Origin of the sequence: Methylocystis sp. WRRC1 (assembly GCF_020733155.1) — a bacterium.
GTDB lineage: Bacteria > Pseudomonadota > Alphaproteobacteria > Rhizobiales > Beijerinckiaceae > Methylocystis.
In genome coordinates this window covers 3258184-3315465 of the sequence record NZ_JAJFZJ010000001.1, presented here as the reverse complement: position 1 = coordinate 3315465, position 57282 = coordinate 3258184, and the positions used below count along the sequence as shown (strand labels likewise).

The following is a 57282-nucleotide window of genomic DNA, read 5'->3' as shown; positions in this document are numbered from 1 at the left end:
GCGCGCGAACTCCCGCTCGGCAAGGGCGAGATCGCGCACCTCCACCGCATGGCACCAGGCCCCCGTGTGAAGCTCCACGACCGGCGCCCTGATCGATACGGCGGCGTCGATCGCCTCCTCCGATGGCTCGATGAACAGCGAAACCCTTATGCCGCCGCGCGCGAGCTGATCGACATAGGGCGCGAGATAGTCATGCCCGCCCACGACGTCGAGCCCGCCCTCGGTCGTGCGCTCGGTGCGCTTTTCGGGGACGAGACAGACGGCGTGCGGCGCGGTGGCGAGCGCGATGTCGAGCATCTGCCCGGTCGCGGCCATTTCGAAATTGAGCGGCCGGGTGATGGCGGCCTTGAGCCGCGCCATGTCGGCGTCGTTGATGTGGCGGCGATCCTCGCGCAGATGCGCCGTAATGCCGTCGGCGCCAGCTTCGATAGCGAGCAGCGCCGCCCGCACGGGGTCGGGGCGCGGCCCGCCGCGGGCGTTGCGGATGGTGGCGACGTGATCGACGTTGACGCCGAGACGGAGGGATTTGGTGTTCATGCGGCTTTCTTAGCGCGCGCGGGGGGCGATTGCCATTGGGGCGGGCGGCGGACGCCAGGCTTTCCGCAGGAAGTCTTGCCCAAGAAAAGTCTACAGAAATCAGGAGCATGATCCTGGCGCAAATCTCGATTTACACAAATTTCCATGAATCAATGTGGGGATTGATCATAGAGCCGTATTCGCTGGTAAATAAATATGATGTATAAATCGGCCTTACTTGGGATAAACTTAATCTTTGCAATAAGGAGTTGGTAAATGAAAGCTCGAGGTCTCGCGGCTTCTTTAGCCGTGACTGTCATGCTTTTCGCAGGCGCAGCGTTTGCGAAAGTTCCCTACTTCGCCGCCAAATGCCCAACGGACATCTCAGTCGAAACCGACCGGGCCGGCCGCGCTTATCTGAACGGAAAAAGAGCGACGGTCCGCTCGAAGAACGCGAATTATTCCGAGATCGTGGGGGGCGGCGTCACCATCAGCGTTGCGCGGGATTCGGGTTCGCTGATCGTCTCCTATACCGGGCCGCACAGAGCCAATGGCGTGTGCCAGGTCGTTGAACAGGAGACTGTCGAGAGCGCCCCGTCGGAGCCAGCCAGGCCGGAGTCGGCCAAGGTTTACGACGACGTGCCGAAGCGCGACAAGCAAGCCTGCCTGAAGGCGGTGAAGAAGACGACGCACAATCCGAAAGTGGTGGTGATCAGCGCCGTCTCATCGGAGGCGAACAACACCGTGACGGTCGGCGTCGGCGCGGAGAAAGCGCCGTGGCGCTGTCTCGTCAAGCGCGGCAAGGTCGCCGACGTGATGTCCCAGACGGATGAAGGCGCCCTCTGATCGACAATGCGCGGCGGCTCGATCCGCCGCGCTCCTCACCCGATCACCCGCTCCACCTTGCTCACCAGCGGGCTCGCGCGCAGCCGGGCGATGACGTCTGTCAGGTGCTTCAGATCCGCAACTTCGAGATCGAAAGTCATCTCGCGGAAGTCTGGCGAATGGGCCCGGAAGCTGATGTTGTCGATATTGGCGCCCGTCTCGCCGATCAGCGTCGCGAGCGCCCCGAGAGAACCCGGCTCGTTCATCGCCGTTGCGACGATGCGCGCGGGGAAGAGTTCGCGCGTGTCGGCGTCGATGTCCCAGCGCACGTCGAGCCAGCGGTCGGGCTGGTCGTCGAAGGCGGTGAGGGATGGCGACTGGATCGGATAGATGGTGATGCCCTCGCCCGGCGTGAGAATGCCGACGATTCGGTCGCCCGGCACGGCGCCGCCCTCGGGCGCGAAGCGCACGGGCGCGTCACCGCGCAGCCCGCGGATCGGGATGGCGCCCGGCGCGCCGTCGACGGCGTCCGGGGCCTTGAACACGACATTGGCGTTGGCCTTGACGCCGAACCAGCCCGGCTCGCCCGGCCCCATCGGCGTCGGGCCGCCTTTGCGCTCCTCGCTGAAGTCTGGATAGACGGCCTTCACCACGTCGCCGGAATAGATTTCCCCGCGCCCCACCGCCGCCAGCACATCGTCGATCGACGGCCGCGCCAGCCGCGTCAGCACGGCCTTCAGCTTGTCGTCCGAATAGGCCCGGCCCGCGCGCTCGAAGGCCCGCTCGATGATCTGCCGGCCGAGCCCCGCATATTGCTGGCGCACGGCCTCGCGCGTGGCGCGGCGTATGGCGGCGCGCGCCTTGCCGGTGACCACCGCGGCCTCCCACGCCGCCGGCGGAACATGCCCGTCGGCGCGGATGATCTCGACCTCGTCGCCGTTCTGCAAAGGCGACAGGACTGGCGCGACGCGGCCGTTGATCTTGGCGCCCACCGCCGAATTGCCGAGCTTGGTGTGCACGGCGTAGGCGAAATCGATCGGCGTCGCGCCGCGCGGCAGGGCGATCAGCCCGCCCTTGGGCGTGAAGCAGAAGACCTGATCCTGGAACAATTCGAGCCGCGTGTGCTCCAGAAACTCCTCGGGATGGCTGTCGCCATGGGCGAGCAGCTCCAGCGTCTCCTGCAGCCAGCGGAAGGCGCGGCTTTCCTTCGCCAGCTCCTCGCGGCCTTCTTCGCCGGTCGCGTCCTTGTAGAGCGCATGGGCGGCGATGCCGAAGCGTGCGATCTCGTGCATCTCCGCCGTCCGGATCTGCAGTTCGACGCGCTGATGGCCGGGGCCGATGACAGTGGTGTGGATCGAGCGATAGTCGTTCTGCTTGGGCGTCGAGATGTAGTCCTTGAAGCGCCCCGGAACATTTGGCCATTTGGTGTGAATGACGCCGAGCGCGCGATAGCAGTCCTCCACCGCGCCGACGATGATGCGGAAACCGAAAATATCCGAGAGCTGCTCGAAGGAGACGGATTTGCGCTCCATCTTGCGCCACACGGAATAAGGCGTCTTCTGCCGCCCGGTGACCGCCGCCTCTATGCCGCGCCTCGAAAATTCCTTTGTCAGCTCGTCTTCGATGCGCTTGATGATGCGGCCGTTCTTCGTGCGCAGATCATGCAGCCGCTCTTCGATCGTCTGATAGGCCTCGGGCATCAGATGGCGAAAGGCGAGGCCTTCCAGCTCCTCGCGCAGGCGCTGCATGCCCATGCGGCCGGCGAGCGGCGCATAGATGTCGAGCGTTTCCTGCGAGATCCGGGCGCGCTTTTCCTGCGGCACGAAATGCAGCGTGCGCATGTTGTGCAGACGGTCGGCGAGCTTTACGAGCAGCACGCGCACGTCTTCCGCGACGGCGAGGAGAAGCTTGCGGAAATTCTCTCCCTGCCGCGCCTGCTTGGAGACGAGATCCAGCTTCTCGATCTTGGTGAGGCCGTCGACGAGCTTGCCGATCTGCTCGCCGAAAAGACGGTCTATCTCCTCGCGGGTCGTCTCAGTGTCTTCGATCGTGTCGTGCAGCACCGCCGCGACGATCGTCGCGTCGTCGAGCTTGAGATCGGTAAGGATCGCCGCGACTTCCAGCGGATGGGAGAAATAGGGGTCGCCCGAGGCGCGGGTCTGCTGCCCATGCGCCTTCATGGCGTAGACATAGGCCCGGTTGAGCAAATCTTCGTCGACGCGCGGATTATATTTCCGCACTCGCTCGACGAGTTCATATTGACGCATCATGCGCGACAGCCGCCGACCTGCAGCGCGGCCGGCGCCGCCGCCGCGTTCGACGCAAGCTACGCGCTACGCGACAAACGACGCCCGGCCGCTGGGAGTTTTCACCAGTGTAGACCAGCTTGGCGGCGGTCTCAAACAGGAGAAGCCGAAAACCGCGCCTCGTTGGCGAAGACGGGGCTTACTCGCCCTCGTCCTCGACCTCGGCCGGGGGCACGAGCCCTTCGAGGCCGCGCAGGAGGTCTTCCTCGGTCATGCGGTCGAACTGGGCTTCGCCCTCGAAGTCGCCTGCGCCCGACGCCGGCGTCAGCGCCGGAGCGGCCTCGGCCTCCGGCTCGTCCACTTCGACATGGCGCTGCAACGAGTGGATGAAGTCTTCCGACAGATCCTCGGGAGCAAGGGCCGACTCGGCGATCTCGCGCAAGGCGACGACCGGGTTTTTGTCGCGGTCGCGCTCGACGAGAATCTGCTGGCCAGAGGAAATCAGCCGCGCCCGATGCGCCGCGAGAAGAACGAGATCGAAGCGGTTCTCGATCTTGTCAATGCAATCTTCGACGGTGACGCGCGCCATCTGATGCAGAACTCCTGTAAGGAAGGGGAATGAAGGCTGATACGCCAGAATCCCCCGTTAATCAACAGCGACGACTCAATCCAGGCATCGGGGGCCGCCTCAGCCGCGCATGACGCTTCTTTCGTAGAGAGCTCCACATATCGTAGAAAGCTCCGTACTTTTCCGGAATTTTTGAATTGATTTTAAGCGCTGCAAGGATTTAGATAGGTTGATCTTGGAGAAACTTTGTTAAAATTATTGTCAACGGCAACTGCCGCGCTTGACCTGTCGCATCTTCGGGGCAATCTATCCGTTTAACAGGTTAGGCGACGATGCGCCTGCAAGCGTGTGGGATTTGGCTGAAATTGTCAACTCTCCTATAGATTGCAAGCGCGGGCCCATCAAAACGCAAGAATTGAAACGGGCGAGAGCCGAACGAAGGAAGAAGGCAAGACGACCCTCGTGAACGCCGCTGTGGGTTGACGGCGTTATTTAAAAGTCGTCATGTCATCTCAGCATAAACCCGACCGTGAGAACGAAATGGCTGATATCGAGCGAATTGCATTATTCATTGACGGCGCGAATCTCTATGCGACCGCGAAATCGCTGGGATTCGACATCGACTACAAGCGCCTGCTCCGCGAGTTCCAGGGCAAGGGCCGCCTCATCCGCGCCTTCTATTACACCGCACTGATCGAGGATCAGGAATATTCGTCGATTCGCCCGCTCATCGACTGGCTGGACTACAACGGCTACGCCGTCGTCACCAAGCCGACGAAGGAATTCGTGGATTCTCTCGGCCGCCGCAAGGTGAAGGGCAATATGGACATCGAGCTCGCTGTCGACGCGATGGAGATGGCCGAACATATCGACCACATGGTGCTCTTCTCCGGCGATGGCGATTTCCGCTCGCTGGTCGAGGCCGTGCAGCGCAAGGGCGTGCGCGTCTCCGTGATCTCCACGATCACCACGCAGCCGCCGATGATCGCCGACGAACTGCGCCGCCAGGCGGACGAATTCATCGACCTGATCCACCTCGTCAGCAAGATCGGCCGCGATCCGGGCGAGCGCGCCGAGCGCATGCAGCGCTATCAGGAGCGCCGGCCCATGCCGCAGACCGCTCCGGCTGGCCATGAGGAAGACGAGGAGTAATCCTCCTCGTCAAGCTTCCTTCTGCGAATTCCAAAGCCCGGCGCCTCCGCCGGGCTTATCCTTTGTCGCGCATCAGCCGGCCTTTTTCGCGGCTCCAGTCGCGCTTCTTCTCCACCTCGCGCTTGTCGTGCAGTTTCTTGCCGCGACCCATCGCAATCGTCAGTTTCGCGCGGCCCTTTGCATTGAAATAGAGCTTCAGCGGCACGATGGTCATGCCCTCGCGCTCCACGGCCTGCGCCAGCTTCGCCAGCTCGCGCTTCTTGAGCAGCAGCTTTCGCGGGCGCTTGGGCTCGTGGTTGAAGCGGTTCCCCGCGAGATATTCGGGAATATTTGCGTTGACCAGCCAGGCTTCGCCCTGCCGGTCGACGTGGCAATAGCTTTCGGCGATCGTCGCCTTGCCGGTGCGCAGCGACTTCACCTCCGTGCCGGTCAGCGAAATCCCGGCCTCGAAGGTTTCGCCGATCTCGTAATGGAAGCGCGCCTTGCGGTTGTCGGCGACGACCTTGAAATTCGGGTCCTGCTTCGGGGCCACGGAATTTCCTTAGGCCGGAAGCACGCCGGCGTGAACCATGGCGGCGCGGATGCGGTCCCTGGTCGCCTGCGTGGAGGGAACCAGCGGCAGGCGCACCTCCTCCTTCACCTTGCCGAGCAGCGACAGGCCATATTTCGCGCCCGTCACGCCCGCCTCCAGGAATGTGGCGACGTGCAGCGGCACGAGCCTGTCCTGAATCTCAAGCGCCTTTGCGAAATCGCCGGCGAGGCAGGCGTTCTGCAAATCCGCGCAGAGGCGCGGCGCAATATTCGCGACGACCGAAATGCACCCATGGGCGCCCGCCGCCATGCAGGCCAGCGCGGTGAGGTCGTCGCCCGAAAGCTGGATGAAGTCGGGCCCCATCGCCTCGCGCTGGAGCGAGATGCGGCCGATGTTGCCGGTCGCGTCCTTCACGCCGACGATGTTTTTCAGTTCGGACAGCCGCCGCATCGTGTCCACGCTCATGTCGATGACCGAGCGCGGCGGGATGTTGTAGATGATGATCGGGATCGAGACGGCGTCGTTGATCGCCTTGAAGTGCAGATAAAGCCCTTCCTGATTGGGCTTGTTGTAATAGGGCGTCACGATCAGCAGGGCGTCGGCCCCCGCCCGCTCGGCGTGGCCCGCGAGCGCGATCGCCTCGCGCGTGTTGTTCGAGCCGGCGCCGGCGATCACCGGGACGCGGCCGCGCGCGGCGCGGATGGTCTCGGTGATGACGCGGCCGTGCTCCTCATGGCTCAGCGTCGGGCTTTCGCCGGTCGTGCCGACCGGCACGAGGCCATGCGTGCCGCTCTCGATCTGCCAGTCGACAAGCGCCCGCAGCGCGTCGAAATCGACCTCTCCATTGGCAAAGGGGGTGACGAGAGCTGTGATCGACCCATGAAAAATCGGCTTTTTACTCATAGAATCAGAGCTTTCCCCGCGCCTCACAGCCGCCGTATTCGCGTCCGTATGATGGAAGACGTCTTTCATAGCCGCTGGGGGCGCCCGAGAAAAGCCCTTGCGAGCGCTCCGGTGTCGATAACCGCCGGCGGGGAGTTGGTTAACGCTCCGTAAACGAAATGAGGGCAGCCTTTGCGCAACAACGGAAGTGCAGTTCGATGATGTTGCCCTCTCGCGTCTCGACGCGCCTCAAGCTCCTTTCAACGGCGACCGCGATCGCGCTGATCACGCCCGCTTTCACGGGCTTCAGCGACATGGGCGACGGCGAGGCGAAACGCACGGAGAATCGCTGGATTCCCTCCGTCCCTTTCAGCCTCGGCGCGTGGCGTTCGCGCGTCGGCTCGCTCGAGGAGTCGCTGCGCGGATTCGTCACCGGCGTCCCCGCCGGCACGGAGGAGGCGCACCCGCCGCAGGCCGCGCTTTTCGGCGCCGATGACGGCCCGCTCTCGCCGCTTGCGGCCTATGCCCCCGCAGACGGATGGCTGAAGGGCGGAACGGGTCCGAGCCCTCTCGATCCTGCAAAACTGCTCGGCGACGACTCCGAAGTCTTCGCCCAGACGCTCGCTTTCTATAAGGCCGGCGATTTCGCCGCCGCCGAACAGGCCGCGGCGAATCTGCAGGCGAAGCTTCCCGACACCGCCGCGCGGTGGGCGGGCCTGCGGCTCCATCCCAGGGAGGCGGGCTTCAAGCGCATCGCGGGCTTCCTCGCCGACCATCCCGACTGGCCCGCCGCCGAATGGCTGCGCAAGCGCGCCGAGGAATCGCTCGTCGCCGAGCATCAGGCCGACAAGGTCGTGAGGGCGTGGTTCGCCGACTCGAAGCCCATTACCGCTTACGGCAAATATGCGCTGGCGAAGGCGCTGGCTCGCGACGGCGATTTCGAGGCGGCCGCGCGGCTCGCCCGCGACGCCTGGCGCGAGGACGACCTCGGCCAGAGCTTCGAGACCATGTTCCGCAAGGATCTCGGCGACCTTCTCACGGTCGAAGACCATAAATACCGCGCCGACCGGCTGCTCTATTCGGGCAAGAACGCCCTCGCCCTGCGCGCCGCCGAACTCGCCGGCAAGGACGTGACGCTGCTCGCCCGCGTCCGCGCCGCCGCCTGGGGCGGCGCCGGCGGCGACAGGCTCTACGCCTCCGTCCCGCAGTCGCTGCAGAATGATCCGGGACTGCTCTTCTCGCGCGTCCATTCGCTGACCAACGCCAAGAAATACGCCGAGGCGGCCGCCCTGCTGCGCAAGGCGCCTCAGGAGCCCGAGCGCGTCATCGACGGCGACGCCTGGTGGGCGGAGCGCCGTCAGGTCTCGCGCAAGGTTCTGGATATGGGCGACGCCGAGACCGCCTATGTCATCGCCGCGCAGCACCGCGCCAGGTCGACGAGCAACAAGGTCGAGGCGGAATTTCAGGCGGGCTGGATCGCGCTGCGCTTCCTCGACGATCCGGCCCGCGCCTCACGCCATTTCGCAACGCTCGAACAGGTCGCCGAGACGCCGCTCCAGAAGTCGCGCGCGCTCTACTGGCGCGGCCGCGCCTATGAGGCGATGCGGACGCCGGAGGACGACGCGCGGGCGCGCGGCTTCTATCAGATGGCCGCCGCCCATTCGACGACCTTCTATGGCCAGCTGGCCAATGCGAAGCTCGGCGCCGCCGACAAGCCGCTGCGCACGCCGCCCGAAGCGACGAAGGGCGACCAGCGCCATGAGGCTGTCCGCGTCGTGGAGCTTCTGCTCGCGACCGGCGACAAGGAAATCGCCGCGCCCCTCGCCCTCGAGGCGGCGAAGAATGTCGCCGATCCGAAACATGTCGCCGCGCTGGGCGAGGTGATCGCGGGCCAGCGCGACGCGAAACTCTCGCTCATCTTCGGCAAGAGCGCCTCATATCGCGGCGTGCCGCTCGACGACGTCGCCTTCCCCTCCTATGGCGTGCCGAATTTCGAGGCCCTGCCGAAATCCGCGTCGCGCTCGGTCGTCTACGCCATCGCGCGGCAGGAGAGCGCCTTCGATCCGAAGGCCGTTTCCTCCGCAGGGGCGATGGGGCTGATGCAGATGATCGCCTCCACCGCGCGCCATACGGCCTATCAGCACGGCGTCGGCTTCGACCTCTCGCGCATGCTGAGCGAGCCCGCCTTCAATGCGCAGCTCGGCGCCGCGCATCTGGGGATTCTGCTTGGCGAATACAGGGGCGCCTATCTCCTCACCTTCGCGGCCTACAACGCCGGCGGCGGACGCGTGAAGCAGTGGATCGACGCCTATGGCGATCCGCGCAAGCCGAACGTCGATCCGATCGACTGGGTCGAGCGCATCCCGATCACCGAGACGCGCAATTACGTGCAGCGCGTGATGGAGAATTTCGTCGTCTATCGCGCGAAATTCGGCGACACGGACACGCGCGCGCCGCAAATGGAGCTGGCGCGGGCCGGCGACGGATTATAAGGCGAGCGCTCCCGCCGCGATCATGGCTTTCCGCTCTTTCTCAGCGATCCGGGCGGATAGCCGAACTTGCGCCGAAAGGCGGCGTTGAAGTGGTTCACATGGGAATAGCCGAGGTTCGCGGAGATCACCTTCAGGGGCGTGTTGGTGTTTTCGATCGCCTCGTGGGCGCGTCTCATCCGATGCTCCATCATGAACGCATGGATCGGCATTCCATATTCGCGTGAAAAGTCCTCGTTCAAACTCCTCGACGAGCGATTGAACTCCTTCGCCAGCGTCTCCATAGTCGGGATCGGACCGTCGATCTGGATCAAATAGTCGTGCAACGCCTTCGCCCGGGAACTCGCTCGGTAGCCCGTCGGCCTCGTCACTTTCTCCGCGAGCGCAAAGTCGACCAGGCCGCTCAGATAGTCGAGAATGCGCGCCTGCATGTAGAGGTTTCCCACCGGTCCGGTTCTGTTGGGAAGGGGCCGCTTGAGATGGCACGATACAGCCAAGGGAATCCTGTGCACCTCGGCTGACTCGGGTCCATCGAGTCCGAGACAATCGATCAGCGATTTTCCCGCGTCGCTCCCTACGAGCGTAAAGAGAACATCGTGATCTATCGTCACGACACTCGACTTGTAATCGAGCGTGGCGTCGACGCTGAGCATTGTTCCATTGAAGCGCCCGATCTGAACAGGTCGAAGCCGCGAGAAATGCTGAAGATACGAGCCGAGCGCATATCCCTGTATTGGCTCGACCCGCTGTGAACGACCTCCGTCTGGAACACCAGACGATTGAACTCCGAGCTGAAACTAAGCAATGGTTTCAATCGCCGCTCATCTGCGCCGTCGGCCCTGAAGTGAAAATGGAAAACATCCATTCCGGCGGCTGGAGAAAAGAAGGAAATCTTGACGGGCTTGTCATTAGCGTCGGTCGGAACGAAGATGTTTACGATTTCCTCGCTTGGCTCCACAAATTCACATTCCTGATTTACACTTAAGGTCCAGCGTATCACTGTCGACTTTCGTATCTTCATTTGAAATAATTATTCCGCATTTTTTGCGATTGAAAGCAGCGCTTCCGTTTTTTGGATAAGGCAGGATTCGTATAATCCGCTTCCAGTAAGCGTCTACATTACAGTATCGGAAATTCGCATGAGTCATTCAGAAAATCGTTGGCATACCTTCGTTCACTACGCCTCTACTTCAATCACCTGTTTCGAGAACCGCAAGCCCGCGAGTGACGCGCGAGCAAACCCCGGTCATGAAGGCGGTATATAGCGGCCACGACTTTCAAAACCGAAGCCGCATCCACAAGCAAAAAGCCCGATTTCAAGTAAGGGAGCGGCGGAGAATTCGGGCTCATCAGCTCCATCCGAAATAGCTCGAAATGGATTACGGTTTTTCTGCTTGAATGCCGAAAGCCGGGAATCGAGGCTCTTCATATTTTCGACGTGCGATCCACCGATAACAAGCGGGAGGTTATGGCCGGCGAGGGGTTAGTAGACTTTCTTACCATGGCGACTTTGCGGAAGCGGGCATGGTGGAGTTTGGATTGAACCGCGCCGACGCGAAGTGGACACGCCGAGTGGACAACGATGAATTTGCATCAGTCGCGTTGGTGGGCTGGATCCATTTGGCGCCGCCGGCTCTGTGGAAGCGCGTGGCTGAGGCGATGTGCACCGTGGGATGGGGCAGGCTCAAACATATCGGAGCCGCGATTTGGAACTACGATCAAATGTGCGAGCAATTCCGGGACTCTTCCCTCAGACCCGCCACAGGTCTCCGGCGCAAATCCGGCTCCCCTCCGTGACGAGAGGGCAGAACTCCAAAAAATCGTTCAGAACATGAGCGCGCCCGCCGCCGCCGCGCCGAGCAGGCAGAAGTCGTGCAGCGCGAGAGCGGCGCACGGCGGACGCGCCGCTTCATGAAGCATCCGCAGCGTCGCGACATTGACGAGCGACCAGCCGACGCCGATGGCGATGAGCCCCGCCGCAACGCTCGCAATCGAGGCGCCCGCGTAAATTGCGCCCGCGCCGGCGAACATGATGAGGAGCCCGGCCGCCGCGGCGGGAATGGGCGGAAACAGCGATGGCCAGCGCGCGGCGAGCGCGGCCGGCCCATACATCGCGAAGAGATGCCAACCCATCGCGCCGCCGATGAGAGCCGGCCCGGCGGAGCAGACGGCGAGCGTCAGCGGCCCATGCAGCATGCCCGCCGCCATGACGAACCAGGCGACCGCGCCGGCGAGCGTGGCGAGCGCGAAGCGCCCGGACAGCCGCCCCTGCGCGTGCGAAGCGGCCTCGCCGCGCAGCGCGTGCGGCAATCGCACCGACAGGGCGAGCGCCACGATATGTAGCGCCGCAGCGGCAAGCAGCGTCGCCCCGGGGCTTCCCGTGACGGAGACGACAAGCGGCGCCGCCAGCGCCGCCCCCGCCCCGCCCGCGAGCACGACGAGCCCGCCGCGCGCGGAGCCCTGCGCGGCGATGTGCCGATAGAAGAGCGCAAAGCCCTGCGCGAGTCCGAGCCAGAAGGCGCCGAGGCAGAGAGCGAAGAAATTCCCCCGCGTCAGCGAGAAGGCGCAAAGCGCCCCGCCCGCCGCGCCGAGACTCGCACCGAGGCCGAAAGCCGCGCGACGGCCGAAAGCGTCCACGAGCATCGCCGCCGGAAAGGTCGCCAGCGCCGCGCCGACGAGCAGCAGCGCGAAAGGCCAGCCCATGCGCTCGGCCGTCGGCGCAAGAAGTCGGCTCTGCTCCGGCAGAACCGTCAGCGTCAGCGCCTGCGCCAGAACCGCGAGGCCGAAGCACGCAGCAAGGATCGCGCGATTGTCGGTGACGGCTTCGCGGTCGGCGCCGGGCGGACAGGCGCAGGCGAGGCGCCCGACGCGCATGGCGTCTTCATCGATTTGATCGACGCTCACTTCTCGTCCTCGATGTCGTCGTCCATCAGCACGCGATGCGCCGCGCCGTCGAGATCGTCGAATTGTCCGCTTCTCAGCGACCACATGAAGGCGACGAGAGCGACGAGGCCGAGCAGCACGGCGAGCGGAATGAGGAAGAGGAGAACGGTCATTCCGCCGGCGCCTCATATTGGGCGAAGGCGTCGCGGCGCGAGCTTATCCCCTCCGCCGGCTGGTTTCCTGCGGTCGAGGCCTTGCCCCCGCGCATCGCATTGAGCGTGACGAGGATCGACGAGCCCGACATGGCGGCGGCGGCGATGAGCGGCGTGAGAAGCCCCGCCATGGCGAGCGGCACGGCGAGCACATTGTAGAGAACCGAAAGCCCGAGGTTCTGCCGCATCAGCGCGCGGGCGCGGCGCGCGAGATCGATCGTCGTCAGCACGGGCGCGAGACGTTCGCCGAGAAACACGGCGTCCGCGGCGGCCTGGGTGATCTGCGTCGCGTCGATGGGCGAAATCGAGACGTAAGCGCTCGCCAAGGCCGGCGCGTCGTTCAGCCCGTCGCCGATCATGAGAACCTTGCGCCCTTCCGCGCGCAGCGCGTCGAGCCGCGCGACCTTGTCGGCGGGCCTCAGCGCGCCGCGCCAGTCGGCGACGTCGAGCGCGCGGGCGATCTTTTCGACAGCCTCAGCGCGGTCGCCGGAGAGGATTTCAATCGAGAAGCCGCGCGCTTTCAGATTGGCGATGGTCCCGACCGCGTCGCTGCGCAAGACCTGCCGCACCTGAAACAGCGCTCGCGTGTCGCCATGACGGAAAGCGACGAGCGAAATGTCGGCGTCGAGCGCGCCCAACCGCGCGACTTCTTCCGCCATCCCGCAATAATTCGGCGAACCCAGCCGCGCCTCGGTCCCATCGACCAGCGCCGCGACGCCAAGCCCATGCTCCTCGCGCGCCTCGAGCGCCGCGGCGGCGGGCCGCTCCTGCGCGACCGCGCGAGCGAGCGGATGGCTGCTCGCGCGGGCGAGACGCGCGGCGAGATCGAGCGTGGGCGCGTCGATTTCAGCCGCGTTGACGACGCGCGGCTCCGGCGCGGTCAACGTGCCGGTCTTGTCGAAAACGATGGCGTCGGCCTCGGCCAGACGCTCGATGGCGTCGGCGCTGTTGAGCAGCACGCCCGAGCGGAAGAGCGCCCCGCTCGCGACGACCTGCACGGCCGGCACGGCGAGCGCCAGCGCACAGGGACAGGTGATGATGAGCACGCAGATCGCCGTCACCAGCGCGTCGTGGAAAGTCGCGCCGCGCGCGAGCCAGAACAGCGCCGTCGCCAAAGCCGCGACATGCACCATCGGCGCATAGAGCCGCGACACGCGATCGGCGAGCCGCACATAGCGCGAGCGGGCGTTGGTGGCTTTCTCCAGCAGCCGCTCGATGTCGTCGAGCAAAGTGGCGCCGCCAGCGGCGGCGACGCGCAGTGTGAGCGCGCCGTCGTAATTCATGCTGCCGGCGTAGACCTGATCGCCCGAAGCGACCGCGCGGCGATCCGTCTCGCCGGTGATGAGGCTTTCGTCGAGCTGCGAGGCGCCCGAGGCTACGACGCCGTCCACCGGCAAACGCTCGCCGGGACGCACGAGCACGACGTCGCCGGGCCTGATCTGCGCGAGCGGCACGAGCGTCTCCGCGCCTTCCGCCGACAATCTGCAGGCGAGCGGCGCGCGCAGGGCCGCGAGATTGGCGGCGACGGCGCGCGTCTTGCAGCGCATGGCGTGATCGAGAAAGCGCCCCAGCAGCAGGAAGGTCAGCAGCATCGCCGCGCTGTCGAAATAGGCGTGCTCCGCGTGGGTCACCGTCTCATAGACCGACATGCCGAGCGCGAGCAGCACGCCGAGCGAAATCGGCACATCCATATTGAGGCGCCCGGCCCGAAGCGCGGCGAAGGCGCTTCTGAAAAACGGCTGACCCGCGAAAGCCGCCGCCGGCAGGGCGATCAGCGCCGAGACGCCATGGAAAAGATCGCGCGTCTCGGGATCGATGTCGCCGCCTACCCACACGCCGACGGAGAGCAGCATGATGTTCATCGACGCGAAGCCGGCGATGGCGAGGCATCTGAGCAGCCAGCGCGAGGTCTCCGTTTCCTCCCGCTCGCTTTCCGCAAGCTCGAAAGGATGCAGCGTGTAGCCCATGCGGCGCAGACGCTCGAAGACGCCCGCGAGGTCGAAGCCGTCATCGCGCCACTCGAGCGCAAGGCGGCGGTTGGTGTAATTGACGCGCGCCGACTCCAGTCCGGGAAGGTCGCGCAAGCCGCTTTCGATTTCGCCGATGCAGGCGGCGCAGGTCATGCCGTCGATGGCGGCCTCGAAGCGCCGCGCGCCGTCCCCGGCGCGCGTGACGAAAGCTTCAAAGTCGAAAGCAACAGCCATTTCGCGCCCTCTTGCTATTTCACCTCGACGCGGTTCCTGGAGCGGAAAACCTGCGCGCCGCCGAGATTGGCGCTGAGCTCCAGATCTCTTTGACCCGCAGGCAACGCGGCCCTTCCGGCGTAACGGCCCGGCGTCGTCTCCTCGAGCCTGAGGCGAACGTCCCTGGAGAGGTCAGCGGGCGAGGCAAAAGCGGCGTTCATCTCGACGCCCGTGATTTCGGCGCCCTTCGCGTCGCGCGCGGTGACGAGGATTTCCGTCATGCCGGCGTTGCGCGTGAGGGTCACATCCACCTTCCAGTCCCGCGCCGCCTGTTCGCGCGCCTGCGCGATGTCGCGATTGTAGGCGAGGCCGCGCTCATATGGATGGGCGACGACTTCGCCGGAGAAGGTCTTGATGGCGTAATAGATCATTACGCCATTGACGCTGCTGACGAAGACGAAGAAGCCGACGAGCATCGCCAGCACCTTCCATCCATTGAGCGGCCGACCGCCGGCTTCGTAATCGGTCTGCGGCTCCGGCCTTGATCTGCGCATATTGCTCATGGCGAGGCTCATGTTTCTACCTCACGGCCATACGAAAACATCCTTGGCGTCGATTGTCGCGCCGCTGTCGATGTCCTTCACGGTGAAGACGACGGGGGTCTGTCCCTTTTTCTCCGCCGCGCCGCGGGTTGCAAGTAGAACGCGCGTCTCGCGCGTTTGATCCGGCCCGACTTCGATGACGACGCGGCCGCTGGCGTCGGGTTCGACCCCGACGACGTCGGCGCGCGCGTCGACGCCCGCAACGGCGAGGGTAAAGTGACGCGGTTCGGACTTCTTGTTGGAGAAGCGAACAGTATAACCGTTGCGCACGCCGCCGTCCTTCAGGCGAACGCTGAGCGGATTGCGGTCATGCAGCACGCTGACGCTCATGTCGCCGCGCGTCGCAAGCGTCACCGACATGAAGCCGCCGATGGCGAGAATAAGAATGGCGTAAGCGACAGTGCGCACACGGATGGGACGATAGATCGAGGTCTCGCCGCATTCGCGCCGCTTGATATTCATCTCCGTGTCATAGCCGATGAGGCGCGCCGGCCGGTGAACCTTCTCCATGACGGCGTCGCAGGCGTCGATGCACAGGCCGCACTGGATGCAGCCGAGATTCGCCCCCTGGCGGATGTCGACGCCCGTCGGACAGACGGCGACGCACTGGCCGCAGTCGACGCAATCGCCCGCCAGCGCACCTGCGGCCCGCGCGGCGGTCGCCTGCTTGAGCGACATGCGCGGCTCGCCGCGATCGTAGCGATAGGTGACGTTGAGCGCATATTCGTCGGTCAGCGCCGCCTGAATGCGCGGCCACGGACAGGCGTGCAGGCAAAGCTTCTCGCGCATCACGCCCGCGAAGACATAGGTCGTGAAGGTGAGGATGCCGATCCAGAGATAGGCTTCGCCGGCGCCGGGCTGGAAGGTCGCAAGCTTGTAAACGAGCGTCGGCGCGTCGGCGAAGTAGAGCACCCAGGCGCCGCCGGTCCACCAGGCGATGAGCAGCCAGACGAAGTGTTTCGAGACCTTCTTTCGGATCTTCTCGAAGGTCCACGGCCCGGAGTCGAGCTTCATGCGCTCGCGCGAGTCGCCTTCGATCCAGCGCTCCGTGGTCATGAAGAAATCGGTCCACACCGTCTGCGGACACATATAACCGCACCAGATGCGGCCCGCGACGGCGTTCATCAGGAACAGCACGAGCGCGGCGAGGATCAGGAGGCCCGTGACGTAATAGACTTCCTGCGGCCAGATCTCGATGAAGAAGAAATAGAAGCGCCGATGCGGGAAATCAACGAGCACGGCCTGCGACGGCGCATTCGGCCCGCGATCCCAGCGCACGAAGGGAAGGAAATAATAGATCGCGAGGGTTGCGAACTGGATGCCCCATTTGATGCGACGGAACTGGCCGTCGACCTTCTTGGGATAAATCCTCTTCTCGGGCTCGACGAAGGGTTCATCCAGGAGCGGTTGATGTGCGTCTGCGCTGGACATGAGTGAATACTCTGCTGTGTCTCGGACTCCGCGCCACGCGCCTCGTCCGTCGGCGATACGGTCGTCGCCCTGCTGCAAGTCGGAAAGTTCCGACTCGCAGATCGTGTCGTGAGGGCGCCCGGACAAGGACGCCGGGCAAAACGCCGCGCCTACTGCCCGCCGCCGAGCGAATGGACGTAGACGGTGAGCGCCTTGATCGTCGTTTCGTCGAGCTTGTCCTTCCAGGCCGGCATCACGCCGCCGCCGCCATTGGTGATGCGGGCGACGATGGACGGCTTGTCGGAGCCATAGAGCCAGACCTGATCATAAAGCGCGGGCGCGCCCATTTCGGGATTGCCCTTGCCCTCGACGCCGTGGCAAGCGGCGCAGTTCTCGGCGTAGAGCTTCTCGCCCTCAGCCGTCGGCGCATCCGAGTCCGGCGTTTCGGCGTAGGTGCGCACATGATCCGCGACGATCGAGATCTGCTCCGGCGTCAATATGCCGTCGCGGCCGAAGGCCGGCATGGCGGAGGTCCGCGTCGCCTTGTCGGCGTCCCAGCGCACGCCATGCTCGATCGTCTGCCGGATGTCCGCGAGCTTGCCGCCCCAGATCCAGTCGTCGTCGTTGAGGTTGGCGTAGCCCTTGGCGCCCTGCCCGCCCGCGCCGTGGCAGGCGGCGCAGTTCGTCGCAAAGGCGACCTTGCCGACCATGCGCGCCGCCGCCAGCAGTTCAGGATTGGACTCGATCTGCTCGAGCGAGGCGTCCTTGATCTTGGCGAGGATCGGTCCGCGCGTCTCCTGCAGATCGGCCATCTCCTGCGCCACCTGATCGCGCGAGCTCCAGCCGAACAGCCCCTTCGTGCCGCCCGAAAAAGTCGGCCAGGCCGGGTAAACGACCGTATAGGCGATTCCCCATATGATCGTCGCCCAGAGGGTCCACACCCACCATCGCGGCAGCGGCGTGTTCAGTTCCTCGATGCCGTCCCATTCATGGCCGGTCGTCGGCACCCCGCTGTGTTCGTCGATCCTGATCTTTCCGTGCTCAGCGTCCTGAGACATCGTCGTCATCCTCTCGCAAAGGCATTTCGGCTGCTTCATCGAACGACTTCTTGCGCGAGGGCCAGAAGACGTAGGCGATGACGCCAAGGAAAATCACGCCGAAGAAGATCAGACCCCATGACGCCGCGAATGCGCGCCACGCTTCATAGGTCGATACGACTTCGGCCGCTGCTCCGTTCATGGGATCACCTGATGTTGGCCTTGTCGTCGTAGAGCTTGAAGTCCACGGAGACGCCGAGGTGCTGCAGATAGGCGATGAGCGCGTCCTCCTCGGTCACGCCGCCCTTGGAGGCGACGTCCATGAGGACGGCGTTGGGATAGCGTTTCTGCATGGCGGCGGCGCCCGGGTCGTCCGGCCCGCTCTGCGCCTTGAGATCGACTTGCGCGTTCTCGATCTGCTCGTCGGTGTATGGCACGCCGACGATGCGCAGCGTCTTCATCTGCTCTTCGATGTGCTCCGATTTGAGCGGCGTCGTCGCGAGAAACGGGTAGCCCGGCATGATCGAACTCGGCACGACCGAACGCGGGCTGCGCAGATGGTCGCGCTGCCAGTCGTTCGAATATTTGCCGCCGACGCGCGCAATGTCGGGACCATTGCGCTTCGAGCCCCACTGGAAGGGATGGTCGTACATGCTCTCCGCGGCGAGCGAGTAGTGACCATAACGCTCCACCTCGTCGCGCAGGGGCCGGATCATCTGCGAATGGCAGGTGTAGCAGCCCTCGCGGACGTAGATGTTGAAGCCCGCAAGCTCCAGCGGCGAATAGGGGCGAATCCCTTCGACCTTCTCGATCGTGTTCTTCAGATAGAAGAGCGGCACGATCTCGAAGACGCCGCCGATCGACACCAGAACGAGGATGGCGACGACGAGCAGGATCGAATTGGTCTCCAGCAGTTTTTGCAGTCCGCCGGAGGAAGGCGCGTGTTGAGTCGATTGCGACATGTCTTTCGTCCTCACTCGGCAGGCATGGGCGCCGCGGCGATGTCCGACGTCGGCTCCAATGCGGGAGAGGCAAGGGTGCGGTAGATGTTGTAGACCATGATCAGCGCGCCGATCAGGAACAGGCCGCCGCCGATCGCGCGAATGATGTATTCGGGATGCAGCGCCTCGGTCGTCTCCACGAAGGAATATTCGAGGAAGCCCTGCGGCGTATACGCGCGCCACATGAGGCCCTGCATGATGCCCGCCACCCACATCGAGGTGATGTAGAAAACGATGCCGATCGTGGAGATCCAGAAGTGCCAGTTCACGAGCTTGAGCGAATAGAGCTGGCGGTTGAACACCCAGGGGATCAGGCAGTAGAGCGCGCCGAAGGACACGAAGGCCACCCAGCCGAGCGAGCCCGAATGCACGTGGCCGATGCCCCAGTCAGTGTAGTGCGACAGCGAATTCACCGCCTTCACCGACATCAGCGGACCCTCGAAGGTCGACATGCCGTAGAAGGCGACCGACACGACCAGCATGCGCAGCACGGGGTCGGTGCGCAGCTTGTCCCACGCGCCCGAGAGCGTCATCAGGCCGTTGATCATGCCGCCCCATGACGGCATCCACAGGATCACCGAGAAGACCATGCCGAGAGTCTGCGCCCAGTCGGGCAGCGCCGTATAGTGGAGGTGATGCGGACCCGCCCAGATATAGAGGAAGATCAGCGACCAGAAGTGCACGATCGACAGGCGGTAGGAATAGATCGGCCGGCCCGTGCGCTTCGGGATGAAGTAATACATGATGCCCAGGAAGCCGGTGGTGAGGAAGAATCCCACCGCGTTATGGGCGTACCACCACTGGATCATCGCGTCCTGCACGCCGGACCAGACAATCACGGAGTGCGGCGAGAAGATCGAGATCGGGATCTCGGTGTTGTTGCCGAGGACCAGAACCGCGATCGTCACGATGAAGGACAGGTAGAACCAGTTGGCCACATAGATGTGCGGCTCGGTGCGCCGCGCGAGCGTGACGAGATAGACCAGCAGATAGGTCACCCACACCACGACGAGCCACAGGATCGCGTACCATTCCGGCTCGGCGTATTCATGCGATCGCGTGATGCCGAGCAGATAACCCGTGCCGGCGATCAGGATGAAGAAGTTGTAGCCCAGCACGATGAACCACGGCGCGAGATCGCCCGCGATGCGCGCTCGGCTCGTGCGCTGCATGACGTAGAAGGACGTCGCGAGCAGCACGTTGCCGCCGAAGGCGAAGATCACCGCGGATGTGTGCAGCGGCCGCAGGCGGCCGAAGTTGATCCAGGGCAAATCGAGATTGAAGACCGGAAAGGCGAGTTCGAGCGCCAGATAGAGGCCGACGGTGAAGCCCGCGATCCCCCAGAACAGCGCGGCGATCGAGGTGAATTTGATCGGCCCGTAATTGTAGTTCGGGCGTCCGTCGATCACGAGCGGCGGGAGCGTCGCCGGCCGCGCGCGGTAACGCAGCAGTATGGCGACGACCGCGGCCACTGAGCCGAGCGAGAACGTCGCCGCATGAAAGGCGTAGGCCGGGGTGTAGGCTTTCGTCGCAATATAGGCCGTCGCGACGGCGAGCGCCGCGAAGATCGCCGACAGCGATATTTCGCCGAAGGTCATGCGTTTCGAGATCAGAGGTGGGCGCTCCATGATGTCTCGTCCTCGAGTGGTTGCGCAAAAATTTCGTGCGGATGCGAGAATTATGGCCCCGCTTGGGAAAGCGAGGCTTGTGCCAACTCTTTCACCCTCGATTCACAGGTTGAATTGTACAGCGCAATAGAGCGCGGAAGTTGATATTGATCAAATTTTAAAGCCAAGCTTCGTTTGTGCGCGCAATTGTCACAGATCAAATTTTTGCGACATGCGCGGCGCTAGGCGGCGCTTGCATTTGACGCGTTCGGCCCGGTCGCGTCACGACGCCCGAAGGATCTCGATATCGGGTCGTCGCGCGATTATGTCGCAGCCGGAACGCGGCGGAAAATGCGGCTCAGCAGGGATAGCGGCGATGATAGCCGAGGAAGAATCCCAATAGACCGCTGTGACGAAACTGCGTGTGCGGCGGCGAGAAAAACAGGCCGCTTCCCGAGTAGGGGTAGCCGTAGTCGCAGGTGGGATCGTCGGCGGGCGCGACGGCGACCGGCGGCGCTTCGACGAGCATGGCCGTCGCCACATAGCCGCGCCTGCCATCGAGCGAGACTTTCGTCCATTGCTCGCCGTCGCGCAGCACCACCAGCGTCGCGCCCGCCGGCGCTGACGCCACCACCCGATGACGCGCTCCCGGCCCGGCGCGCAATTCCACGGGTTCGGCGAGGGTCAGCATGTTCGCAGCCGCCTGCCCTGCCGCGGCGAGCGCAGCGAGAATAACCATGATCGCCAGCAGCGGACGCCGCATATCGCCTCCAATGTCGCCGCCGCTCCCGATGTGCGCCGGCGCAAATCGGAAGCGGCGGTCCTAATCTAAAGGAAAAAGCCGCAGTCTCAAATCTCGAAAGGACGCGGGCGTGCGACCGTATGACGACAGAGACAAGGGCTCGACCCGTCTCGACTTTCCACCGAGACGCGCCCTATGTTTGACGCGCGGCGCATGGTTTCAGCGTTCTTTGTCCCGCGTCGCTTCTTATGGTGTCCTCATGCGGCGAATTGCGTTTTCTCTCATGGCCGCGCTCGCGGCCTCCCTCATTTCGCCCCAGGCCTCGACAGGCCGAGACGCCATAGCGGAGACGAAACAGAGGTCCGCCGCGGCGCAATTTTCGCCAAGAGATCTGCCGGCAGACCGTGATGGCGCGAGCCTGCTGACAATCCCCGCTGCGGGGCGCTACTCGATCCGGGCGAAGAGCCCCGCCGGCGCGCGCATCGAACTCGTCGACATGGTCGCCGGACCGATGGAGTCCGCCGGCGCTGCGGGTCTGCGCGACGGCCGCATCGATGCGCTGCTCGACAAGGGCGTGTATAAAATTCGCGTCGCCGGCGCGAAAGGCGCGAGCGGCAAGGTCATGCTCGCGGCCGAGCCCTTTGCGGAAATGGAAGCGTCGCGTCCCTCGCTCGTCCAGGGCAAGGTTGAGAACGGCGAACTCGGCGACCTTCAGCAGCGTTCCTACACGCTCGACGTAAACGCCGGGGGTCCGGTCTATCTCGAAGCCGTCGGCCGCTCCCTGCGGGACCTGCGCGTCTGGCAATCCGACGGGGCGCTCGTCGACCTCACCTTCGAGCGCGGCGCCGTCGAGACGAAACCCGGCCGCTACATGACGCGGCTGCGTCTCGAAGGCCCGCTGTCTCCCGGACGTTATGTTGTGACGGCCTATGGCGGCGAAAAACTCGTCTGGTCCGACGGCGCGACGACGCAGCCTTTCATGTTGCGTCTCGCCGATCCGGCGCTGCTGGCGGCGGGCGTTGCGGAGGGCGTCATCGGCCCGTTCGGCGCCGCGCGTTTCGAGGCGCCGGCGAGCTACGACGCATTCCGTCTCGAACTCCCCGAGCAGAAGCCCGCGCGTCTCGACGCGAGGCGCGGGAGCGCGCGTGACACGACGATCATCGACAAGACGAGCCGCGCTCCGGTCGCGATTGCGCGCGTCGCCGCCGACGGCAAGGCGCCGGCGCGATTGGAAATCTCCGGCCTTGAAGGACAGGCGTTCAATCTGCGCGCCGTCCATCAGTCGAACCGCGAGATATTCGAGGCCGAAGGTCCGCATCTCGTCTCGATCGACGTCGCGGGCGAGGGGGGCGACGAGGCTCCGGCGACGGCGCTCCTCGCGCGGCTCGAAAAGGACGGCAAGACGCGCGTAATAGCCTCGGACGCCCCGCGCATCGGCGTCGGCAAGGCGTGGCGCGGCAGGTTCAACGTCCTCGGCTCGACCTCCCTTCTGTTCGAGGCGACGCGCGACGGTCCCGTCGAGATCGACGTCAAGGGCGTGAAGCTGCGCGCGACGATCGAACCGGCGCTGGGGACATCGGCGCCGCGCGCCGACGGCAAGGACGCGATCCGCTACGATCTCGCCGCGGGCTATTATTTCCTCGTGCTGGAGCCGCAAAACGGCTCCGGCGGCGTGGTCGACGTCACGCTCGGTCCGCCCGGTCTCGCCGCGCCGGCGCCGACCGCGCCGCCGTCGCGCGCATCGATCTCCTTTGGCGAGCATCGGCTGGAAAAGGACGGTTCCTATCTCATCCTCGCCAATGTCGCGCCGGGGCTCCTCACCGGTCCGCGCGTCGTCGCCCTGCCGGCGGAGCTCGACAAGGCGCCGCTAGCCCTGCATCAGGATGCGAACAAGGAAATCTCGCTGGCGACGCGCACGCCGAAAGCCGGCAAGATTATTGCGCGCGACGAGACAGGCGCCGACGTCGCCCTGACCTTCGCCGACGAAAAGATCGAGAACGACAAGCGCGTCGTCACGGTTAAAATCGCGCCCGTCGAAAAGGATCGCGCAATCGGCCTCGTCTTCCTTCCCGACGCGCCGGCGACCGACGGCGGCGAATCGGCGAAGATCGAAGATGCAGGCAAGATCGTCCGCGCCGCCGCAGGCCGCCCGGCTTTCTTCAATCTCGCTCAGGATGAAACGAAAAACCTGCGGTTCGACGTCGCCGAAGGCGGCCTCTACCGCATCGAGACTCTCGGCCGCATGAAAACGGCGCTGCGCGTCGGCGCGACCGCGACGCCGCGACTGGGCGAAGGCGAAGCGAACGGCCCCGGCAAGAACGGGCTGGTGACGACCTTCCTGCGCGCGGGCGCCTACCGCGCCGCCGTCACCGCAAAGGAATCCGCCGGCCATCTCGGCCTTTCGATCACGCCCGCGATTCTGACTCCGACGGCGAAAGTAACCGACGCCGGCGGCGCGCGCGCGACGCTCGAACCCGGCAAGGGCGCCGTCGTTCCTTTCGAAATCACGAAAGCCGGCGATTATCGCATCGACCTGCTCGGCCTGAAGCGCGAATGGCGCGCGCGCATCGAGGACGCCGACGGCTGGCCGCTCGCGCCGCCCGGCAAATTCAAACGGGAGACGCGCCGCTACGAACCCGGCGCCTATCGCCTCGTCGTCACGCCCGAAGATGTCGAGGCGCGCATGGTCATGCGCCTCACGCCCGTCGTCGCCGCGGCGGACCTCGAAGGCCATGGTCCACACGCCCTGCCCTTCGAGAAGCCGCAAAGGCTGCAATGGCGCGAACCGCAGACGAAGGACGCGCCGCGCGCGCCCGACGTCTGGCGCTTCACGCTGCATGGCGACTCCGACGTCGAACTGACCATCGGCGAAGGCATGATCGGCGATATTGTGAAAGGCGAAAAGGAGTCGATCGGCAAGGTGGTCGGCGACCGCCCCTTCAAGGGAAAACTGGCCGCCGGAGACTATCGCGTCGACGCGCGCAGTCTCGGCCACGATGACCGCCTCGATTACGAGATTTCACTCACTTCGGCACAATTGCAGCCCGACGCGCCGCGCCGCGTCGATCTCCCCGCGACCCTCGCATTTTCACTTGCGCACGAGGCCATCGTCGATGTGACGGGCTTTGACGACGAGGAAACGATCGGCGTGCTGAAAAATGTGACGGGCGACATCGTCGAGCGCCTGCAGACCCGCGCCGACGACTGGAATGTCGCAATGTCGCGTCGCCTGCCGGCGGGAGACTATCGGCTCGAACTCGAGACACTCGGCGTTGTGGCTGAACCGTCAGGCGAAGGCTCAGACTCGAGCGACGAGAGCGCGAACAGCGAAAGCGCTGGCGATGAAAGCGCGGCGTCGGACGCGACAGAGGAAGAAATCCAAAGCGGCGTCGAAATCCGGCTCGCGCTGATGGACGAAAAGGACGATGGCGCCCTGACGTCGAGCGGCGAGACAGTCGTCACGGGCGCCGGCGCGCATCGCCTGCGCCTCCCCGCCACGCCGCCGGGAGAACTCGCGCTCGTCGCCGCGCGCGCCGATAGCGAAGTCGCCTTGTCCATCGAACGCCGCGGCGCAGATGGCGCTTGGCGCGTCATCGGCGTCGAACGCGGCGTCGCGCCCGCGGCGGCGTGGCCCATGCCCGACGACAAGAGCGAATGGCGCGCGGTCGTGTGGCCTGTCGGAGGCGGCGCAACGCCCATTGCCATCGCCGCGCGAAGCATCGATCGACGCGCGCGGGGCGCCGGCGACATAACACCGGAGATCGTCGACGGCGTGACACCGCAAATTTGCGTCGCCAAGGCGGCGACGCCCGACGCCGCGCTTGTCGAACTATCTGCGTCCGACGGCGTGGCCGTGGGTTCCGCGCCCGCGCAATTGCTGCGCGCCGCGCGCTCTGGTCCCCTGGCCCCGCAAGCTCAGGCGCTGTGGCTGATGACGCGCGACTGCAAGACGAAGCCGCGCGTCGTCGCCTTCGAATGGAAGGGTGAGGAAATCTCGCTCGACATCGGCGAGAACGAGCGCGCCCAACTGCCGCCGCTCGCAGCGCCTAAGGGCAAGACGCGGTTGTGGCTCGCGCGCTCCGCCTTCGCGCAGCCGGGAATCGAGGCTGGCCGCGGCATGGGCGTCGCCCCCGGCGCGGCTCTGGCGCTCGCCGGCGACGCCGCGCCGCAATTGTGGAACGCTGGCGGCGCCGGCGCGATGCGCGTCGCGCTACGCGCCATCGACGTCGACACGCGCGCTCCGGTTTCCGTCGGCGCGCTCTTCTCGGGCGTCATCGCGCCGATGACCGCCCAGCCTGTCGACATCGACAAATCCGACGCGCCCCTCGCGCTCGACCTCGCGGGCGGCGTCGCCGCCTTCACCGACGCGCACGGCGTCTTCGGCGATGGAGCGGCGACCGCGCGCATCCTGCATGGCGCCGGCTCGCGCTGGTGGCTGGTCAATGTCGGCGACGCGCCCCTGCCCGCCCGGATTGCGCGCCTCCCCGACGCGGCGCTGACGTTGAATGCGAAGACCGCGTTCAAGCGCTTCTTCGGCGCCGGCGGAGAAATCTCCCTGCCGGTCGATGCGCAGAAGGGCGACCGCATGATCGTCATCGGCGCCGACGCGACCGTCGTTTCGCGAAGTGGACGCGTTGCGCGCGGCGTCGACCTCGCGCTCGACGGGCCTGGCGAAGCGATCATCGCCTACAAGCCGGGCCTCGTCGCCGTCTGGATCGAACGCGGCGGCGCCGCGCCCTGGCCGCAGCCGACGGCGCGCCCGCTCGCGCCGCCGCAGCGCGTCGCGCTAGAAGGCGCGGCGATGCGCTTCACCCTGAAAGGCGACGCCCCCGTGATGATCGGCGCTTCGAGCAATGCGCCGGCGCTCGTCGCCTTTACGCAGAACGGAAAACGCGAGACGCTCGCCTTCGCCTCCGGCGTCGAACTCCATCGCTACATGGCGGCGGGCGACGCGACGCTGGACGTATACGCCCCGCATGACGGCGCCTTGTCCGGAACGCTCGACGTCTCCGCGCAGCCGGTGATCGCCGTGCATGAGGGCGTGAACGATCCCGTCGCCGTTTCGCCCGGCGCGAGCGCGCTCTTCTCCTTCGAAACGACTCGCGACGGCGACATTGGAATTGGCGTGCGCGCCGCGCCCGATCGCGTCAGCGCGCGCGTGCTCGACGCAAGCGGCAAGATTCTCGGCGACGGCGTGACGCAAATGCTGAAGCTTTCGCCGGGCCGCTATTTCATCGAGGCGCGCGTTCCGCCCGACGCCGGAGCGACGACCATTCGCGCGGCGATTGTCGGCATTTCGCCGCCGCCTGCTGCGCCGCCGGATGAAGTTGTGGCCGAATTGCTCGACAAGGCCGGCATGAAAAAGACCAAAGCAAAATGAGCCCGAAAGGCGCTTCGATGAAAAAGTCTTTTCTCCTTCTCTTCTGTGCGGCGCTCTCCTTCGCGCAGCCTGTGCGCGCCGAACCGCCGCCGGCCTTCGACCGCGCGCAACGCGCCGACGGCGCGCGCGTGACGCCGGATCGTTTCCTGCGCAGCTATGATCCCCTCACGATCTTCTTTCCCGCCGATACCGGACCGAAGGCCGGCGGCGCGGAAGACACGCCCGGGAAATATGTCGCCGTCGCGCCGCAGCCCGCGGGCGAATGGCGGTGGATCGGTCCGCGCGCCCTGCAATTTCGTCCGGCCGAAGCATGGAAGCCGCTCGCGCGCCTGAGCGTGAAGCTCGGCGCCGCGGAAACGAAACTCGTCGCGCTCCTGCCGACTCCGAAATCGACCAATCCGGCTGCGGACGCCGAGCCCACGCCCGAGCTGACGCAGATTTCGCTCACATTTTCCGAGCCCGTCGACGTCGCCGCGCTGAAGCGGCTGATGACGGTCGAATTGCGTCCTTCGCCGGGCGTGTCGCCCCAGGGCGGGCAAATGCTCAGCGCCTCGGCCTTCGACATTCGCCCGCTCGAACGCGCCGAGCGAAGCAGCGAGCAGACCTATGTCCTGCGCTTTCGCGAGCCGATCTCCGACGGCCGTGTTGCGATACTGCGCCTGAAACTCTCGGACGAGCCAGGCCTCGACGACGAGAACTACGAATTGCGCGTGCGCACCGCTCCGCCCTTCGCCGTGACGGAAACGACCTGCGGACATGGCTGGAGCGACGACAAGCTTGCGGGTGTGTTGCGCTGCCAGTCGAACGGCGACTCGCCGCCAGCACCCGAAAGCGGCGAGGAGGAAGGCGGCGACGTCGGCACTAATTATACGCCGACGAACAAACGCCGTCTTACACTAACCTTCACGACGCAGCCGGAAGCGCTCGACATTTTGCGCGCGCGCGAGGCTTTGCGCGTTACGCCGCCGGTCGACGATCTCGCGGCCGAGGTCGATCGTCAGCATCTCAAAGTTTCGGCGAAATTCCTCACCGACACGGTTTATGAACTTTCCATCGCGCCGGGCGCCATGCGCGACAATCGCGGACGCCCGCTTGCGAGCGCATTCTCGCAGCGTTTCGCCTTCACGCGCGACACGCCCGCGCTGCAATGGGACGCCGGCTACGGCGTCGTCGAACGCCTCGGCCCGCAGCTTCTGCCGCTGCGCGGACGCGGCTATGACCGCGCGGACATTCGCATCCATGCGATCGACCCGCTGTCGCGCGATTTCTGGCCCTTCCCCGAACATGGCGTCGAGACAGTCGACAGCGAGGCGCCGCCGCTGCCGGGTAACGAGCCGAAACGCTGGAGCGAGAGCGCCAATATCGAAGCCGACGCAATCAGGGAGCGCGTCAAATTCCTGGGTTCGCCCGCCGTGTCGCGCCTCGTCGAACTGCCGATCCGCCGCAATGGAATCGACGCCAAATTCGGGCTGGACCTCAAGGAAGATTTCGCGCGCGTCGCCGGACGCGAACAGCCGGGAACCTATCTCGTCGGCCTGCGCACGGTCGATGAAGACAAGCGCAAATGGCTGCGCGTGCAGGTCACCGACCTGTCGCTCTCCGCCATCGAGGAGCCGACGCGCGTGCGCTTCGCCGTCACCTCGCTCGCGACGGCGCAGCCGGTGAGCGGCGCGCAAATCCGGATCGAAGGCGTGAAGGACGACAAATTCGTAACGCTGGCGAATGGAACGACGGACTCTTCGGGCTTCTTCTCCTGGAGTCCGGGCAAGCGCGGCGACGGCGAGTTGCGTCGCGTCGTGGTGAGCAAGGGGCTCGATACGCTCGTTATCGATCCCGACAGCGCGCCTTCGGAATATTCGAAGGAAATCTGGTCGAAGCCGGAAGCGCAATGGCTGTCATGGACCAGCGACGCGGATGCGCCGCGCGCGGAGAAGGCCCGCACGCTCTGCCATGTCTTCTCCGAACGCCCGATCTACCGGCCCGAGGAGCCGGCGCACATCAAGGGCTTTGTGAGAAGCTATCGCGGCGGCGCGTTGACCCTGACGAAGAACGGCGGAACGCTCGTCGTCACCGGCCCGGGCAATCAGGAATGGCGTATCCCCGTCAAGCTCGACGCCGCCGGAAGTTTCTATCACAAATTCGACGCGCAGACGCCCGCGACGGGCGACTACGCCGTGAAGTTCGAACCCGACGCGCCGGCGAAAAAGGCGAAGGCGGAAACGGCGAGCGATAGCGAGGAAACCTCAGAGACCGAATCCGCCGACGCCGGGCAGGAGCTCTCATGCGGGCAGTTCAGCTTCAAGAAGGAAGCCTATCGGCTGCCAACCTTCGAAGTCGTGCTCAATGCGCCGCAGACCGTCGCGCTCGACGGAACCTTCGACGTCGATCTCCTGGCGCGCTATTTCGCCGGCGGGCTCGCCGCGGAGCGGCCCGTCAAATGGCGCGCGGCGCAGTTCCCGCATGTGTTCACGCCGCCGCGCCGGGAAGGCTTTCTCTTTTCGACCGACGCGCGCTTCTCCGGCGAGGGCAAGTTCAAATCCACGGCCATTCTGGAGCGCGACCAGCGCACCGACGCCGGAGGCGCCGCGCGCATGACCTTCGACACGACGATCGAACCCACCGCGCAGCCGCGCCGCTATTCGATCGAGGCGACTGTTACGGGCGACGACGGAATCGAAGTGCGAAACGTGCAGAACGTCATCGCGCTGCCGCCTTTCGTGCTCGGCGTGAAAACGCCGCGCTACGTCGAGCGTCCCGGCGCCGTGACGCCGGAGATTATCGCCGTCGACGGCAAGGGCGACGCCATCGCGGGCCTCGACATGACTTTGCGCCTCATCCGGCGCAACTGGATTTCCACGCTGCAGGCGAGCGACTTCGCGCAGGGCGCGGCGAAATATGTCACGCAGGTGCAGGACGAAACGATCCTCGAGCGCAAGGTGACGAGCGCGAAGGACGCGCAGAAAATCGAACTGGAGGCGAAGGAGGCCGGCGTCTATGTCGTGCAGCTCGAAGCCTTTGACAGGCTGAAACGCCGACAGCAGGTGAGCGTCGATTTCTTCGTCGGCGGCGAGACGCCCGTGACTTTCGCGCGCCCGCCGGCTTCCTCCGCGACGGTCACGACCGACAAGGAAAAATATGCGCCCGGCGAAACGGCGACGCTGATCATTCAGTCGCCATTCCAGAACGCGCGCGCGCTGGCGATCGTCGAGCAGCCGGGCGGCGTCTATGATTACAGTTTCGTGGACATAGCCAACGGCTTCGGCCGCTATGCGCTGCCGGTGAAGAAGGAGCAGACGCCCAAACTCGCGGTCCATTTCCTCATCATGCGCGGAAGGCTGAAGGACAGCGCGCCGCAAGCCGCCGCGAATTTCGATCAGGGCAAGCCCGTCACCATCGCCGCGACGAAATGGATCGAGGTCACGCCGGTCAAGAATATCGTCAATGTGAAGCTCGAACATCCCGGCAAGGCGCGTCCGGGACAGGAAGTTGAAGTCACGCTGCGCCTCTCCGATGATGCCGGCAAGCCGGTCGCAGGCGAAGCGACGTTCTGGATGGTCGATCAGGCGGTGCTGTCGCTCGCCAAGGAGCGCCCGCTCGATCCGCTGCCCGACTTCATCGTCGCGCGCGAGACGAAAATGGCGGCGCGCGATACGCGCAACATGGCCTTCGGCGTCATTCCGCTCGAAGAAATCGCCGGCGGCGACGGCGGCGAGTTGCAGGAATGGGGCGCGGAGAACAATATTTCCGTCCGCAAGAATTTCACGCCCGTTCCGATCTATCTGCCGAGTGTGAAAGTCGGTCCCGACGGCGTCGCTAAAATAAAGGTGTCGCTGCCGGACACGCTCACCGTCTTCAAGCTGCGCGCGAAGGCCGTGAGCGGGCCGGACCGTTTCGGCGCCGCGGGCGGCGAGATGCTGATCCGTCAGGAACTCGTGGCGCAGCCGGCGTTGCCGCGCTTCGTGCGGCCGGGCGACAGTTTCGACATCGGCCTCGTCGCGCGCGTCGTCGAAGGGCCCGGCGGCGCCGGCAAGACGGCGATCGCAGCGCCCGAGCTGAAACTGACGGGGGAAACGAGCCGCAAAATTGAATGGACGCAGAACAGACCCGTGCGCGTCGATCTGCGCGCCGACGTTCCGGCGTCGGCGAAAGACAGCACGAAACTGTCCTTCCGCATCGATCGCGACGCGGACCGCGCGAGGGACGCCGTCGAAATCGACCTGCCGGTCAAGCCCGATCGCGAACCGACGCGCAAATATGAAATCGTCGAAATCGCGCCCGGCGAAACCAGGACGCTTGCCTCCGCAGGCGAAACAGCGCGCGCAAAAACATTCTCACGAGAGGTGATCGTTGCGGCGGACCCCGCATTGGTGAAGCTCGTCGCGGGGCTCAACGCTCTCGTCGAATACCCCTATGGCTGTACGGAGCAGCGCCTGTCGGTCGCGCGCGCGGGCCTTGCGCTGAAGAGCTTTTCCCCGATCCTGGCGGCTGCGGGGCTGGAAGATCGCGTGTCGGGAATTGTGAAATCGACGGCGCAGCAGATCGAGCAATCCATCGATGGCGACGGGCTCGTCGCCTTCTGGCCGCGCGCGCAGGGCAATGTCTCGCTGACCGCATGGGCGTATGCGTTTCTCGCGCAGGCGCAGCGCTCGGGCGAGACGATCGACAAGACGCTGACCGACCGGCTTGCGAATATTCTCCAACTATCGCTGCGCTCCGACTATCCGCGCCTGCTTGGCGGCGAGGAAATGCGCGAGCGCGTCGCCGCCTTGTCGGCGCTCGCGGAGGGCGGCAAGCTCGACGAATCCTACGTCGCGGAATTTGCCCGGCGCGCGGATTTCCTGCCCAATGAAAGCGTCGCGGAAATGGCCGGCGCCGCCGCGCGTCTGCCCAATGTCGACCAGCGCATTGTCGCCTCGCTCATCGAGACGATGTGGAGCCGCGTGAAATTCGCGAGCCGCAGAGGCGCGCAGGTCTATGCGGGACAGGCGGCCGAAAGCGCCTCGCCGGTCATTCTGCCGTCCGAGACGCGCAGCCTTGCGGAGATGCTGCGCGCCGCCGCGCTCGCCGCGCCTTCCGATCCCCGTGCGCCCGTGTTGCGCGAGGCGCTGCTGCGCCTTGGAGAAGGCGACGGCTGGGGCGCGACCAACGCCAACGCCGCGGCGATCGAAGCCCTGGCGGAAGGCTGGCGGCGTCCCGTCGCGCCGATCGGCGTCGCTTTCAGGCGCGGCGAAGGAGAAGCGCAAATCGTCACCATCGACGCCAATAATCCTGTCGCGCGTCACCTGAGCGAAGACGACGCGCCGCTGTCGATCTCCAACAACTCCAATGCGCCGCTGATCGCGCTCGTCGAGACGCGTTATGTTCCCGCCGAGGCGGGCGCCGAAGCGCAGGCCGCGAGCGAGGGCTTCGCGATCACGCGCCAGAGCTGGCGTGTGAAGAGCGGCGCGGCGCCGGAGAAGCTGGAGCCGACCGGCGGCGTGCTGCGCGTGACGCAGGGCGACGTCGTCGAGGAGACGGCGGAGGTCGTCAATCCCGAAGACCGCACCTATGTCGCGATATCGCTGCCGATCGCCGCGGGTTACGAACCGCTCAATCCGAACATTGCGACCGCGCCGGCCGAGGCGCAGCCCTCCAGCGCGCCGACGCTTGCGCCGACATGGGTTTCGTTCGGCGACGATCGCGTCTTCTATGCTTACGACTCGCTGCCGAAAGGAAACTATCGTTTCGCCTTCCGCCTGCGCGCGCAGACGGCTGGCTCTTACACACAGCCGCCGGCTCTGGTCGAGACGATGTACAAGAAAGGCGTGCGCGGCGCGAGCACGGGGGCGCGCGTGGAGATCGTTAAATAGCCATGCGCCGGACAGCGCTCCTCGTCGCGCTCGCGTCGATCGCCGTGACGCTTCGCGGCGCGGCGCTGCTGCTCGACGACGCGATGCGACGCGCCGATCTCGTCGCGCCGCGCGGCGGCGAGATCGTCTATGATCGCAACGGCGCCTTTCTCACGCAGATCGGCCATGTCACGCGCGAGGCGAAAGGCGGGAAACATATCGAATACGGCTATTGGCCGCTCGAAAGAATTCCCGAACGCGTCGCGCTTGCAACCCTGGTGCTGGAGGATCGGCGCTTCTATTCGCACGGCGGCGTAGACGCGCGCGCGGTCTTGCGCGCGGCGTGGAAAAATCTCTTCCGGCATGGGCGCTCCGAAGGCGCGTCGACCATCGCCATGCAGGTCGCGCGCATGCAGGAGCCGCAGCCGCGCACCTTCCTCAACAAGATTCGGGAGGCGGCGACCGGCCTCGCGATCGTCGGCCGCAATGGCCATGAGGCGACGCTCGCGCATTATCTGCGCCTCGCGCCCTATGGGCTCGGCAGTCATGGCGTCGCGCACGCCGCGCGCTTTTATTTCGACAAGCCGCTCGACGATCTGTCATGGGCGCAGGTCGCATTGCTGGCAGCCATTCCGCAATCGCCGGGACGCATGAACATCACGCGCGAGAGCGGTTTGCGGCTGGCGGCGGCGCGCGCGCGTCACGCCATCGCGCAGCTCGAAAAGGATGGCGCGCTCGACGCCGCGCAGGCGGAAATGGCGCGGCGCGAATTGAGCGCGATGCGACCCTTTGCGGCGAAGCGCCGGCCTGAGTCGCTGCATCTGGCGCTGCGTTACGAGCGCCTGGCGCGCGAAGGCCGCGTGCGCGCATCCTCGCCGCGCGACCCGCGCATAAATGCGACGATCGATCTCGGCGTCGAGCGCGACGTCGCCGATCTCGCGCGGCGCTATCTCTCCACATTCCGCGGGGCCGGCGCGCGGCAGGTGGCGGTGATGGTCGCGGAGCGCGGAACCAACGCCGTGATCGCCGACGTCGGCTCGTCCGACTATCGCGATCCGCGCGCCGGCGCTTTCGATTTCACGCGCGTGCAGCGTTCGCCGGGCTCGACGCTCAAGCCTTTCGTCTACGCGCTCGCCTTCGAGCGCGGCGTGCTGAAGACGACCGATCTGCTCGACGACGCCGCCGAAGGCGCCTCCGGCGTCAGCAACGCCGACGGCCAGTTTCTCGGCCCCCTGACGCCGCGCCAGGCGCTGGCCAATTCGCGCAACGTGCCGGCCACAAATCTCCTGCGCCGCGTGGGGCTGGAGGAAAATTTCCATTTCCTGCACGAACTCGGCCTGCACGATCTGGAGGCGCCCGCGGAAAGCTTCGGCGTCTCCATGGCGATCGGCGCCTTGCCGACGAGGCTCGAAGATCTGATGCGCGCCTATGGCGCGCTGGCCAACGACGGCGTGATGAATGATCTCTCCTTCGCGCGCGACGAACGGAGAAGCCCGTCCCGTCGCGTCATGTCGATCGACAGCGCGAGGCTGATCACGTCCTTCCTTTCCGATCCGCAGGCGCGGCTGCCGTCCTTCCCGCGCTATGGTCCGCTCGAATATCCTTTCGCGGTCGCGGTGAAGACCGGCACGTCGCAGAATTATCGTGACGCATGGACGCTCGCCTATTCGCACAAATACATCGTCGGGGTGTGGATGGGGCGCGGCGACGCGGGCGCGATGCGCGGAATCGGCGGCGCCGTCTCGGCGGCACGGCTGGCGCATGCCGTGATGGCGCATTTGCATGGCGCGAAAACCGGCGAGATTGCGCCCGAGGCTTTCGCGCCGCCGCCCGATCGCGTCGCCATCGATCTCTGCCGCGCCGACGCCGGCCCCGCCTGCGCCCAGACGCTGCGGGAATGGGTGAGGCCGGAGGAAGCGGCCCAAAGACCCGTTGCGCCCGCGGTCACGACGCGCGCCGCGGATATGGAGGAAACCCGGGCCGGCGCTCTCGTCATCGCCACGCCGGAACACAACATGCATATCTGGCGCAATCCGGAGCAACCGGAGCGCTTCAACAAGCTCGCGCTGAAACTGGCGAGCGGCGCGCGCGAGGCGCAAATATTGTGGGTCGTGGATGGTCAGCCTTTTATGCTGGCGCGGGCCGACGAAACAGTATTCTGGCCGATGACGCCCGGTTCGCATCGCATCGAGGCGCGGCTGGCGCTCGCGCCTCTCGCCTCACGCCCCGTGCGTGTCACAATAGAATGATCAGCGCGCGAAATAGCGCGTCATGATGCGCTCATAGACCGCCGCCAGCACGTCTATGTCCTCGACGGACGCATTCTCGTCGACGGCGTGGATCGTCTCGTTCGTGAGGCCGAACTCCACCACCGGGCAATAGCGCGTGATGAACCGCGCATCCGACGTTCCGCCGCTTGTCGAGAGTTCCGGCGTGACGCCGGTCATGTCCTTCACCGCATGCGAGACGAGTTCGGTGAAATCGCCGGGCTCGGTAATGAAGGAGATGGCGTTGCTTGGCAGGAACTCGACTTCCGCCTTCGTGGCGCCGGCCGCTTCCCGCACCACTGCGCTCACGCGCTCCTGCAATGCCGGAATCGTCCAGGCGTCGTTGAAGCGGATGTTGAACTGCGCGCGCGCCTCCGCAGGGATGACATTGACCGCCGGATTGCCGACGTCGATCGACGAGACCTCGAGATTGGTGCGGTCGAAATGCGTCGTGCCGCGATCGAACTCGTGCGCCGACAGCGCGGCCACGATGCGCGCGATGACGGGCACGGGATTTTCCGCACGGTGCGGATAGGCGACATGCCCCTGCTTGCCGAGCACGCGGATCCTGCCATTGAGCGAGCCACGACGCCCGATCTTGATCGTATCGCCGAGCGCGGAGACATTCGTCGGCTCGCCGACGATGCAATGGTCGAACTTCTCGCCGCGCGCCCGCGCCCATTCGAGGAGCTTCACCGTCCCGTTGATCGAGGGGCCTTCCTCGTCGCCGGTGATGAGGAAGGAGATCGCACCCTTCGGCGCGCCATGCTTCTCGACATAGGCGAGCGTCGCAGCGAGAAAGGCCGCGATGGCGCCCTTCATGTCGCTCGCGCCGCGCCCGTAAATCCTGCCGTCCGCAATCTCGCCCGCGAAGGGATCGCAACGCCAGCGCGCGACGTCTCCCGTCGGCACGACGTCGGTATGGCCGGCGAAGACGAGATGCGGCGCGCCAGAGCCGATTTTCGCGAAAAGATTGTCGATGTCCGGCGTGCCGGGCTCGGAGAAGGTGAGCCGATGCGTCTCGAAACCGATGGCCTTCTGGGTCTTTTCGACCACGTCCAGCGCGCCGGCGTCGGCGGGCGTGACGGAGGGGCAGCGGATGAGATCGCGGGCGAGGGAGACGGCGCGGGATTGCGACATTTTCTAAAAAACCTTCGGCAGTCCAGCCTGTTTCAGAACCTCATTGGCCGTATGACGCGATTTCGTGGTGCGCGGCAAGGAGAAGTTTCGTCCCGTGATCGCTCTATGCCAAATTTCCTGACTGCCCTTGCCGGGCCGAACCAGCCGACATCCCGCGGCGAGAAGGAGCGAGACAAGCTGCGGGTAGAAATCGGCCATCAGCCGGCGGCAAGCGCGAGATGCGTTTCCGCTCTGAATGTCAAGGACACGTCTGTCCTTGCGCCTTCATTGAGTTCGAGAAGGTCCGGCAGGATGGCGCGCACTTCGTCGATCATCGACTGCCATGACTCCGCTTCGACGACGAGGCCCGGGGCGTCGCGGCTGGTCGCAATCCAGACATGGGCGCCATCGTCCCATTGCGCGTCGATTTGGATAGGTCTCGCCATGCAATGAAAGATCGGCGCGCGCCCGTCGCTTGTCAAGCAAGCTCAAGCTTTCGGGCGCGGTTCCGAAAAACCTAGCTCGTAGACAGTCCACAGGATCACCGCGACGAGCGCGGCGTCCGCGCCCCAGACCCAATAGATCGGCATCACTTCCGCCACGCGCGGCTGCAGCCAATGCGTCGCGCCCGCGATGAGCGCGGCGAAGGGCGGAAGGCTTGCGAGGCCGAGCGGCGGGGTCCGGCCCAGATCGCGGAAACGCTTCGCCGACAGATTGACGAAACTGATCGCGACCAGCAGCACGACGAAGGCGTAGATGATCACGAAAGCATATGCGACCGCGGTCATCGGCTTGAAGAACGGGTCTGTCGTGAGATCATGCTCCGTATAGGGCGAGAGCGCGGTCCAGACGAGCATGAAGGGCGCGATGACGGCGGCAAGCGCGCCCACGCCGCGCAGCCAGGTCGCGCGATCCACGCGGCCCTGGTCCGTGCGATAGAGAAAGCGGATGCGCTCGGCGTCGATCGCCATCAGTCCCTCAGCAGTTCGTTGATGCCGGTTTTCGAGCGCGTCTGCGCGTCGACGGTCTTGACGATCACGGCGCAATAGAGGGACGGGCCGGGCGTTCCGTCCGGCAGCGGCTTGCCCGGCAGGCTGCCGGACACCACCACCGAATACGGCGGCACATAGCCCATATGGACCTTGCCCGTGGCGCGGTCGATGATCTTTGTCGAGGCGCCGATGAAGACGCCCATGGAGAGGACCGAGCCCTTGCCGACGACGACGCCCTCGACGACCTCGGAGCGCGCGCCGATGAAGCAGTCGTCCTCGATGATGGTCGGATTCGCCTGCAGCGGCTCCAGCACGCCGCCGATGCCGACGCCGCCGGAGAGATGTACGTTCTTGCCGATCTGCGCGCAGGAGCCGACCGTCACCCATGTGTCGACCATGGTGCCCGCATCGACATAGGCCCCGAGGTTGACGAAGGACGGCATCAGGATCGCGCCCGGCGCGACGAAGGCCGAATGGCGCACAATGGCGCCCGGAACGGACCGGAATCCCGCCGCGCTATGCTCGCCAGCGCCCCAGCCCACGAATTTGGACGGAACCTTGTCCCACCACGTCGCGCCGCCGGGCCCGCCCGCGATCACCGACATGTCGTTGAGGCGGAAGGAGAGCAGCACGGCCTTCTTGAGCCACTGATTCACTTTCCACGAATCCGGGCCGTCCTTGCCCTCGATCTTCTCGGCGACGCGCAGCTTGCCGCTGTCGAGCAGCCGCAGCGCGCTGTCGACGGCGCGGCGGATGTCGCCCTGCGTCTCGGCGTTGATATTGGCGCGATCCTCGAAGGCGGCGGTGATGAGGGTCTCGAGTCCCGTGTGCGGCATGAATGTCCCGATGCTGTGTGAAGGCTGTGGCGGGTTGTAGGGGTATGGCGGGGGGAGTCAACCGGGCTTCCGAGAGCCGGCCGCCCCGGCGGCGTCTGGAAGCCCGGCGCTGGCGACCCTGCGCCTCAGGTGCAGTTATGCCCGATATTTGCGTAGACGACGCTGGGATCGAAGGGCGCCGGTGGCGTGATGAAGGGCGCGAGCGCGCCATTGTCCGGCGATGTGCATTGCAGATCCGTGACGATGTTCTGCAATTGCAGCCGCCTTACATTCGGCTCGGCGAAGAATTGCTGAACGACGCTGTCGCTGATCTGAATGTTGCGCACGAACTGTCCGCCATTCAGACCCGTGACCCTGATCCCTCCATCGCCTGAGCCGCCGGGCCCGCCAAGCGAGGTGATGGAGGTCAGGCGGACATTGGCGGAGTCGATGATGGCGACGTCCTGCGTATTGGCCTCGAAATGAACGCCGGTGATGTTTGAGGCAAGAAAAGTACGATCCAGCGTGAGCGCCGTCCCGCCCCTCACGCCCTCGATCGTCCCGCCGACGATGGTGACGCTGCCCTCTCCGCCGCGCAGACACCCCGTGCAACTCGCGCGCGGCTGGTCCCGCACATAAACGCCATTTTTTCCGCCTTCGAGCGCCGGTGCGATGAATGTGTTGGCGTTGGCGGCGTAAGGATCGCGCCGCTCCGCGAAGACCCAGTAATGATTTCCTTCCGAAACAGGGGCGAAAAAGCCTCTGATGTTCACGCCGCTACGCAGGCCGTTGAAGGTGTTGAGCAGCGCTCCGGCGAGATGGACGCCGTAATAGCCGCCGAGCATCGTGACGCCGGAAATCTCGTTATGATGGCTCCTGTCCAGCTCTATGAGGCTGACCCCGGCCGCCGAGGACGCCGAGCCGAGATAAAGGTCGCGCATGACGACGCCCTTGACCTCCTTCAGTAGGAAAAGAGTCTTGTCGTTGCGTCCGTAAATCTGGCTCCCCAGACCAACGCCCTCGATCTTGATGGGTTTCGAGATCACGATCGTGTCGCTGAGGACGCAGCGGCCCGCGGGAACGGTCAGCAAGCCCCCGGCATTGGCGGCGACGGCACGGGCGAAAGCCTCTGTGTCGTCATGCACGCCGTTGCAAATCGCCCCAAATTGGCGGACGCTCGTCCGGCCCATCCCCTCCTGAGCGAACACAGGCGCGGATGACGCCGCAAGAAGGCCCAACAGAGCAACTGAACGAAACAAATTCATCGCTTACGCCTCCATTTTGAGCAATGGCGGCAGTTTGGCGCGGCTGCGCCCAGCGCGCAAGCTCAAGCCCGCGCCGCTATCTCCTCCAGAAACCCCACCAGATCATCCGTGACAAAATCGATATGCGGCTCGTCGCCGCTGGCGATTTCCCATGCCTCGCGCTCGACGTTCTCGCCCGCGCCCGGCAGCACCAGCACGGTCGTCATGCCGCGTGCGTGGGGCACGGCGAGATTGCGGGGCAGATCCTCGAACAGCGCGGCGCGCCTCGGGTCGACCTTCAGCTTGTCGAAGAAACGCTCATAGGCCGCCGCCTCCGGTTTCGCGATGAAATCGGCGGCGATGATGTCGAAAATGTCCTCGAAGAGATGGTCGACGCCCAATTGTTTCGCCGTCGCGATGGCGTGATGGCGCGAGCCGTTCGTGAGGATCAGCTTGCGGCCCGGCAGCGCCGCGATGGCTTCGGCGAGCGAATGATTATGTTCGAGGCAGGAGCGGTCGATGTCGTGGACATATTCGAGGTAATGTCCGGCGTCGACCTGATGCTCGACCATCAGCCCGCGCAGCGTCGTGCCGTAGCGCATGTAATAATGCTTTTGCAGCGCGCGCAGCGAGATCGCGTCGAGCCCGAAGAGGCGCATCATGAAAAGCGTTATGCGCGCGTCAATCTTTGGCCAAAGGTCGGCGGTCTGCGGATAGAGCGTATTGTCGAGATCGAACACCCAGGTGTCGATATGGGAGAAGCGTTCGTTCACGCGTTCACCGGTGTTCAGCATCTGTATGGCCATCATGGCCGCCCATCTGCGCCGGCCCGCATGGAAACAACGATGTCGCGGCGCGAGCCGGCGACTGTCCCCCATATGGGACGCGGCCGTCGCTTTTGCACCTACGGCGCAAGTTCGCGCCTGCCGCGCCATCGCCCGCAATGAGAAAGAGCGCGTCGCCGATAGGACTCACCGCGTGATCAGCGTGCCGGCGCCGTGATCTGTGAGCAGCTCGATCAGCACCGCATGCGGCAGCTTGCCGTCGAGGATCACGACGCCTTCGACGCCCCGCTCGATGGCGTACATGCAGGTCTCGACCTTGGGGATCATCCCGCCGGTGATCGTGCCGTCGGCGATGAGGCCGGGAATGTCCGCGACGCGCAATTCCTCGATGATCTTCTTGTCCTTGTCGAGAACGCCGGGAACGTCGGTCAGGAAGATGAGGCGCTTGGCCCCGAGCGCGCCGGCGATGGCGCCGGCGAAAGTGTCGGCGTTGATGTTGAAGCTCGCGCCGCCCGGCCCCTGCGCGACGGGCGCGAGGACGGGAATCAGCTCGCGACCCAGCACCTGATCGAGCACGGTCGTATCGACCTTGTCCGGCTCGCCGACATAACCGAGATCGACGCCGTCCGGCCGCTCCAGCTTCTTCGCGCTGACCATGCGACCGTCCTTGCCGGTAAGGCCGATGGCGCGGCCGCCCTCCGCGTTGATGAAGCCGACGATCTGCTTGTTGATGGACCCGGCGAGCACCATTTCGACGATGCCCATCGTCTCCCCGTCGGTGATGCGGAGCCCGTCGGCGAAGCGCGATTCGACGCCGAGACGCTTGAGCATGGCCCCGATCTGCGGCCCGCCGCCATGCACCACGACCGGGTTCACGCCGGATTGCTCGAGCAGCACCATGTCGCGGGAGAAGTCGCGCGCCACCTTGTCGTCACCCATGGCGTGCCCACCATATTTCACCACGACGATCGTGTCGTCGTAGCGCAGCATGTGCGGCAGCGCCTGCATGAGAATGCGGGCCTGCTGAAGCGCGCTGTCGGCTGAGTCGATGGTCATGGGGCTGGCCTCGCAGGGAGAAGCCCGCGGGGCGTCGCGGGCGCGTCAACTAGACCGGAGTTTCTGTCGCTTTCAAGCGTTTCGTTCGGCAAGCAGCCGGGCGACGGCGCCGCGCAGCTCGGCGATCCCCTCTCCCGTATGCGAGGAAGTGAAGATGATCTCGGGATAGGCCGCCGGCCGCCTCGAGAGCGCCTCGGCGGTCGCGGCGAGAACCTCGGCGCGTTCCGCGACCTTCAGTTCGTCGTGCTTGGTGAGGATGACCTGATAGGAGACCGCCGACTGGTCGAGAAGATCGAACATTTCGGCGTCCACCGGCTTCACGCCACGGCGCCCGTCGACGAGCACGAAGACGCGGGCGAGCGAAGCGCGGCCGCGCAGATAGTCGCGCATCAGCACGGACCAGCTCGCGACCTTCTCCTTGCCCACTGCCGCATAGCCGTAACCCGGCATGTCGACGAGGCGAAGGCGCTCCGCGCCCGGCGCGCCGCCGAGGGCGAAAAAATTGAGCTGTTGCGTGCGGCCCGGCGTGTGCGAGACGCGCGCCAGCGTCTTGCGATTCGTCAGGGCGTTGAGGAGCGAGGATTTGCCGACGTTGGAGCGGCCGGCGAAGGCGATCTCGGGCGGGCCGAGCGGCGGGAGATCGTTCGGCTTCGCGCTGGCGAAGATGAAGTCGCAGGGGCCCGCGATAAGAATGCGGCCATCTTTGAGGAAATCGGGCTCGGTCATGATCTTTGATAAAGCGGCGGCCGGCGCATCGCTGCGTCGGCCGCCGGAACCTTTATGCGCGGCTGAAGGTCTTGCGGAGATTGTCCCACAATTCGAACTTCACCCCGGCGCGCTTCATGATGACGCCCTGCTGGACGATGGAGAGCAGATTGTTCCAGGACCAGTAGATGATGAGGCCCGAGGCGAAGCTGCCCATGGTGAAGGTGAACATCACCGGCATCCAGGCGAACATGGTCTTCTGGATCTCGTCCGTCGGTTCCGGATTCATCTTCATCTGCAGCCACATCGTCACGCCCATCACGAGCGGCCAGACGCCGAGCGCGAGATAGGGGCCGAAGATCGCCACATGAGTGGGGTCCCACGGGATGAGGCCGAAGAGATTGAAGACATTCGTCGGGTCCGGCGCCGAAAGGTCCTTGATCCAGCCGAAGAAGGGCGCGTGCCGCATCTCGATCGTGACCACGAGAACCTTGTAGAGCGAGAAGAAGACGGGGATCTGCAGCAGCACCGGAAGACATCCGCTCGCCGGATTAACCTTCTCGCGCTTGTAGAGCTCCATCTGCTCCATGTTGAACTTGTGCTTGTCGTCGCCGTATTTTTCCTTCAGCTCTTTGATCTTGGGCTGAATTTCCTTCATCTTGGCGATCGACTTGTAGCTCTTGTTGGCGAGCGGCAGGAAGGCGGCCTTCACGATGACCGTCACGGCCAGGATCGCCAGGCCGAAATTGCCGAGCACGCGGTAGAGGAAGTCGATCAGGCGGAACATCGGCCGGGTGATGAAGTAGAACCAGCCCCAGTCGATCAGCAGGTCGAAGCGCTTCAGCCCCGGATTGGCCTTGTAGGCGTCGAGCGTGTCGACTTCCTTGGCGCCGGCGAAGACATAGGTCGTCGTCTCGGTCGAGGCGTTCGGCTCGAGCGTCTTGGGCTCGCTGACCGTGTCGGCCTGATAGGTCTTCACGGGGCCGCCGCCCATCAGCATGTAACGCGCCTCCATCGGAGCGTTCTGATCCGGCGCGACGACGGCGCCCCAGTATTTGTCGGTGAAGCCGACCCAGCCGCCGACGCCCTTGAAGGTCTTGGTGGCGTTGGGCTCCTTCTCGATCTTGTCGTAGGTGAGCTCCTGGCCGGTATCGCCGATGACGCCGACGAAGCCCTCATGCAGCGCGGCGTAGCCGGCCGACGGCGGATGGCCGACGCGGCTCACGCGCGAATAGGAATAGAGGGTGACCGGCTTGCCGCCCTTGTTCTCGACGCTGTCCTTGACCGTGAGCAGATATTCGTCGTCGATCGAGATGACGCGCTTGAAGACGAGCCCCTGGCCATTGTCCCAGGAGAGCGTCACCGGCTGAGACGTGGTGAGCTTGTCCGCGTCCGCGGTCCACAGCGTCTCCGTGTTCGGCAGGACGGGGGCGTTCTCCGTCTCGGCGCTCAGATAGCCGAGTTCGGCGTAATAGGGCTCGGGCCCCTCCTCGGGCGAGAGCAGCGTGATGATCGGGCTCCTGGGGTCGACCGTCTGGCGATAATTCTTCAGAGAGACGTCGTCGACGCGGGCGCCCTTCAGGGCGATGGAGCCGGAAATCGACTTGGTGTCGATCGCGACGCGGGGGCTCAGCGCAAGAGCCGCCTCGCGGCTGTGGACGACGGGCTTGGCCGCGGCGGCCTTTTCAGGCGCGCCGAGCTTGGGAATCTTGGCCATCCGCTCCTGCTCTGAGAGCGCCTTCTTCTGCTTGTCCATCTCGGGAAAAGCGTAGAAATAGTCCCACAGCCCGATGAAAATCAGGGACAGCGCGGCGGCGAGGAGCATATTTTTCGTGTTTTCTGTCATGGCGCCGGAAGCCTGTCTTTCTGTTTGCGTCGAGCGCCCGCTCCGCGCTCTTCTAGCCGCGCGAATCCTTCGGCCATTTGCGAGATGATGTCGTTGAATGGCGCGGTGAGCGTTCCGCGCCGGGCCACGAAGACATAGTCGCGCCCCTCGCGCGCGCCAGAGGCGCCGCTCACCCGAAGCGCCTCCTTGAGGCGGCGGCGGATGCGGTTCCGGCCGACGGCGCCGGCGACCTTGCGGGTCACGGTGAAGCCGAACCGGGGCGGAGCCGCAGGCGCCGCGTCCTTTCCGGCCCCGTCGTCGGGTTGGCTGACCATTTGCACCGTGAACAGGCGCGCAGAAAAACGCGCGCCGGTTTTCGACGCGCGCACAAAATCTGCACGCCGACGCAGCCGCGTCGGTGTCCCGGATGTTTGATCCTGATCGGCGGGGGCGTCCGTCGTCATGCTGCCGTCCGCCATTTCATCGAATCGCCGCGGCCGTCTCAGGCCGAGAGGCGCTTGCGGCCGCGCGCGCGGCGGGCCGCGATCACCTTGCGGCCGCCGACGGTCGCCATGCGGGCGCGGAAGCCGTGACGGCGCTTGCGCACGATTTTGCTGGGTTGATAGGTTCTTTTCACCGAACTACTCCGCTCGCGACGATCCGCCGCTCTCTTTATGCGCCGGCCCCGCCTTCCATTTGCCGCCCGCCCCGCGACGCTTGCGCCGCGGCCGCGATTTCGACGTCAAACGGACACAAACAGGCAAAACCGCTAAAACAGGATTGACGCCGCACCTCTCGGAGCGACGCCGCGCGAGGCATATAGGAGAAAGGGTTAGCGCAAGTCAATGACGCGACCGTCTCCCCGTCCTCCGGGGCGGCGAAGAATTTATATCGCTCGAAGCTGGATCGGCGCCGAATTTTCGCCCTCCGCTTTTCCAAAAAGCGGGTAGATTGAGGGAGCGTCGTGATTCGTCCGGCGCGCCTCGCACCTTCCTTATCGTAGCGTTCCGGCGTCTCCCCCGCGATTACCGCCCAAATTAAGACTTTGGGCAGTTTTACGGGGCCAAGTGAAGGTTTGTTAACCAATTCCGCTTACCGTTTGGGAATGAACGGAAGAGTCGCAAGGCCAAGCTTGAGCCTGCGACCGGCGTGCGCCGATGGCGGCGCGCCGTTCTTGAAGATTCGATGGAGCTCGGTGGGGAACCAACATGCGCGTTTTATTGATCGAAGACGACAGCGCGACGGCTCAAAGCATCGAGCTCATGCTCAAGTCCGAGAATTTCAATGTCTACACGACCGATCTCGGCGAGGAAGGCATCGATCTCGGAAAGCTTTACGACTACGACATCATCCTTCTCGACCTCAACCTTCCCGACATGTCGGGCTATGAGGTCCTGCGCACGCTGCGCGTCGCCAAGGTCAAGACGCCGATCCTGATTCTCTCCGGCCTCGCCGGCATCGAGGACAAGGTGAAGGGCCTCGGCTTCGGCGCCGACGACTATCTGACCAAGCCCTTCCACAAGGACGAGCTCGTCGCCCGCATCCACGCCATCGTCCGCCGCTCCAAGGGCCACGCCCAGTCGGTGATCGCGACCGGCGACCTCATCGTCAATCTCGACCAGAAGACGGTCGAGGTCGGCGGCGCCCGCGTGCATCTGACCGGCAAGGAATATCAGATGCTGGAGCTGCTCTCGCTGCGCAAGGGCACGACGCTCACCAAGGAAATGTTCCTCAACCATCTCTACGGCGGCATGGACGAGCCCGAGCTGAAGATCATCGACGTCTTCATCTGCAAGCTGCGCAAGAAGCTCGCCAACGCCAGCGACGGCCGCAACTATATCGAGACGGTTTGGGGTCGCGGCTATGTGCTGCGCGAGCCCAATGAGGCGGACGAACGCATCACGGCTTGAGCCGGGACGCAGCCGGACGAGAAAAAAGGCCATGTCGGCGGCGACATGGCCTTTTTCTTTTGCCGGGTTTCACAAAGCCTGCGAGCGGCCTCCCGCGGGAGGTCGCTCACAGCGCATGAATCACGCCAGCCGCAGCTGCGGCGGCGCGCGGCGGCGGGGGCGCCACAGCCCGTCGGGCGAGACCTGCGTGAAGAGCGCATTGGCTTCGCTCGCCGTCTCGGACGCCCCGAGAAAGAGGTAGCCGTCGTCGTGCAGCGCCTCGCCGAGGCGCGAGAGAACGCCTCGTTTCACCTCCGACTCGAAATACATCAGCACGTTGCGGCAGAAGATCACGTCGAATCTGCCGAGATCGGAGAAATCCGACAGCAGGTTGAAGTCGCGGAAATTGATGCGCGCGCGCAGATGCTCGTTGACGCGCCAGGCCTCCTCCTGCCGGTGGAAATAGCGCAGCAGCTGGCCGGTCGAGAGGCCGCGCTGCACCTCGAACTGGCTGTAGCTGCCGGTGCGGGCCGCATCGATCGCCGAGGACGAGAGATCCGTCGCGAGTATTTCGATGCTCCAGCCGCGCAACGCCTTCGCGTCCTGATCCAGCGTCATCGCCAGCGAATAGGCCTCCTGCCCCGTCGAACAGGCGGCGCACCAGAAGCGCAGCCGCCGCTCATTCGCGCGCGAGGCGATCAGATCGGGCAGCACCCGGGAACGAAATGTCTCGAAAGGCGTACGGTCGCGAAAAAATAAAGTCTCATTAGTCGTCATGGCGTCGATCACCTCTCTGACGAGCGCTGAACGGTCGGGACGCTCCAGAGCGTCTACGAGCTGGGGAAAACCGGCGATGCCGTGTGTGCGCAGCACGGGCGCGAGGCGGCTTTCGGCGAGATATTGCTTGTCGGCGTCGAGCGAGATGCCGGTCAGCGCGGCAAGCTGCCGCCTGAAGCGCGCAAAGATGAAATTCATGCGCGCCTCCCCTGCGACGGAGGACGGAGCTTGAATATCGACAGGCAAGCCTGTCGCAACGCGAGACTACGACACATGCGCATACGCCTTTACTTTCGCGCCGGCGATTCGCAGCCGGCGCGCGTATCGGCCTCACACGAGGCCGATTTCCTCGAACTTCGAGCGCACGATGTTCTGATCGAAGGGCTTCATGATGTATTCATCGGCGCCCGCGTGCATGGCGCGCGCGATATGGCCGACCTCATTTTCCGTCGTGCAGAACACTACTTTCGGCGCGGCGCCGCCGGGAAGCTTGCGCAGAGCGCAGAGAAATTCGAACCCGTCCATCTCCGGCATGTTCCAGTCGAGAAGGATCGCGTCCGGCATTCCCTTTTCGCATTCGGCGAGCGCCGACTTACCGTCGCACGCCTCGCTGGTGCGAAAATGAAGACCCTCGAGAATACGGCGCGCCACCTTGCGGATCACGGCGGAATCGTCGACGACCAGGACCTGTTTCATGAGCTTGCTCCTCTGTTTGTATTTGTCGATCTGCCTTCGCGAAGCGTCGCCTCGCTCAGTTTCGACACACGGCGCAGCACGGCGCCGATGTCGAGAATGGAGAGAAAGCCGCCATTGTGGCGGTAGCATCCGGCCATCAGCTCCGCGAGACGCGGATCGATATGCGCCGGACAGCTGATGCGGTCGGATTCGTCGGTGACGACGACGTCGTCGGTCTCGTCGACGAGAAGGGCGTATTCCTCGCCATTGTGTTCGATGCCGACGGCGAGGCCGTCATTGTTCACGCCCGGCCCGGATTCGCCCAGCCACAGGCACCGGTCGAGATGCAGCGCCGTGACGATGCGTCCACGCAGATTGGCCAGCCCCGCAACCTCTCGCGGCGCGAGCGGCACCGGCGTCAGATTTTCGACATGGAAGATCGTCTTCACGCAATCGACCGGCAGACCGATCGTCTGGCCGCGCACCCTGATCGTGAATTGCCGGCTCTGCAGCGTGGCGACGGCGGGCGCCCGCTTGCGGCTGTAGCTGAAATCGGCGAGATCGAAACCTGTCACGCAGCCATCTCCGACATGATGCGACGTTCGATTTCATCGCCCGAGGGCGCGACGCCCTTGAGCAATTCGTCGATTGCGGCGACGAGCGCGCGGCGGTCGAACTTGCCGATGACCGCGCGAATTCCACAGAGTTCTGCGGCCTCGACAGCGCTGGCCGACTTTTGCGGCGCGAGCGCGACGATCGGCAGTCTTTCCATTCCCGGCGCCTGCAACAGCTCGCGCGCGAAGGCGTAGCCGTCCATGTCCGGCATGTCGATGTCGGTGACCGCGGCATGGATGCGCAGCCCGCCCGCGACCAGCGCCAGCGCCTCGCGGCCGGAGCCGGCGGTCGAAACCTCATAGCCCGCCGCGAGCAGCACGGGGCCGAGCATGTCGCGGAAGAATTGCTTGTCGTCGACGAGCAGCACGCGCGGGCGCTGGTTGACGCCGCGCGTCACCACGCTCGGATTCGCGAATTCGATGAAATAGGCGACGTCGAGAATATCGACGACGCGATTCTGGAGATTGACCGTGCCGATGACGCTCGGGTCCGCGCTCCTCGTCTGGAAGACGAGCGACTCCTCGGCGATGTCGACGATCTCCTCCACGAGCAGCGCAATCGCCTGCCCCGCGCCGGCGAGGATGAGAATCGGATAGGCGGATTTTTCGAGCCTGATGTCCCGCGCGGCGGGGATGATCGGCAGGAGCCGCCCCTCGTGCAGCATCAGATAGGAATCGCCGGAGGCGACGAAACGCTCCGTCTCCACTTCCTCGATGCGCATGACGAGAGAAAGCGGCACGGCCTTGACCGATCCTGAGCCCGCGCGCATCAGCACGACGCGGGTCTTTTCGCGCTCCGGCGCGGCGGCGGCCACGGTGAGGGCCGCGGGGGGCAACGCCTCCGCGATATTGTCGAGGCCGACGCGCTCGACGATCGCCGCAGGATCGAGGATGAGCACGACGCCGCCGTCGCCGAGGATCGTCTGGCCGGAGAAGACGCCGATGCGCGCCAGCGCGCCGACCAGCGGTTCGATGACCACTTCCTGCACGTCGGCGATCGTCTCGACGAGAAGGCCGAAGCGCACGCCGCCGACCCGCAGGATGACGACGAAACCGTCGCGCAGCGGCGCGCCGCCCGATGGCGCGAGGTCGAGCGCGGCGGCGAGATCGGCGAGCGGCAGAGCGTCGCCGCGCAACCGCAGCACCGGCGCGTCGTGGATATATTGAATCTCGTGGTCGAAACCGTCGCCGACGCCGACCACCTCGACGACCGCCATCTGCGGAATGGCGAAGCGCGAGCCGCCGCTCGACAGGATCAGCGCCGGGGCGATGGCGAGGGTGAGCGGAATGCGCAGCGTGACCGTCGTGCCCTTGCCGGGCTTCGAGTTCAGCGACACCGTGCCGCCGATCGACTGGATATTCTCGCGCACGACGTCCATGCCGACCCCGCGGCCCGACACTTTCGTCACGCTCTTGGCCGTGGAGAAGCCGGGCAGCAGGACGAACTGGAAGATGTCGGCGTCGCTCAGGCGCGCGAGCGTCTCCTGCGACGCGATCCCGCGCGCGACCGCCTTCGCCTTGATGCCGTCGATATCGAGGCCGCGGCCGTCGTCCTTCACTTCTATTGTTATCTGGCCGGCGTCATAGGTCGCGCTGACGCGGATCAGCCCCGCCTCCGGCTTGCCGCGCGCCAGCCGCTCCGCGATGGTCTCCAGCCCGTGGTCGGCGGCGTTGCGAATGATGTGGGTGAGCGGCGCGCGGATCAGCTCGATCACCTGGCGGTCGAGCTCCGTCTCGGCGCCATAGGTCACGAGTTCGATCTTCTTGCCGAGATCGATGGAGAGATCGCGCACGAGACGCGGCAGCGTCGCGAAAAGCCGTTCGACCGGCTGCATGCGCACGCGCATCACGGCGTCCTGAAGATCGCTGGTGACGCTGGAGAGATTCTGCACCGACGCCTTTACGGTCTCGTCGCCGACCGCGCCCGAAAGCTCCAGCAGCTGGTTGCGGGTCAGCACCAGCTCCGAGACGATGCCCATGAGCCGGTCGAGCACGCCCACGGAGACGCGCACCGTCTCGCCCATGCGCGCGCCGGGCGCATGAATATGCTCCGGCATGGTCGCAAGATGCGAGGGATTGACGAGAGGCGCGGGCGTCGCCGCCGCCGTCGGCTCCGGCGTCTGCTCGCTTGCCTTGGGCGCGGCGGCCTGTTCCTGCAAGGCGGCGCGCAGGGATTTCGCGCCGTTTTCGAGTTCGCGCAGCAGGTCGCCGTCGTCGCCCTCGGGCTCGGCCTCCGTGCAGCCGATGTCGATGAGCAGCGCCGACAGCCGGTCGACCGCTGCGAGGATGAGTGAAACATGGGCGGGCGTCGCGGGCGCGCCGTCGCGTAGGCGGCCGATCAGCGCTTCCGTCGCATGGGTGAGGCGCCCGACGCGCGGCAGGCTGAGGAAGCCGGCCGAGCCCTTGATGGTGTGAATATGCCGGAAGAGACTGGCGACCAGCGCCGGATCGGCCTGATCCTTCTCGAAACGCAGCAACTCCACCGACGCCGCGTCGATGTGCTCGGTCGCTTCGACAAGAAAATCTTTGAGCAGATCGTCCATACGCACGCCTCGAACCGCAACCGCGGCAGTGGCGACGACTATGGGCGAGACGGGTTAAAAATCCTGAAGTGCGGGCGCGCCGATTCACCTGGTTCGCGAGCGGCGCCTCTTGGCGAGGCGCGCGCGGCGAGTGATTTCCGTCAGGCGACGGCGCTTTGCGCCTGTTCCCGCGGCTCGTCGGCGGCGAGCGCCCCGGCGGCGGGCTTCGCCTCTATGGTCACGAGCTCCGGCTCGACGTTCACGGTGACGTCGAGGCCGCAGGCCTTGGCGACGAGGCCGGCGTAATAGGGCTGAATCGCGCGGGCGTCGATGGCGCCTTCCTCGGCCTCGCCGGCGAGCAGCGCCGGGATGTTGGCGGCGACGCGGGCGTTGGTCCCCTTCGCCTCGATCCGGAAGGCGATCCTGTCCTCCTCGCCAGTCGAGGACACGGAAATCACGCCGCCGCGCGGAATGGCCGCGTCCGCCAGCAGGCAGAGATTGAGGAGCAGCTTCACCTTGTTCTTGGACATCAGCACGCGCGGCACGCTCCAGTTGAGCTGCGTGCGCTCGTCGGCGAGCAGCTGGCGCGTCACCAGCTCGGCGTCGCCCGTGTCGATGGAGGCGCCTTTCGAGCCCGCGGCGCCGAAGGCGAGCCGGCAGAACTGCAGGCGCGCGGAGGCTTCATTGGCGCTCGACTTGATCAGCGCAAGCGCATGGCCGCGCATCTCGGCGTCTTTCTCCTCCTCGAGAACCTCGAGGCCGTTGACAATTGCGCCGACGGGGGAAATGACGTCGTGACAGACGCGCGACGACAGCAAGGCGGCGAGATCGAGGGCATCGAGCGAAAACTGGGTCATGGGGCCGTCCGGATGGCGCCGCGCGGGCGCGGGCTGGTTGATCAAAGACTCGACCGATATTCCGTCATTCAGCGCAAACAGGCTGACGCGACGCGCGAATCACTGCAATCAGGCTGTGAGAAAACTAACCTTCGCCGCGCGGATTGCAAATTGCGCGCCCATTGTTCGTAAATGAGTCCTAAAGGATCGCCCCCGATGAACGCTCCCACCTTCTCCGCCAATCCCAGCGCCGGCGCCGACCGCGAGCGGCTCGCCAAGCTCTTCGCCGAACTCGTCGTGGCGGCGGGCGCGCTGGCGATGGAAGTGCTCGCCCGGCCCGAGATCGAGTCGCAACTCAAGTCGGACAAGTCCCCGGTGAGCGAGGCGGACGAGCGCATCGAGGAATATCTCTGGGCGGAGCTCGCGCGCGCCCTGCCCGGCGTCCCGGTCATCGCGGAGGAGGCGGCCGCGCGCGGCGAGACCATGTCGCATGGCGACGCCTTTCTGCTCATCGACCCGATCGACGGCACCCGCGAGTTTCTCGCGCGCAGCCCGGATTTCACCGTCAATCTCGGCCTGGTGATAGATAACCAGCCGACCGTCGGCGCCATCTTCGCGCCGGTGCAGGGCCGCGTATGGTTTGCGGGCGCGCATGGCTTCGCGGCGGACGCCGCTCCCGGCGGCGCGCTCCCGGCCGCGCAGGACTGGCGCGCCCTGCGCACGAGGCCGCGTCCGGCGCAAGGGCTGACGGCGCTCGTCTCCAAATCGCATCTCGACGAGGAGACGAAGGAATTTCTCACGCGCTATCCGGTGTCCGAGCGCGTCGGGATGGGCTCCTCGGTCAAATTCTGCATCGTCGCGGAAGGCGCCGCCGATGTTTACCCGCGCTTCGGCCGCACCATGGAATGGGACACGGCGGCGGGCGACGCGATCCTGCGCGCGGCGGGCGGCGTCGTACTCGACCCCACGGGCGGCCCGCTGCGCTACGGCAAGGCGGCGGACCACTACCGTAACGGCTCCTTCATCGCCTGGGGAGACCCCGCGGCGGCAACGCTTTCTTAACGACGCGGCGCGAGTCTTCGCTCCCGGCCACTGTCGTCGCTTTCGCGACGCACGGTCGCCGCGCGCCGGTCAAAATCGGCGTCGAGAAATCGACGGTCGACGCGGTCGGCGCCATTGGAGCAAGCGATCATGAGCGTAACGAAATCTTCCGCCGCGTCTCGCCGCGATCTCTTCCGCCTCGCCGCAGGCGCCGCCTGCGCCATCGCCGCGCCCTCGCAAATGGCGCGCGCGGCCCAGCGGCCGGAGGCCTATTCGAGCGGCGAGATCGTCGAAAACGGCCATCGCTTCTTCGGTTCGATCTCCCGCGGTCTCGCCGAAGGGCTGGAGACGGCCAACAGGAAATGGGGACGCCCCAACGCCTATATTCTCGGACAGGAGGCGAGCGGCGCCTTCGTGGGCGGCCTGCGTTATGGCGAAGGCACGATGTATACGCGCAACGCCGGGCAGAAGCGCGTTTACTGGCAGGGTCCGTCGATTGGTTTCGACGCCGGCGCCGACGGCGACCGCACGATGATGCTGGTCTACAACCTGCCGGAAGTCGGCTCGATCTACCGGCGCTACGCCGGCGTCAACGGCTCGGCCTATCTCGTCGGCGGCCTGGGCTTCACCGCGCTGAACAATGAGGAAGTGATCGTCATGCCGGTCCGCGCCGGGCTCGGCGCGCGTCTGGGGCTGAACCTCGGCTATCTGAAATTCACGCCGGACTCGACCTGGAATCCGTTCTGACGAGAGACGCCGGCCCAAAGGCCGGCGCCTCCGTGGTCCGCCAAAGTCACACGACGAGGCGCGCCGTCTCGAGCGCGCCCTGCATTTCCACGCCGCCTTCGATGACGTCGTCGCGCGTTTCGGTAATGACGAAACTGCAAACGCTGCAGGCCTCGTCGCCGCTTTGCAGACGCCACCTGCACCCGGCGCGGATCGTGCAGGGGTGAGAACCGACCGACGCCACCGGCGCGCCCGCCTCCACGAGACGCTGCGTGATGCGTCCGATCAATCCGCACTCCTTGCCGGTCCATTGCGCGCAGCCGCCCTCGGCGCATGGCGTAGAGAAGCGAAAACGGCGCTCGGGCGCGCCCTGCCGTCGCGCGGCGGCGAGAAAGGACTCGCTCGCGACGAGAGTGGTGGCGAAATGCGCAACGCGCCCATCTTCGCCGACCGCCCCGATGACGACCGCGCCGCTCGTCGCCGGCGCGCTGGGGCAGCGCGTTTGGCTCATCGGCCGCGCAACGCGAATTTGCCGATTTCAGCAACCGAATCCCCCAGTTCCTCGAAACGCTCGCGGATGATCAGACCCAGCCACTCCGGCGGAAAATATGTCGGGCGCCTCGGCCTGTCGCCGATCTCTCCCAGATGCGACATCACGACGTCCTGAATGGAGGCCTCGATGGACTGTTTCTGTTCGTCGGAAAGCTTGAGGTTGCCGAGATCAACAACGAAACGGGTCATAATTTCTCTCCTTCAAAGCAACTGACCGAAAGCCCGGCTCACGCCTGCCAAATCTCGAAAAAACTGAATTAATCACAGATGACGGCGCGAGGAACGAACCCGTCAGCCTCCTGTAACTGGTTCGACGCCGGCTCGCGTCAATGCTTCGCCTCCTGCGGGAGGAGCGCAAACTCCATTCAAGATTCTCCGAAAGGTTGTCCGCGCTTTGATTTCGCGGCCCGGACGTGGCAGTCTCCCGCCTGTTCCGCCCGCGAAAGGCGCGAGGCGGCGCGGGATTGTGACGTCTTGATCGAACAGGCGATGTATTTCGCGCTCGGCTTCCTCGTCGCCGGGCTGTTCACTTTGATGTTCCTGCCGGCCTTCTGGCGGCGCGCGCTGCGGTTGTCGATGCGGCGGCTGCAGATGCTCGCCCCCATGTCGATGGAGGAGGTCATCGCCGAGCGCGACCTGCTGCGCGCGGAATTCGCGGTGCGCGAGCGGCGGCTCGAACAGGAAATGGAGGCGGTGAAGGCCTCCAAGGCCTTCGACCTCGCCGCCGTGGGCCGCCACGCCGCGCGCGTCGCGGAGCTCGACGCCCGCCTGAAGCAGTCGGAGGCGGCGCAACGCGACATGGATCTGCAATTGCGCGAGGCCCAGAAAATCGTCGAGGAGCGCACCGACCTGCTGCGCTCCACCGAACTCGCCTTGCACGAAATGACCGAGCGCGCCGACCGCGGCGTCGAACGCCTTCGGCTGCTCGAATCCGACAAGGAGGAGCTTGGCCGCGAGAAGGACGCCCAATACAGCCGCGTCGTCGCCCATGAGGCGAAAATCGGCGCGATGCACGAACAGAACAAGCAGTTGCAGCGCGCGCTGGAGGCCTTGCGCGAAGACTTCGCGCGCGTCTCCAAGGAGGCGGCGCGCGTTCCCAAGCTTCAGGACGAGCTGATCAGCACGATCGACGCGCTGGAGGCGACGAACAGGGAACGGGAAACCTATCTGACGGAGCGCGACGACCTGCGCGCGAAGCTGAAGGCGGCGCTGGACCGTCACCACAATGAGGTCGAGCACTTCGAGAATGCGCTGCGCGTCGCCCGCTCGGAGGCCCGCGACTACGCCGACAAGCTGGAGATCGCGCGCGCCGACAACGCCATGCTGCATGGCGCTGTCGAGGCGCTCCGCGCCGACCGGGCGCATGCGCGTCGCGGCAATGGCGCGGATGCGGCGCCGGCGGCCGCCCCGTCGCCGGCCGAGGCGGAGATCGTCGCCCTGCGCGAGGCCGTCGTCGGTTTCGGCGAGCGCGTGGCGCAGATGAACGAAGCGGAGAAGGAAGCGCCCGCCCCCGCCCAGCGCGCCCTTTGACGCGCGTCGCTGCGGCTTGACCGCGCCAGCGCCCTTTGGGAGAAGTGCGCGAAGTCGCAGCTCATGCGCAAAAGCTCTGTTTCACGAGGCCCGCCTTGCTCTTCGCCGTTCTCTGCTACGACAAGCCCGACCATCTCGATCTGCGCATGTCGACCCGCGCAGCCCATCTCGCCTATCTCGACAGGCACGCGGCGAATGTGAAGCTCGGCGGCCCTTTCCTGGAAGGTGAGAAGCCCGTCGGCTCTATGCTCATTCTCGATTGCGCGGATGAGGCGGCGGCGCGCGCCCTGCTGGCGGAAGACCCCTATGCGCAGGCCGGCCTCTTCGAGCGCGTCGAACTGCGGCCATGGAAACGCGTGGTGGGAGCCGAACTCTGATGGCGCACTGGCTGCTGAAAAGCGAGCCCTCGACCTGGTCATGGGATCAGCAGGTCGCGGCCGGCGCCAAGGGCACTTTCTGGAACGGCGTGCGCAACCATCTCGCCAAGAAGCATCTGATGGCGATGCAGAAGGGCGAACGCGGCTTCTTCTATCATTCCAACGAAGAGCGCGCGATCGTCGGGATCGTCGAGATCATCAAGACCTATTACCCCGACCACACCGACGAGACCGGAAAGTTCGGCATGGTCGACGTGAAGGCGGTGAAGCCGCTGAAAAAACCGGTGACGCTTGGCGACATAAAGGCCGAGCCGCGCCTCGCCGACATGGTGCTGGTGAACAACTCACGGCTATCCGTGCAGCCGGTGACGGATGCGGAATGGGCGGTGATTATGGAGATGGCGGGGGAGAAGCCCTGACCCGGCTGAAATGTCGCGCGATGCGCGACTTGCCGTCAAGCTCCATTTTTCGTTTACGCCGACCCGCGCGCCAATCTGCCGCCACGCTTGCGAAACCAGTTCCCCGGGCCGAATATCAACAGGAACCTGGTTCATCCGCACTCCGGCCGGACATTGCAAACATATTCATAGTCTTGACGGCCGCGTTTCCGATCCTGACCGCTGAGTGCCGGACCAACCATCGTTCAATCATTGGGGCTGGGCGACATGTGGTGGATGGCTGTGATCGGCGCCTTTTGGCTGCTGATGTCTGGAGACGTTTCCTTGGCTCAGAGCCGGAGCTGCTCGAATGGGGCGGGTTGCGGATCGGGGCTCCAATGCGCTGCTGACGGAAAATCCTGTATCCCGGAAGGATATGTGGAATGCGCCACCGGCTCTCTTTGTCCGGCGGGAAAGAAATGCTCGGCAGACGGAAAGCGCTGTCTTCCCAAGGAAATGGTCGATTGCGGAACCTATTCCTGCGGACCGGGCAAGACCTGCGGCGCCGACAACAAATGCGTGGCGAAAAACGCCCCGCCCGTTCAGCGCCCAACGACGCCGGACACCCGCCAGAAAGACGCGCGCAACGTGAGACGCACCCCCGCCAGGCCACAACAAACGCCTGAAGACGAGCGATCCCATATAGCCTTTCGCGAATTCATCGAGGCGAAAACGGGTGCGGCGCAGACGGAATCGCCGTCCCTCCACCCCGTCGCGGCGGCGCAGTCCATTGGGCCGGAGGTCAGGCCCGACCCCGCGCCGGTCGTCGAGCCGCCGAAACCCCCTGCGAAAATGATCGAGGAAGAACGCGACGCGACGCCGACCGGGGCCGCAATCACACAATTGCAGGCCGAAATCCGGAAAGCGGAGGAAAACAGGCGAAGCCTCGAGCAGGAAATAACGACGCTGCAGGCGAAAATGCAGGCGCTGTCGCTCAAGAAATGGCAGGAACAGGCCAATCAATACAAGGAGGATTCGAGCGGGGGCCCACTCGCTTTCACCTCCGCGTCGGGCAACATGAAGCTGAGCTGCAGGATCGTGGACGCGACGATTGGCAATGCGAACAAGATTCAGCTCGACTGCGAGCGGCAGCTGGCGACGAATGACGCGCCGCCGTCCGCGCCGAAATGATCTCGTGCGGCGCGGCCGCCGAGAAGGGCGTCAGCCGCCCCTCTTGCCGCTCTCGCCCGCGAGCGCCGGCTTGTCGGTCATGCCGTTCTTGATCTTGTCGAGGATCTTCGGCAGTTCTTCCGGGTCCGGACCCAGGTCGCGCGCATGGTTCCACTGGAACTGCGCCTCCAGCTTGCGGCCGACGCGCCAGTAGGCGTCGCCGAGGTGGTCGTTGATGACCGGGTCGGAGGGCTTCAGATCGATGGCCTTTTCCAGCTCGCGCACGGCGTCGTCGTAGCGGCCGAGGCGGTAATAGGCCCAGCCCAGACTGTCGACGACATAGCCGTCGCGCTGGCGCAGATCGACCGCGCGGCGCAGCATCCTGAAGGCGTCGTCCAGATTGACGCCCTGATCCACCCAGCTGTAGCCGAGATAATTCAGCACCAGCGGCTGGTCGGGATTGAGCTCCAGCGCCTTCTTGAGATCTGCCTCCGCCTGCGGCCAGTTCTTGCGGCGCTCATTGGCGATGCCGCGATAATAATAGATGAGCCATTGGCTCTTCTCGCTCTTGGGCTGCAGGGCGAGCACGCGGGAATAGGTGTCGGCGGCCTCGTTGAACATCTTGCGCGAGCGCTGCAGATTGCCGAGCGCCGTCAGCGCCTCCTGATTTTTCGGGTTCGCCGCAACGACAGCCGCTAGATGCTCCGTCGCCTCCTTGGACTTGCCGAGCGTCTCCAGCAGCAAGGCCGCCTGCACGTCGGCGTTGACGCGCAGCGGACTGTCCTCCGGCACGCTGTCATAGAGGTCGATCGCCGTCTCCTCCTGCTTCATGCGCTCATAGACGTCGCCGAGCGTGACGATCGCGAGCGCATTCTCGGGCGCGAGGTAAAGGGACAGGCGCAGATAGATGAGCGAGGCGAGTTCGTCGCCCTGACGGCCGCCGACGGCGCCGAGGCCATAAAGCGCCTCGGCTGCGCCCTCCTCCGCAGTGCGCACGAAGGGCGGCAGGGCCTTGCCGCCTTCCAGCGCGGCGATGCCCGCCATCACGATCGGATGATTGGGCGCGACCTCGTCGAAGCCCTTGTATATTTTCAGCGCCTCGTCGCGCTGTCCGCGCGTCGCGAGGAAGCGGGCGTAGGCGTCGACGAGACGCAGCGTGTTCTTCTCGGCGGAATAGGCGTTCCTGAAGCGCTTTTCCGCCTCCGCCTTGTCGCCGCCGAGGTCGGCGATCAGTCCGGCGTGATAGTCGCGGAAGACGATGAAGGCTTCGTCGTTCAGCGTGTCGAGCGTCTG

At 65.2% G+C, this 57282-nt stretch carries 50 protein-coding genes (2 of these 50 cut by a window edge); 13 read left to right on the top strand and 37 right to left on the bottom strand.

From position 1 onward, the window contains the following. On the bottom strand, positions 1–537 hold the 5' portion of the coding sequence (locus tag LG047_RS16265; protein ID WP_227967793.1) for a pyridoxine 5'-phosphate synthase. 219 nt of this gene lie to the left of the window's left edge; the window shows 537 of its 756 coding nt (coding positions 1–537); the start codon lies at positions 535–537; the stop codon falls past the left edge of the window. Positions 538–792: 255 nt separating this feature from the next. Between LG047_RS16265 and LG047_RS16260 the strand changes: the two genes are divergently transcribed. After that, positions 793–1362 carry a hypothetical protein gene (locus tag LG047_RS16260; protein WP_144259587.1) on the top strand — a complete coding sequence of 190 codons (570 nt, stop codon included), beginning with the start codon at positions 793–795 and terminating at the stop codon, positions 1360–1362. Between the two features lie 35 nt (positions 1363–1397). Here LG047_RS16260 and LG047_RS16255 read toward each other — a convergent pair whose 3' ends face one another. Both LG047_RS16255 and rpoZ read right to left on the bottom strand, forming a co-directional pair. Next, the gene (locus tag LG047_RS16255; RefSeq protein ID WP_036282906.1) at positions 1398–3611 is read right to left on the bottom strand and encodes a bifunctional (p)ppGpp synthetase/guanosine-3',5'-bis(diphosphate) 3'-pyrophosphohydrolase; all 2214 of its coding nucleotides are present in this window, start codon (positions 3609–3611) and stop codon (positions 1398–1400) included. A 175-nt stretch (positions 3612–3786) separates the two neighbouring features. Next, positions 3787–4176, bottom strand: coding sequence for a DNA-directed RNA polymerase subunit omega (gene rpoZ / locus LG047_RS16250; RefSeq protein WP_036282907.1), 390 nt, complete (start codon positions 4174–4176; stop codon positions 3787–3789). Positions 4177–4695: 519 nt separating this feature from the next. Between rpoZ and LG047_RS16245 the strand changes: the two genes are divergently transcribed. Then, a complete protein-coding gene (locus LG047_RS16245) occupies positions 4696–5307 on the top strand; it encodes an NYN domain-containing protein (protein WP_036282909.1) in 612 nt (203 codons plus the stop codon). A 55-nt stretch (positions 5308–5362) separates the two neighbouring features. Here LG047_RS16245 and smpB read toward each other — a convergent pair whose 3' ends face one another. Continuing rightward, the gene (gene smpB / locus LG047_RS16240; RefSeq protein ID WP_227967792.1) at positions 5363–5839 is read right to left on the bottom strand and encodes an SsrA-binding protein SmpB; all 477 of its coding nucleotides are present in this window, start codon (positions 5837–5839) and stop codon (positions 5363–5365) included. Between the two features lie 9 nt (positions 5840–5848). After that, positions 5849–6742, bottom strand: a complete 894-nt coding sequence (gene dapA / locus LG047_RS16235) for a 4-hydroxy-tetrahydrodipicolinate synthase (RefSeq protein WP_227967791.1) — start codon at positions 6740–6742, stop codon at positions 5849–5851. Between the two features lie 197 nt (positions 6743–6939). Between dapA and LG047_RS19685 the strand changes: the two genes are divergently transcribed. Continuing rightward, on the top strand, positions 6940–9213 hold the full coding sequence (locus LG047_RS19685; RefSeq protein ID WP_305080340.1) for a lytic transglycosylase domain-containing protein: 2274 nt from the start codon (positions 6940–6942) through the stop codon (positions 9211–9213). Positions 9214–9233: 20 nt separating this feature from the next. Here the strand turns inward: LG047_RS19685 and LG047_RS16225 are convergent, their stop codons facing one another. The 12 genes from LG047_RS16225 to LG047_RS16170 all read right to left on the bottom strand — a co-directional run bounded on the left by LG047_RS16225 (position 9234) and on the right by LG047_RS16170 (position 20908). Continuing rightward, positions 9234–9863, bottom strand: a complete 630-nt coding sequence (locus tag LG047_RS16225; RefSeq protein WP_227967790.1) for an AraC family transcriptional regulator — start codon at positions 9861–9863, stop codon at positions 9234–9236. After that, on the bottom strand, positions 9818–10210 hold the full coding sequence (locus LG047_RS16220) for a hypothetical protein (RefSeq protein WP_227967789.1): 393 nt from the start codon (positions 10208–10210) through the stop codon (positions 9818–9820). Before LG047_RS16220 ends, LG047_RS16225 begins: the two co-directional genes overlap by 46 nt. Before the next feature lie 824 nt (positions 10211–11034). Then, entirely contained in the window at positions 11035–12114 is a 1080-nt protein-coding gene (locus LG047_RS16215; protein WP_227967788.1) for an MFS transporter, read from the bottom strand. After that, entirely contained in the window at positions 12111–12266 is a 156-nt protein-coding gene (ccoS, locus tag LG047_RS16210) for a cbb3-type cytochrome oxidase assembly protein CcoS (RefSeq protein ID WP_036282921.1), read from the bottom strand. The genes LG047_RS16215 and ccoS overlap by 4 nt, the downstream gene beginning before the upstream one ends. After that, positions 12263–14509, bottom strand: a complete 2247-nt coding sequence (locus tag LG047_RS16205; protein ID WP_227967787.1) for a heavy metal translocating P-type ATPase — start codon at positions 14507–14509, stop codon at positions 12263–12265. The genes ccoS and LG047_RS16205 overlap by 4 nt, the downstream gene beginning before the upstream one ends. Positions 14510–14523: 14 nt before the next feature. Continuing rightward, positions 14524–15051, bottom strand: a complete 528-nt coding sequence (locus tag LG047_RS16200) for a FixH family protein (protein WP_227967786.1) — start codon at positions 15049–15051, stop codon at positions 14524–14526. Between the two features lie 21 nt (positions 15052–15072). After that, positions 15073–16521 (bottom strand): cytochrome c oxidase accessory protein CcoG, encoded by a 1449-nt coding sequence (gene ccoG / locus LG047_RS16195; RefSeq protein ID WP_227967785.1) that lies wholly within the window; start codon positions 16519–16521, stop codon positions 15073–15075. 149 nt (positions 16522–16670) lie between these two features. Continuing rightward, positions 16671–17558, bottom strand: a complete 888-nt coding sequence (gene ccoP / locus LG047_RS16190) for a cytochrome-c oxidase, cbb3-type subunit III (protein ID WP_036282923.1) — start codon at positions 17556–17558, stop codon at positions 16671–16673. After that, positions 17542–17739, bottom strand: coding sequence for a cbb3-type cytochrome c oxidase subunit 3 (locus LG047_RS16185; RefSeq protein ID WP_036282924.1), 198 nt, complete (start codon positions 17737–17739; stop codon positions 17542–17544). The genes ccoP and LG047_RS16185 overlap by 17 nt, the downstream gene beginning before the upstream one ends. Positions 17740–17743: 4 nt before the next feature. Beyond that, positions 17744–18499, bottom strand: coding sequence for a cytochrome-c oxidase, cbb3-type subunit II (gene ccoO / locus LG047_RS16180; RefSeq protein ID WP_051134503.1), 756 nt, complete (start codon positions 18497–18499; stop codon positions 17744–17746). Positions 18500–18510: 11 nt separating this feature from the next. Next, entirely contained in the window at positions 18511–20166 is a 1656-nt protein-coding gene (gene ccoN / locus LG047_RS16175) for a cytochrome-c oxidase, cbb3-type subunit I (protein WP_227967784.1), read from the bottom strand. Positions 20167–20503: 337 nt separating this feature from the next. Next, a complete protein-coding gene (locus LG047_RS16170) occupies positions 20504–20908 on the bottom strand; it encodes an SH3 domain-containing protein (RefSeq protein ID WP_227967783.1) in 405 nt (134 codons plus the stop codon). Positions 20909–21170: 262 nt separating this feature from the next. Here LG047_RS16170 and LG047_RS16165 point away from each other — a divergent pair, with 262 nt between their 5' ends. From LG047_RS16165 to LG047_RS16155, 3 genes are read left to right on the top strand one after another with little or no spacing between them, the layout of a single operon-like run. Continuing rightward, positions 21171–26267 carry a hypothetical protein gene (locus LG047_RS16165; protein WP_227967782.1) on the top strand — a complete coding sequence of 1699 codons (5097 nt, stop codon included), beginning with the start codon at positions 21171–21173 and terminating at the stop codon, positions 26265–26267. A gap of 17 nt (positions 26268–26284) precedes the next feature. Next, positions 26285–32116: an Ig-like domain-containing alpha-2-macroglobulin family protein gene (locus tag LG047_RS16160; protein WP_227967781.1), complete on the top strand. Its 5832-nt coding sequence runs from the start codon at positions 26285–26287 to the stop codon at positions 32114–32116. Between the two features lie 2 nt (positions 32117–32118). Continuing rightward, on the top strand, positions 32119–34344 hold the full coding sequence (locus LG047_RS16155) for a transglycosylase domain-containing protein (protein WP_227967780.1): 2226 nt from the start codon (positions 32119–32121) through the stop codon (positions 34342–34344). Here the strand turns inward: LG047_RS16155 and dapE are convergent, their stop codons facing one another. From dapE to rpmH, 12 genes are all read right to left on the bottom strand, one after another. Further along, the gene (gene dapE / locus LG047_RS16150) at positions 34345–35502 is read right to left on the bottom strand and encodes a succinyl-diaminopimelate desuccinylase (protein WP_227967779.1); all 1158 of its coding nucleotides are present in this window, start codon (positions 35500–35502) and stop codon (positions 34345–34347) included. Between the two features lie 3 nt (positions 35503–35505). Then, the gene (locus LG047_RS16145; RefSeq protein WP_227967778.1) at positions 35506–35700 is read right to left on the bottom strand and encodes a type II toxin-antitoxin system HicA family toxin; all 195 of its coding nucleotides are present in this window, start codon (positions 35698–35700) and stop codon (positions 35506–35508) included. Further along, positions 35700–35927, bottom strand: a complete 228-nt coding sequence (locus tag LG047_RS16140; protein ID WP_227967777.1) for a DUF1902 domain-containing protein — start codon at positions 35925–35927, stop codon at positions 35700–35702. Before LG047_RS16140 ends, LG047_RS16145 begins: the two co-directional genes overlap by 1 nt. Positions 35928–35969: 42 nt before the next feature. Next, positions 35970–36452 carry a hypothetical protein gene (locus LG047_RS16135; RefSeq protein ID WP_227967775.1) on the bottom strand — a complete coding sequence of 161 codons (483 nt, stop codon included), beginning with the start codon at positions 36450–36452 and terminating at the stop codon, positions 35970–35972. Beyond that, positions 36452–37309 carry a 2,3,4,5-tetrahydropyridine-2,6-dicarboxylate N-succinyltransferase gene (gene dapD / locus LG047_RS16130; RefSeq protein ID WP_036282937.1) on the bottom strand — a complete coding sequence of 286 codons (858 nt, stop codon included), beginning with the start codon at positions 37307–37309 and terminating at the stop codon, positions 36452–36454. The genes LG047_RS16135 and dapD overlap by 1 nt, the downstream gene beginning before the upstream one ends. Positions 37310–37434: 125 nt before the next feature. Next, a complete protein-coding gene (locus tag LG047_RS16125; RefSeq protein WP_227967773.1) occupies positions 37435–38433 on the bottom strand; it encodes a hypothetical protein in 999 nt (332 codons plus the stop codon). Positions 38434–38615: 182 nt separating this feature from the next. Then, a complete protein-coding gene (locus tag LG047_RS16120) occupies positions 38616–39341 on the bottom strand; it encodes a pyrimidine 5'-nucleotidase (protein ID WP_227967771.1) in 726 nt (241 codons plus the stop codon). Between the two features lie 162 nt (positions 39342–39503). Further along, a complete protein-coding gene (gene argB / locus LG047_RS16115; RefSeq protein ID WP_036282941.1) occupies positions 39504–40373 on the bottom strand; it encodes an acetylglutamate kinase in 870 nt (289 codons plus the stop codon). A gap of 72 nt (positions 40374–40445) precedes the next feature. Further along, entirely contained in the window at positions 40446–41099 is a 654-nt protein-coding gene (gene yihA / locus LG047_RS16110; protein ID WP_227967769.1) for a ribosome biogenesis GTP-binding protein YihA/YsxC, read from the bottom strand. Positions 41100–41151: 52 nt separating this feature from the next. Then, complete coding sequence (yidC, locus tag LG047_RS16105) at positions 41152–42924, bottom strand: membrane protein insertase YidC (RefSeq protein WP_227967766.1); 1773 nt, start codon at positions 42922–42924, stop codon at positions 41152–41154. Continuing rightward, complete coding sequence (gene rnpA / locus LG047_RS16100) at positions 42921–43367, bottom strand: ribonuclease P protein component (protein WP_227967765.1); 447 nt, start codon at positions 43365–43367, stop codon at positions 42921–42923. The genes yidC and rnpA overlap by 4 nt, the downstream gene beginning before the upstream one ends. A 38-nt stretch (positions 43368–43405) precedes the next feature. After that, positions 43406–43540 carry a 50S ribosomal protein L34 gene (gene rpmH / locus LG047_RS16095; RefSeq protein WP_036282947.1) on the bottom strand — a complete coding sequence of 45 codons (135 nt, stop codon included), beginning with the start codon at positions 43538–43540 and terminating at the stop codon, positions 43406–43408. Between the two features lie 571 nt (positions 43541–44111). Here rpmH and ctrA point away from each other — a divergent pair. Continuing rightward, a complete protein-coding gene (ctrA, locus tag LG047_RS16090) occupies positions 44112–44813 on the top strand; it encodes a response regulator transcription factor CtrA (RefSeq protein ID WP_036282949.1) in 702 nt (233 codons plus the stop codon). Between the two features lie 120 nt (positions 44814–44933). Here the strand turns inward: ctrA and LG047_RS16085 are convergent, their stop codons facing one another. From LG047_RS16085 to chpT, 5 genes are all read right to left on the bottom strand, one after another. Beyond that, positions 44934–45767, bottom strand: coding sequence for a protein-glutamate O-methyltransferase CheR (locus tag LG047_RS16085; protein ID WP_036282951.1), 834 nt, complete (start codon positions 45765–45767; stop codon positions 44934–44936). A gap of 132 nt (positions 45768–45899) precedes the next feature. Next, positions 45900–46265, bottom strand: coding sequence for a PleD family two-component system response regulator (locus tag LG047_RS16080; RefSeq protein ID WP_036282953.1), 366 nt, complete (start codon positions 46263–46265; stop codon positions 45900–45902). After that, a complete protein-coding gene (locus LG047_RS16075) occupies positions 46262–46819 on the bottom strand; it encodes a chemotaxis protein CheW (protein WP_227967763.1) in 558 nt (185 codons plus the stop codon). The genes LG047_RS16080 and LG047_RS16075 overlap by 4 nt, the downstream gene beginning before the upstream one ends. Then, positions 46816–49401 (bottom strand): hybrid sensor histidine kinase/response regulator, encoded by a 2586-nt coding sequence (locus tag LG047_RS16070; RefSeq protein ID WP_227967761.1) that lies wholly within the window; start codon positions 49399–49401, stop codon positions 46816–46818. Before LG047_RS16070 ends, LG047_RS16075 begins: the two co-directional genes overlap by 4 nt. Before the next feature lie 140 nt (positions 49402–49541). Then, a complete protein-coding gene (gene chpT / locus LG047_RS16065; protein WP_227967759.1) occupies positions 49542–50237 on the bottom strand; it encodes a histidine phosphotransferase ChpT in 696 nt (231 codons plus the stop codon). A 195-nt stretch (positions 50238–50432) separates the two neighbouring features. Here chpT and cysQ point away from each other — a divergent pair, with 195 nt between their 5' ends. Beyond that, positions 50433–51278: a 3'(2'),5'-bisphosphate nucleotidase CysQ gene (gene cysQ, locus LG047_RS16060; RefSeq protein WP_227967757.1), complete on the top strand. Its 846-nt coding sequence runs from the start codon at positions 50433–50435 to the stop codon at positions 51276–51278. A 129-nt stretch (positions 51279–51407) separates the two neighbouring features. Further along, positions 51408–52004 carry a DUF1134 domain-containing protein gene (locus LG047_RS16055; protein ID WP_227967755.1) on the top strand — a complete coding sequence of 199 codons (597 nt, stop codon included), beginning with the start codon at positions 51408–51410 and terminating at the stop codon, positions 52002–52004. Positions 52005–52050: 46 nt separating this feature from the next. On the opposite strand, the gene LG047_RS16050 is transcribed toward LG047_RS16055, so the two are convergent. Both LG047_RS16050 and LG047_RS16045 read right to left on the bottom strand, forming a co-directional pair. Next, positions 52051–52494 (bottom strand): hypothetical protein, encoded by a 444-nt coding sequence (locus LG047_RS16050; RefSeq protein ID WP_051134138.1) that lies wholly within the window; start codon positions 52492–52494, stop codon positions 52051–52053. Then, positions 52491–52724 (bottom strand): hypothetical protein, encoded by a 234-nt coding sequence (locus tag LG047_RS16045; protein WP_036282963.1) that lies wholly within the window; start codon positions 52722–52724, stop codon positions 52491–52493. The genes LG047_RS16050 and LG047_RS16045 overlap by 4 nt, the downstream gene beginning before the upstream one ends. 285 nt (positions 52725–53009) lie before the next feature. Between LG047_RS16045 and LG047_RS16040 the strand changes: the two genes are divergently transcribed. The 4 genes from LG047_RS16040 to LG047_RS16025 all read left to right on the top strand — a co-directional run bounded on the left by LG047_RS16040 (position 53010) and on the right by LG047_RS16025 (position 56010). Beyond that, positions 53010–54065: a hypothetical protein gene (locus LG047_RS16040; protein ID WP_227967753.1), complete on the top strand. Its 1056-nt coding sequence runs from the start codon at positions 53010–53012 to the stop codon at positions 54063–54065. A gap of 95 nt (positions 54066–54160) precedes the next feature. Beyond that, positions 54161–54442 carry a YciI family protein gene (locus tag LG047_RS16035; protein WP_227968517.1) on the top strand — a complete coding sequence of 94 codons (282 nt, stop codon included), beginning with the start codon at positions 54161–54163 and terminating at the stop codon, positions 54440–54442. Continuing rightward, positions 54442–54861 (top strand): EVE domain-containing protein, encoded by a 420-nt coding sequence (locus LG047_RS16030; RefSeq protein WP_227967751.1) that lies wholly within the window; start codon positions 54442–54444, stop codon positions 54859–54861. Before LG047_RS16035 ends, LG047_RS16030 begins: the two co-directional genes overlap by 1 nt. Before the next feature lie 396 nt (positions 54862–55257). Beyond that, complete coding sequence (locus LG047_RS16025) at positions 55258–56010, top strand: hypothetical protein (protein WP_227967748.1); 753 nt, start codon at positions 55258–55260, stop codon at positions 56008–56010. A 30-nt stretch (positions 56011–56040) separates the two neighbouring features. Here LG047_RS16025 and LG047_RS16020 read toward each other — a convergent pair whose 3' ends face one another. After that, positions 56041–57282, bottom strand: partial view of a tetratricopeptide repeat protein gene (locus LG047_RS16020; protein WP_227967747.1) — the 3' portion only. 534 nt of this gene lie beyond the right edge of the window; 1242 of the gene's 1776 nt are visible here — the last part of the coding sequence; its start codon lies beyond the right edge, outside the window — the gene reads right to left on this strand; it ends in the stop codon at positions 56041–56043.

What these genes read in the sequence shown, in the direction of transcription:
- LG047_RS16260 (WP_144259587.1), top strand. Translation starts at nt 793, where the DNA reads ATGAAAGCTCGAGGTCTCGCGGCTTCTTTAGCCGTGACTGTCATGCTT.
- LG047_RS16255 (WP_036282906.1), bottom strand. Translation starts at nt 3,611, where the DNA reads ATGATGCGTCAATATGAACTCGTCGAGCGAGTGCGGAAATATAATCCG.
- rpoZ (WP_036282907.1), bottom strand. Translation starts at nt 4,176, where the DNA reads ATGGCGCGCGTCACCGTCGAAGATTGCATTGACAAGATCGAGAACCGC.
- LG047_RS16245 (WP_036282909.1), top strand. Translation starts at nt 4,696, where the DNA reads ATGGCTGATATCGAGCGAATTGCATTATTCATTGACGGCGCGAATCTC.
- dapA (WP_227967791.1), bottom strand. Translation starts at nt 6,742, where the DNA reads ATGAGTAAAAAGCCGATTTTTCATGGGTCGATCACAGCTCTCGTCACC.
- LG047_RS19685 (WP_305080340.1), top strand. Translation starts at nt 6,940, where the DNA reads ATGATGTTGCCCTCTCGCGTCTCGACGCGCCTCAAGCTCCTTTCAACG.
- LG047_RS16225 (WP_227967790.1), bottom strand. Translation starts at nt 9,863, where the DNA reads ATGCTCAGCGTCGACGCCACGCTCGATTACAAGTCGAGTGTCGTGACG.
- ccoS (WP_036282921.1), bottom strand. Translation starts at nt 12,266, where the DNA reads ATGACCGTTCTCCTCTTCCTCATTCCGCTCGCCGTGCTGCTCGGCCTC.
- LG047_RS16205 (WP_227967787.1), bottom strand. Translation starts at nt 14,509, where the DNA reads ATGGCTGTTGCTTTCGACTTTGAAGCTTTCGTCACGCGCGCCGGGGAC.
- LG047_RS16200 (WP_227967786.1), bottom strand. Translation starts at nt 15,051, where the DNA reads ATGAGCAATATGCGCAGATCAAGGCCGGAGCCGCAGACCGATTACGAA.
- ccoG (WP_227967785.1), bottom strand. Translation starts at nt 16,521, where the DNA reads ATGTCCAGCGCAGACGCACATCAACCGCTCCTGGATGAACCCTTCGTC.
- ccoP (WP_036282923.1), bottom strand. Translation starts at nt 17,558, where the DNA reads ATGTCTCAGGACGCTGAGCACGGAAAGATCAGGATCGACGAACACAGC.
- LG047_RS16185 (WP_036282924.1), bottom strand. Translation starts at nt 17,739, where the DNA reads ATGAACGGAGCAGCGGCCGAAGTCGTATCGACCTATGAAGCGTGGCGC.
- ccoO (WP_051134503.1), bottom strand. Translation starts at nt 18,499, where the DNA reads ATGTCGCAATCGACTCAACACGCGCCTTCCTCCGGCGGACTGCAAAAA.
- ccoN (WP_227967784.1), bottom strand. Translation starts at nt 20,166, where the DNA reads ATGGAGCGCCCACCTCTGATCTCGAAACGCATGACCTTCGGCGAAATA.
- LG047_RS16170 (WP_227967783.1), bottom strand. Translation starts at nt 20,908, where the DNA reads ATGCGGCGTCCGCTGCTGGCGATCATGGTTATTCTCGCTGCGCTCGCC.
- LG047_RS16165 (WP_227967782.1), top strand. Translation starts at nt 21,171, where the DNA reads ATGGCCGCGCTCGCGGCCTCCCTCATTTCGCCCCAGGCCTCGACAGGC.
- LG047_RS16160 (WP_227967781.1), top strand. Translation starts at nt 26,285, where the DNA reads ATGAAAAAGTCTTTTCTCCTTCTCTTCTGTGCGGCGCTCTCCTTCGCG.
- LG047_RS16155 (WP_227967780.1), top strand. Translation starts at nt 32,119, where the DNA reads ATGCGCCGGACAGCGCTCCTCGTCGCGCTCGCGTCGATCGCCGTGACG.
- dapE (WP_227967779.1), bottom strand. Translation starts at nt 35,502, where the DNA reads ATGTCGCAATCCCGCGCCGTCTCCCTCGCCCGCGATCTCATCCGCTGC.
- LG047_RS16145 (WP_227967778.1), bottom strand. Translation starts at nt 35,700, where the DNA reads ATGGCCGATTTCTACCCGCAGCTTGTCTCGCTCCTTCTCGCCGCGGGA.
- LG047_RS16140 (WP_227967777.1), bottom strand. Translation starts at nt 35,927, where the DNA reads ATGGCGAGACCTATCCAAATCGACGCGCAATGGGACGATGGCGCCCAT.
- LG047_RS16135 (WP_227967775.1), bottom strand. Translation starts at nt 36,452, where the DNA reads ATGGCGATCGACGCCGAGCGCATCCGCTTTCTCTATCGCACGGACCAG.
- dapD (WP_036282937.1), bottom strand. Translation starts at nt 37,309, where the DNA reads ATGCCGCACACGGGACTCGAGACCCTCATCACCGCCGCCTTCGAGGAT.
- LG047_RS16120 (WP_227967771.1), bottom strand. Translation starts at nt 39,341, where the DNA reads ATGATGGCCATACAGATGCTGAACACCGGTGAACGCGTGAACGAACGC.
- argB (WP_036282941.1), bottom strand. Translation starts at nt 40,373, where the DNA reads ATGACCATCGACTCAGCCGACAGCGCGCTTCAGCAGGCCCGCATTCTC.
- yihA (WP_227967769.1), bottom strand. Translation starts at nt 41,099, where the DNA reads ATGACCGAGCCCGATTTCCTCAAAGATGGCCGCATTCTTATCGCGGGC.
- yidC (WP_227967766.1), bottom strand. Translation starts at nt 42,924, where the DNA reads ATGACAGAAAACACGAAAAATATGCTCCTCGCCGCCGCGCTGTCCCTG.
- rnpA (WP_227967765.1), bottom strand. Translation starts at nt 43,367, where the DNA reads ATGACGACGGACGCCCCCGCCGATCAGGATCAAACATCCGGGACACCG.
- ctrA (WP_036282949.1), top strand. Translation starts at nt 44,112, where the DNA reads ATGCGCGTTTTATTGATCGAAGACGACAGCGCGACGGCTCAAAGCATC.
- LG047_RS16085 (WP_036282951.1), bottom strand. Translation starts at nt 45,767, where the DNA reads ATGAATTTCATCTTTGCGCGCTTCAGGCGGCAGCTTGCCGCGCTGACC.
- LG047_RS16080 (WP_036282953.1), bottom strand. Translation starts at nt 46,265, where the DNA reads ATGAAACAGGTCCTGGTCGTCGACGATTCCGCCGTGATCCGCAAGGTG.
- LG047_RS16070 (WP_227967761.1), bottom strand. Translation starts at nt 49,401, where the DNA reads ATGGACGATCTGCTCAAAGATTTTCTTGTCGAAGCGACCGAGCACATC.
- chpT (WP_227967759.1), bottom strand. Translation starts at nt 50,237, where the DNA reads ATGACCCAGTTTTCGCTCGATGCCCTCGATCTCGCCGCCTTGCTGTCG.
- cysQ (WP_227967757.1), top strand. Translation starts at nt 50,433, where the DNA reads ATGAACGCTCCCACCTTCTCCGCCAATCCCAGCGCCGGCGCCGACCGC.
- LG047_RS16055 (WP_227967755.1), top strand. Translation starts at nt 51,408, where the DNA reads ATGAGCGTAACGAAATCTTCCGCCGCGTCTCGCCGCGATCTCTTCCGC.
- LG047_RS16050 (WP_051134138.1), bottom strand. Translation starts at nt 52,494, where the DNA reads ATGAGCCAAACGCGCTGCCCCAGCGCGCCGGCGACGAGCGGCGCGGTC.
- LG047_RS16045 (WP_036282963.1), bottom strand. Translation starts at nt 52,724, where the DNA reads ATGACCCGTTTCGTTGTTGATCTCGGCAACCTCAAGCTTTCCGACGAA.
- LG047_RS16030 (WP_227967751.1), top strand. Translation starts at nt 54,442, where the DNA reads ATGGCGCACTGGCTGCTGAAAAGCGAGCCCTCGACCTGGTCATGGGAT.